This window comes from Celeribacter marinus (assembly GCF_965656515.1).
In the GTDB taxonomy this organism is placed as follows: Bacteria; Pseudomonadota; Alphaproteobacteria; order Rhodobacterales; family Rhodobacteraceae; genus Celeribacter; species Celeribacter marinus_D.
In genome coordinates this window covers 1-47,506 of sequence record NZ_CBFHKW010000005.1, presented here as the reverse complement: position 1 = coordinate 47,506, position 47,506 = coordinate 1, and the positions used below count along the sequence as shown (strand labels likewise).

The window sequence follows — 47,506 nt, the reverse complement described above, 5'->3', positions numbered from 1 at the left end:
CTCGCTTCTCAAGACATCGCAGGGTCGCGTGCACATGCCGCTATGTTGGCCCAACAAGGTATTATCGACGCTAACGATGCTGATGTCATTCGGGAAGGCCTACTCACGGTATTGTCAGAAATAGAAGGCGGAAACTTCGAATTTTCTGCCGCTCTTGAAGATATTCATATGAATGTCGAGGCGCGTCTCAAAGAGATCATCGGGGACGCGGCGGGGCGTCTGCATACGGCGCGCTCACGCAATGACCAAGTGGCCACAGATTTCAAACTGTGGACGCGCGATCAAATGGACGCGGCGATTTCGGGCATTGATGCTCTGATCCGCGCGTTGATCGCACAGGCCGAGGCAGGTGCGGATTGGGTTATGCCCGGCTTTACACATTTGCAAACGGCGCAGCCCGTCACGTGGGGCCACCACATGATGGCCTATGTCGAGATGCTTGGCCGTGACATGTCGCGGTTCAAAGATGCCCGTGCACGCATGAATGAAAATCCGCTCGGATCGGCCGCGCTTGCGGGTACAGGGTTCCCGATTGATCGCCACATGACCGCCGCGACGCTTGGGTTTGATCGTCCGACTGCCAACTCGCTGGACGCTGTTGCGGATCGCGATTTCGCATTGGAGTTTTTGTCATGCGCGTCCATTACGGCCATGCATATGAGCCGCTTTGCCGAGGAATTGGTGATCTGGTCGTCAGCGCAGTTTAAATTCGTCACGCTTTCAGATCGGTTTTCTACCGGCTCGTCGATTATGCCGCAAAAGAAGAACCCGGATGCGGCTGAATTGATCCGCGCCAAAGTCGGGCGCATTTTCGGTGCGAATGTCGCCTTGATGATGGTGATGAAGGGGCTGCCACTGGCCTATTCGAAGGACATGCAAGAAGACAAAGAGCAGGTGTTCGACGCCGCCGACAACCTGATGCTGGCGCTGGCCGCGATGACGGGGATGGTGTCGGACATGACGGGGAACATCGACAATCTTCGTGCCGCAGCCGCGAGCGGATTTTCGACCGCGACCGATTTGGCCGACTGGCTTGTCCGTGAGGCGGGAATGCCGTTTCGCGATGCCCACCATGTCACAGGTGCCTTGGTCGCTATGGCTGAGAAAAAGGGATGCGACCTACCCGATTTGAGCCTTGCCGACATGAAATCCGTTCACGATGCGATTACTGAGGACGTGTTCAACGTCTTAACAGTTGAAAACTCGGTGGCATCTCGGACAAGCTACGGCGGCACGGCCCCTTCACAGGTGCGTGCGCAGATCGCGCGTTGGAAAGAGGTGTTGAAATGATCCGCATCGCAACTGTGTTGATGGCGCTTACCACGTTGGCCGCATGTGGCGCCAATGGCGAGCCGACCAAACCTGTCATCTCGGGCAAGCAAACCATCGGTGTGAATTCGAACATGGGTGCATATTCGAGCACGCAGATCGGGATAACGTTTCCCGCCAACTGATCCGCCCGTTGTGGCGACCTGATTTCAAGGGCCCCTATCTATGGACCACTTTCTCTACCGTGACGGCGTTTTGCACGCCGAAGATGTCCGTGTGAGCGATATCGCCGCTGCGGTCGGCACACCGTTTTACGTCTATTCCACCGCTACGTTGACGCGTCACTTTACGCTGTTTGATGAGGCGTTGGGCGGCATGGATCACCTCATTTGCTTTGCGATGAAGTCAAACTCGAACCTTGCCGTTCTCAAACTCATGGGTGAGCTTGGCGCGGGTATCGATGTGGTGTCTATGGGTGAGTATCTTAAGGCGAAAGCTGCGGGGCTTCCGGGAGATCGGATCGTGTTTTCGGGCGTAGGCAAAACCCGCGAGGAAATGCGTGTGGCCCTTGAGGGGGGCATTCGCCAGTTCAATGTCGAGAGCGAGCCGGAGTTGGAGGCGCTCAACGCGGTTGCGATGTCTTTGGGGGTCAAGGCACCGATTGCGTTGCGCGTGAACCCCGATGTCGACGCCAAAACGCACGCAAAAATTGCCACGGGGAAATCCGAGAACAAATTCGGCATTCCGATTGCAACATGTCGCGATGTTTACAGACGCGCTGGGCAAATGGAGGGCATTGATGTTGTTGGCATCGACGTCCATATCGGCTCGCAATTGACGCAACTGGAGCCGTTCGAGTTGGCCTTTACCAAGGTTGCTGAATTGACTGAAATGCTGCGTGCAGACGGCCATGACATTCGCCGCCTCGATTTGGGCGGTGGTTTGGGCATCCCGTATGAGCGCTCTAACGAAGCGCCCCCATTGCCGGTCGAGTACGGTGAGGTGATCCGCAAGACGGTCGGCCATCTGGGATGCGAAATCGAAATTGAGCCAGGGCGTCTTATCTCCGGTAACGCAGGGATTTTGGTCTCGTCCGTCATCTACCTCAAACACGGTGAGGGGCGCGATTTCCTAATTGTGGATGCGGCCATGAACGATCTTGTGCGCCCATCGATGTATGATGCGCACCACGATATTGTGCCTGTGATCGAACCGCTTGCCGGAGCTGAGCAAGCGCCTCTCGATATTGTTGGTCCGGTGTGTGAGACGGGCGACACATTCGCTAAAGCCAGAGATATGCCGCCACTGCGCGAGGATGATCTTGTGGCGTTTCGATCGGCGGGTGCATACGGTGCTGTTATGGCGTCCGAGTATAACTCACGGCCATTGATCCCAGAGGTTCTGGTCCATGGCGATCAATTCGCTGTCATCCGTGCGCGTCCGACCTATGACGAAATGATAAAGCGCGATACCATTCCTGTGTGGCTGTAATCCTGTGCACGCGTCCGTGTGCGGCATTTGCCCAAACCGGATGAGTGAATGGACTATCGAACGCATCTGACCGAAGAGACCGCAAAACGGGTGAGCCGCGCCATTGGCGCGACCCATATCGGTGTGTTGTTCGAGCATGTCGCCACAGCGTTTTGGCCGTCTTTTTCTGGTGTTGCTGTGGTGATTGGTCTGACTCTGTTGGGGGTGCATGAGGTCCTACCTCTTGGATCGCGCATAGCGATTTGGGGCATGGTTGCCCTCGCCTTGGCGGGTCTGTTCGCCTTTGGGGTCTGGCGGTTGCGCTGGCCGTCACGGGCGATTGCAGTGTCTCGTGTGGATGCCACTTTACGTGGTCAACCTCTCCAAGCGTTGCGTGACACGCCTGTGTCGGGGGCGTCTGATCCATCGTCGCGTGCGATTTGGGCGGCGCATATGGCGCGCATGTCGACGCGCGTTGCCGCGGCGCGCCCCATTGCCCCTGAGCCGATGATGGCAGCCAACGATCCCTACGGGCTGCGCCTTATGGCATTGACCGTGTTGGGTATGGGATTGGCGTTCGGGTCAATCGATCATGCTAAAACTGTCGGGATGACGGGCGGCGCCGACCAGATCGCTGCGGGGCCAACATGGGAAGGCTGGGTGAAGCCACCTGCGTTTACGGGCAAGCCCACCTTGTATCTCGCGGATTTAGGCGCTGGTTTTGACGCGCCACAGGGATCACAAGTCACCGTGCGCTTATATGGCGATGGCGCGTCTGACGATTTGACGTTGCGTGAAACGGTCTCGGGGATTGGCGATGGGGCCGCACCGGATTTCAAGGTGGTGCAGTCTGGCGATATTGAAATTGATGGTCCAACTGGGCAGTTGTGGAGCGTAGGGCTTATTCCTGATGCGCCACCAACGGCCGAGCTGATTGGCGACATGACCCGTGCGGCCAGCGGTGAGGCGCGTCAGTCTTATCGCCTCAGTGATGATTTTGGTATCACCAAAGCGGTGATGGTGTTCGAGCGTGATGTTGCGGCGGTGACGCGCCACTACGGGTTTGCTCTGACCCCTGAACCGCGTCCTGACCTGATCATTGACGTTATATTACCACAGACGGGGAACCGCACCGAGATTGAGGGCATGTTCGCCCAAAACGTCTCTGAGCATCCGTTTTCTGGACTGCCCGTGATGATATCACTTAGGGCCTACGATCAAACGGGGCAGGTGAGTACGGATGCGATTGGCGAAGGCATTTTGCCGGGGCGGCGTTTCTTCGATCCACTTGCGGCGGCGATTATTGACGTGCGTAGAGAGCTGTTATGGAACCGTTCCAATGCAGCCCGCGCGGCGCAGGTGCTTAGAGCGGTATCCTATCAACCGGATGAGACTGTGGGTGACGGGGATGTCACGCAACGTCTGCGCGCTGTGATTTCGTTGATTGAGGATCGTGTCGGTCCGATGTCTGATGAGCGCGTAGATCAGGTTGTCAAAGAGTTGTGGGAGATTGCGACCCTGCTTGAGGATGGCGATTTAAAGGAAGCGTTGGAAAGATTGCGCCGCGCGCAAGAGCGCCTACAACAGGCGATGCGTGATGGCGCCTCTGATGAAGAAATCGCGCGCCTGATGCAGGAGTTGCGTGAGGCGACACAAGATTACATTGCGCAATTGGCGGAACAGCAAGGCGATCAAGAGAGCGAGGCTGCGCAAGGCGAGACGCAACAGATGTCCGCCGATCAGCTCAAACAATTGATGGACCGTATTCAGGAGTTGATGGAGCAGGGCCGCATGGCCGAGGCGCAACAGATGATGGATATGCTCAATCAGCTTTTGGAAAACATGCGTGTGACCCAAGACCCGAATGGACAAGGGGGCGAGGGCAATCCGTCAATGCAGGGCATGCAAGATATGTTGCGCGACCAGCAAGAGTTGAATGACGATACATTCTCTGACCTACAAAACCAGCAAGACCAAGGACCGCAAGGCGAAGAGGGCGAGGGTCAAGATCGACAAGGCTCTGATGCTCAAGGTCAAGGTGAGGATGGCGCCTCAGACATGGGTGCCTTGTCGGAGCGTCAAGGAGCCTTGCGGCGGGAATTGGAGCGTCAGCGTAGCCGCGTGCCAAACGGTGAGAATGCTGAAGGCATTGGTGAGGCTCTCGACGGTGCGGGCCGCGCGATGGATGATGCCGAGCAGGCCTTGCGCGAAAACGATTTGGGCGGTGCTCTGGATCGTCAGGCTCAAGCATTGGAAGCGTTACGCGAGGGGATGCGCCAATTGGGCGATCAGCTGTCACAAAGCCAAGCGCAAGATCAAGACGGACAACAAGGGCAATCTGGCGGGGCCACTGGCGGCGAAGAGCGCCGCGATCCCTTGGGGCGCTTCGCGGGCAATACGGGCCAAGCCGGTTCTGATGAGGCGATGACCGAGGGTAAGGATGTCTATCGGCGCGCCGAGGAGCTATTGGACGAAATCAGGAGGCGATCCGCAGAGCAACAGCGCTCCGATGATGAACGCGACTATCTCAACCGCTTGTTAGACCGGTTTTAATGATCAGCCATTGAGTTGGCTGAGCAAGATATTCAGGCGGTCGCTCAAAGCCGACATGCCACCATCGAGCCAAACCCGAAAGACGTTTGCGCTACTGATATAGCTGTCCATGAGGGGGGCGAGCGATGGCACGGCATTGGCGATGGTTGGCGCAAAGACATACAGCGCGACCAAAAGGGACGCGACGATGATAAACACCGCAAAGATTGAGCGCGAAACACCGCGTTGCGCACGGGTGCGGCGGGTTTGCTCGTCTGGGACAGTGCCATCGGCATCACGTTCGGATGACGCACTAAGCGTAGAGTTGATCTCTTCGATATCAGGCAATAGGTCGCGCCGCTTTGAATGTGATCCCAACGTCCCGGCAGTCAACGCAGGGTCGGCAGGATCGAGGCCACGCAAACGCGCCATCTTTTCACGCATCGCCTGATCTGTCGCAATTTCGGCTTCTTCCAGTCCCAAATCCGTTTGAATTTCTAACGGTTCTGACGCGCCATGTGGCGCACTGAATTCTTGTTCTTCACGCAGCATATCCTTGATCGATTCGTCGATCGACGGCCGCGGACGTGCCACAACACCTTGAACTGGCCCTACGTCGTCATCGTCTTCGTCTTCGTCATAGGTGTAGGCGGGGGCGTGATCAGCCGTGCTTGACCATTCTTCCTGATCTTGATCATCCTGCGATGACAGTTCGTTCGGCTCGACCTCGTGAAAGGCGTCCTCGTCCGTATCAAAGTCAGGCTTGGGAGAGTGCTCGGCTAGCGGGGCATGCGTGTGGTCGGCCTCGCTTTCTTGTGCAAGGTCGTAGCCCATTTCCGCCGCAAGATCGGCATCCATATGTTCAGGGCTTTGAAACCACGTATGACCGCAGTTTGAGCATTGAACATCTCGCCCGTTCTCGGGAATGACCTTTTCGTCGACCTCATATTGAGCATCGCAGTTTGGGCACACTAGCCGCATTACTGACCCCATCCACAGTTTGTCCGTGGTATATCTTGCATATTTCTACGAAATGTTAACCGTTGAGGCGGGATTGTCCATGTTTTTGCGACAGTTGCATTGAAACGCGCTTCACTGTGAGGCAAAACTGTCGCGAATGAGAGACAGGGGTTTCAAAGTGATCGAGTTTCATGACGCAGCGTACGGATACGGGGGGCGCGAATTGCTTTCCCAAATAAACGTCTCCCTCGCTCCGGGGTCGTTTCACTTTTTGACGGGACCGTCTGGGGCAGGCAAAACCACATTTCTAAAACTGTGCTATCACGAATTACAGGCGACGGCGGGGCGTGTGTCGCTCTTGGGGAAAGACAGCCGTAGTCTGGATCGCGATGACGTGGCCATGCTGCGCCGCAAGATTGGTGTTGTGCACCAAGACTGTCAGTTTCTTGATCATTTAAGCGTTTGGGAAAATATCTCGCTGCCGCTTACGGTGTCAGGGCGTCCTGTCGTCGAGAGTGATTTGGCTGATTTGATTGCGTGGGTGGGGCTAAGTGATCACGCCAATGCACTGCCGCCCGAAATGTCGGGCGGCGAACGCCAACGTGCTGCCCTTGCGCGTGCTATAATCATGTCGCCAGATGTGATCATCGCGGATGAGCCTACGGGCAATGTGGATTGGGAAATGTCATTGCGCTTGTTGCAATTACTGGTGGAACTCAACCGTATGGGCAAAACCGTTGTTATTGCCACTCACGACATGCATCTGATTCGTCAGGCAAAATCACAGGTAAACGCCCGTGTTCTGAGAATTGCTGATCGGCGTATTCATCAAGCGGGAGCAGATTTATGAAGAGTATTCTGCTGCCATTCCTGCAGTTTGATGAGAACAAGCATGATCGTGTTGTCCCCCCCTCTGGCTTTACGGCGCAACTATCGCTGCTTACCTCGGGTGCAATGGCGTTTTTGGCGGTGTTTGCCATGGCGCTGTCGTTCGCCACGGGTCGGTTGGCCGATCAATGGGGGAGTGAACTGGCGCGGGCGTCTACCGTCCGCATTTCCGCGCCTGACGATCAGGTCGCGGCACAGACGCAAGCGGCCTTGGACGTGTTGCGCACAACACCCGGCATTGCATTTGCCGAGGCGTTATCAGATGAGGATGAGCGTGCGCTGTTGGAGCCGTGGTTTGGGCCGTCTTTGCCAATTGAAAACCTTCCGTTGCCGGTGTTGATTGAGGTGCGCGAGACGGCTGAAGGGTATGATGCCCAAGGGTTGCGGTTGCGCCTTGCGGGCGAAGTTCCGGGGGCTGTTCTGGATGATCATAGCCGCTGGCGTCTCCCGCTGGTCGAGGCCGCGGATCGTCTACGAATTCTCGGTTTGCTGTCGCTCGTCCTGATCGCGGCCGTCACTGCGGGAATGATCACGCTTGCCGCAAATGCGGCGTTGGCGGCGAATGGTCAGGTGGTCCGTGTTTTGCGTCTTGTTGGCTCAACCGATATGTATATCGCACGCGCTTTTGTGCGGCGCTTTACAGTGCGCGGGTTCACAGGTGCAGTGGTTGGAACGTTTTTTGGCGTTGTTGCCATTTCCCTTTTGCCAGATGCGAACGTCGAGGGCGGGTTTCTTACGGGGCTAGGGTTTCAAGGCGCACAGTGGCTTTGGCCGTGTATTATTCCGCTACTTGCCGCTATCGTTGCTTATGGCGCCACCCGTGTAGCGGCCACGCAAGCGTTGAGGAGGTTGATGTAATGCCCTATCCGGTTCAGTGGGTTCTCTCGCTCATCTTCGTTGTGCAGATGTATGTCGTGCTTTTGATCCTCGCGATTGTCTACACGCCTCTGGCCCTGTTCGAGCGCGAGTACGCGTTCAAAGCAATCCATGCCTATTGTCACTGGGTGCGGTTCTCCGCGCGTATTATTGTCGGATTACGGTCCGAAATCCGTGGGGAGGTGCCAACCGATGCCGTGATCGTCGCCTCAAAGCACCAAAGCTTTTTCGATATCATCATGATTACATCAGCGTTGCCGCGCCCGAAATTCATCATGAAAAAGCAGATCACAATGACGCCCATCGTTGGCTATTACGCCAAGCGCATCAATTGTATCGCGGTGGATCGCGGCAAGCGTGGCGTTGCGATCAAAAAGATGGTGGCGGATGTGAAGTCGGGCGCGATTGAAGCGGGGCAATTGGTGATATTCCCACAAGGGACGCGTGTCGGTGCGGGCGAAATCCTACCCTACAAGGTGGGGACAGGTGTTTTGTATGAGCAAACGGGTCAGGCCTGTGTGCCGGCGGGCACGAACGTTGGAGTGTTTTGGAAGCGACACGGTATTTACCGTGGGCGCGGATTGGCCGTTGTCGAGTTCTTGCCGCGTATCGAGCAAGGCTTACAAATTGAGGCGTTTATGACAGAGCTAGAACAGGCTGTTGAAAGCTCGTCAAATAGGTTGATGCAAGAGGCGGGGTTCAATCCTCCTACTGTCTAGCTCAATGGATATCTGGACTGCAAAAGGGCGCTCGCTATCACGTGCGCCCTTTGTTTTTGGTGGTAAGCGTTTTGGGTCTCAATCGGATATGGCGGTCGCCAGCGGCTTAGGCGGCCAGTCCTTTTGATCCGATGTTCAGGAATTTCTTGCGCCGCTCCGCAATGATGTCCGTGCGCTCTTTTTTCAGGAGTGGCGTCAGCATGGATTGGATCGCCTTGCCAACGGCCGTGATCGCAGATTGAGGATCACGTTGTGCGCCGCCCATTGGCTCGGGAATGATCTGGTCGATCACGCCGAGTTTATAGAGGTCTTGAGCCGTCAGGCGCAGTGCTTCGGCGGCTTCGCGCATTTTCTCGGCATCTTTCCATAGGATCGATGCACAGCCCTCGGGCGATATCACCGAATAGACCGAGTGGTCCAGCATCGCGACTTTGTTGGCAGAGGCAAAGGCGACTGCGCCGCCCGATCCACCTTCGCCGATGATGACGGAAATCATGGGAACACCGAGTTGCAGGCATTTTTCGGTGGCACGTGCGATCGCCTCGGATTGACCGCGCTCTTCTGCCCCTTTGCCAGGGAATGCACCAGGGGTATCGACGAGAGCAATGACAGGCAAACCAAATTTGTCGGCCAGTTCCATGAGGCGAATGGCTTTACGGTATCCTTCGGGGCGGGCCATGCCGAAATTGCGCTCGATGCGTGTTTTGGTGTCGTTGCCCTTTTCCTGACCGATCACCACAACGGGTTGATCGTTGAAGCGCGCCAAGCCGCCCATGACCGCGTGATCGTCCGCAAAATTGCGATCGCCCGCGAGTGGCGTGTATTCTGTGAACAACGCCTCGATGTAGTTTTGACAATGGGGGCGGTCGGGGTGGCGCGCGACCTGACATTTACGCCAAGGCGTCAGGTTTTTGTACATGTCGACCAACATGTCGGCAGCTTTTTTGTCCAAAGCGGCCGCTTCTTTTTCGACGTCCATCTCTTCATTGGCGCGGGCCAGAGCACGTAGCTCTTCCGCTTTGCCTTCGATCTCCGCGAGGGGTTTTTCAAACTCGAGATATTGCGTCATTTTGGAACTCCGAACCACTTGTTGTTTCCGTATATGGCGTCAGCGTCCAGGAAATGCAATCCGTGTGGGTGGTTCGGGCGCCCCTTCAGCCGCAAAGACCGAGAGGCGCCCTGACGCGCTGTGGTTATTCTTTCAGCCCTGCAAGGGTGAGGGCTTGGCCAAATTGTGTATCGTCCAGCACGCCGCGCCAATGATCAACGCAATTGGAGCGCATGAGCACGAGCTGAGTTTCTTTCGCTCCGATCTGTTCCGCGAGCGCTTGGCGTGTCGCAGTGTCGGCATTGTCGACAATAGCGGTCCGCAATTGCGCGCGAAGCTCGGCGGTTTCGTTTTCCAAAGCACCACGTTTTGCGGGCATGGTATCTAGCCACTGTTTGAGAGCGGCGCGCTGCGCTTCGTCAAGGGCCAAGGCATCGGCGTTTTTTGCGATGAAACCTGTGAGGGCCACCACGGGTGCCGATAGGCCCTTTTCCTGTGGTGTCATCATGCTCTGGGCAAATGCGGGTGTTGTGAGCACGAGGCTGGCGGCGACAAGGATGGAAGTGAATTTCATAGCGACCTCATTGATTGATATACGAGCCTTTTAAAGGTGCTTCTGTGATATGCCTTTGATTTGAATCAACGTTTGATGTCGCAGGTCGGGTGGTGCGCGGATGCCGCACAGATACAAAAACGCCGCGGGGTGGGCCTCCCGCGGCGTCATTCTCTACAATCAGGCTCCTCCTCCTGATCGGAGAAAGGCTTAACTGTTCGCAATCAACTCCGACTGCGCGACAATAACCTCTGCTTGTTTGATCGACGCAATATCGACAAGGCGGCCTTTGTAGACGGTCGCGCCTTCGCCATTGGCTTTGGCCACCTCCATTGCGGCCAGGATTTCGCGGGCTTCTGCCACGGCGTCCTCGGAAGGTGTAAAGACCTCGTTTGCCAATGCGATCTGCTTGGGGTGGATCGCCCATTTGCCAACCATCCCAAGTGTCGCTGAGCGGCGCGCCTGTGCGCGGTAGCCTTCATCGTCGGAGAAATCACCAAATGGTCCGTCCACGGGCAATAGCCCATGTGTTCGGCATGCGGCGACGATGGCGGTTTGCGCCCAATGCCACGGATCAGAGTAGTGGCGCGTCTCGCCATGCAGCATGTAGTAATTTTCCTGCGTGCCGCCGATGCCCGTGGTTTGCATACCCATAGACGCGGCAAAGTCAGCGGCGCCGAGGCTGATGGCCTCCATGCGAGGCGAGCTTGCTGCGATGGCTTCGACGTGGGCAATGCCCGCGGCGCTTTCGATGATGACTTCGAACGCCACCTTTTTCGTACGGCCCTTGGCCCGTTCGATCGCAGTGACCAGCGCATCGACGGCATAGACGTCTTCGGCACAGCCCACTTTGGGGATCATAATCTGATCGAGGCGGTCGCCCGCTTGCTCCAACAGGTCCACGACATCGCGATACCAATACGGCGTGTCGAGCGAGTTGATCCGCACAGCGAGCGTCTTGGCGCCCCAATCAATGGTGTTGATCGCCTCGATGATGTTGGCGCGCGCTGTGTCTTTGTCGGAGGGGGCTACGGAATCCTCGAGGTCAAGGTTGATCACATCCGCTGCGGACGCCGCCATTTTCGGGAACAGTTTGGTGTTCGACCCCGGGCCGAAGAGTTGGCAACGGTTGGGGCGGGCAGGGGGCGTGGGTTGCAGGCGGAAGGACATGTGAGAGATTCCTTTGGGTAACGATATTTCTGAATTAATGTATTGTTTGGTATTATCTTGCGCACCGGGATGCAAGATAATTCTGCGTCGCAGCGACGCCCTATGGGCCCGCCGTCTTTCAACCGCCTCATGATAATAAATCCCGAAATAGTTATGATTTTTGGGAGTACCTCCCGAATTGGTGTATTGAATCATCACAAATGAGAGCACTTGCCATCCACAGTCGATCATATTGGACGAAACGCATTGATCCCTAGATGCTACGGACCCCACACGGAGAGCTGCCATGATCGCCACCCCATACCTTCTATTCCTCGGAGATGCCCCCGACCAACTCGCCGCCAAGGTTGCCCAAGGTATCAAAGATTGGCGGCCCGAATACGCGCTCGGTCAATTCCGGATGGAAGACTGCAAAGCCGACATGAAGATCGCTGACATGACACTCGCCGAGGCGAAAGCCGCGGGGGCGAAGACCTTGGTGATCGGTGTGGCCAACCGTGGTGGCGTGATTTCGCAAGCTTGGAAAAAGGTTCTGATCGCGGCGCTGGAGGAGGGCTTCGACATCGCAAGCGGCTTGCACAACCTGTTGACCAATGAGCCTGATCTGGTTGCCGTGGCCGCAGCCTGTGGCCGTGAACTTCATGACGTGCGTGTGCCCTCGGTGGCCTATCCGATTGCCAATGGCGTGAAACGCACGGGCAAACGCTGCCTTGCTGTCGGCACCGATTGTTCGGTGGGCAAAATGTACACCGCCTTGGCGATGGACAAGGTTATGAAACAGCGCGGGGAGAAGTCGACCTTTGCCGCGACAGGCCAGACGGGCATTCTCGTTACGGGCAAAGGTGTGCCGCTTGATGCTGTCGTTGCCGATTTCATGGCAGGGGCTGTCGAATGGCTGACGCCCGACAATGATCCGGATCACTGGGATATGATCGAGGGGCAGGGCAGCCTGTTCCACGTCTCCTATTCCGGTGTCACAATGGCGCTTATTCACGGCGGCCAGCCCGATGCGCTTATCCTTTGTCACGAGCCGACCCGCACCCATATGCGTGGTCTGCCCGACTACGACTTGCCGACCCTTCAGCAGTTGCGCGACACGGCTCTTCCCCTTGCGCGTATCGCGAATTCAGCCTGCGAAGTGGTTGGCATTTCCATCAATACGCAGCACATGAGCGACGACGAGGCTGTTGCCTATCTTGCTGCCGTCGAGGCTGAAATGGAATTGCCTGCGGTTGATCCTTTCCGTCAGGGCGCGGAACGCCTTGTGGATGCGCTGTTGGGAAAGCAAACTGCCCTCGCAGCTGAATAAACGGGGGCAGACATGAGCATCACAGTAGATCGGCAGGCGTTCCGTCTCGCCGAGGCGTTCGTCATATCGCGTGGCGCACGAACCGAGGCGCAGGTTTTGACCGTGCGCGTGTCGCGTGGCGGCGTAACGGGCGTAGGCGAATGCGTGCCCTATGCGCGTTACGGAGAAAGTCTCGACAGCGTGACGGCGCAGATCGAGGGGCTTTCCGGCGGCATCACCCGCGCGGAACTACAGCAGGCTCTTCCCGCGGGTGCGGCGCGCAATGCCGTGGATTGTGCCTTGTGGGATCTGGAGGCGAAGCAGGCGGGCAAACGCATTTGGGACCTCATCGAGCTTCCCAAGCCGATCCCCATGATCACCGCCTATACCCTGTCGCTCGGAGAACCCGAAGCGATGCAGATGGCCGCGGCCAAACACGCGCACCGTCCGCTGTTGAAAATCAAACTTGGCACGCCTGACGATATGGCCCGTTTAGAGGCCGTGCGGCGCGGCGCGCCAAAATCGCGGATCATCGTGGATGCAAACGAGGGGTGGAGCGCAGAGGTCTATAGCGAGCTTGCCCCGCACATGGTGCGTTTGGGGGTTGATCTGGTCGAACAGCCCATGCCAGCGGGCGCAGATGACATGTTAGGCGAAATCGCGCGCCCCTTGCCCGTGTGTGCAGACGAGTCGTGTCATGATCGCGCAAGTCTGCCCGCGCTCAAGGGCAAGTACGACATGGTGAACATCAAGCTCGACAAAACAGGTGGGCTGACAGAAGCCTTGGCGCTGCGCACGCAAGCCCGCAACGAGGGCTACGCCATCATGGTCGGCTGTATGGTCGGATCGTCGCTGGCTATGGCTCCCGCGGTTGTCGTGGCTCAGGGCGCCGCCGTCGTGGACCTTGACGGGCCGCTTCTTTTGGCGGAAGACCGTGCGGACCCTCTGAGCTACAACGCAGATGGTGTGCATCCGCCCACCGCCGCGCTTTGGGGCTAAGGCACTGATTAATTTTAGGAGAGCGACATGACCCGCACTGTTTACGTCAATGGCGAATACCTGCCCGAGACCGAGGCCAAAGTTTCTATTTTTGACCGTGGCTTCCTGATGGCGGACGCGGTGTATGAGGTCACGTCCGTGATCGGCGGAAAGATCATTGATTTTGCGGGCCACTCCGTACGCTTGCAGCGTTCCATGAGCGAGCTCGAAATGGTCTCCCCCGTCACGATGGACGAATTGCTCGCCATCCACCGCGAACTCATTGCCAAGAATGATCTCGATGAGGGTGGCATTTATTTGCAGATCACGCGCGGCGCACCTGGGGATCGTGATTTCGCGTGGCCAGACCCCGAAGAGGTGCCGTGCGGCATCGTGTTGTTTACGTTCAACAAACCGCTCGTGGACAGCAAAGTGATGGACGAGGGCATCAAGGTTATCTCCATCGAAGATCAACGGTGGGGACGCCGCGACATCAAAACGACACAGCTGCTTTATCCGTCTTACGCGAAAATGCAGGCGAAGAAAAAGGGCTGCGCCGATGCGTGGTTGGTCGAGGATGGCCTCGTGACCGAAGGCACCGCGAACAACGCATATATTGTCAAAGACGGCACGATCATCACGCGTCAGCTTGGCAACGATATTTTGCACGGCATCACCCGCGCCGCCATCCTGCGCTTTGCGCGTGAGGCGCAGATGAAGGTTGAGGAACGTCCCTTCACGATTGAAGAGGCGCAACAGGCCGATGAGGCGTTTGTGACCTCCGCTACGGGCTTTGCTCAACCCGTCATCGAAATTGACGGCGCAACAATTGGTACGGGTGTTCCTGGTGATATCTCGAAACGCCTGCGTGAAATCTATACAGAAGAGATGATCAAAACGGCGATCTAATCGCGCAGTTTTACTGAGACGCAATACAAAAGGCCCGCCATAGTGGCGGGCCTTTTCATGTTCATACGCAAGGTATGCAGCTTTAGATCGTGGGCGCAGTGTAGTCGAACGATCCGGTAATGTTGGGAATATCCGCCGCGGTTAGGCCATTCAGTTGTACCACAACGATGCCTTCGTAAGTCCCGACAAGGCCGCCATCATTTTCGGTGAAGATTAGCGTATTGCCGTTTTGAGCCGCGCCAACCCACTCGACGATCAACACATCCTCGTCGGTGTTAAAGTCCGTGATTGTGACAACATCAGAGGCCAACGTGGTCGAGCGGATCGCGTCGAACGTATCACTGCCTGCCCCGCCTGTTGCGGTGTCGCCGTTATCGAAGACAAGGATATCATCGCCGTCCCCCCCGTCCGCAATATCCGCAGAGGAGATATAGTTGGCATCGCCGATAAACCCACGATCGACTGTGGAAACTATGTCATTGCCTGCATCGCCAAAAAGGGAATTTACGCCGCTGGCGTCGATGAGCGTATCGTTGCCTTCGCCACCATTAATTGCGTCGTCCCCGTCATCATCCCCCTCTGTGAGAGCGACGCTTAGATCGACCGTCCGCGCCGTGATATCGTCACCGTCTCCGAGGTTGATTATGTCGTCGCCCAAGCCGCCAACAACCCGATCGTTGCCGTCTCCACCAAACAGAATGTCGTCGCCGTCATCGCCAATGACAAGGTCGTCGCCCAGACCCGCATAAATGGTGTCGTTATTTGCGCCGCCATCCAGAATATCGGCGCCTGTGGCTCCCGTGAGCGTGTCGTTGCCGATGCCGCCCAAGATTGTGTCTGCGCCTGCGCCGCCCGTCAAAGTGTCGTGACCGAGACCGCCGTCTATGGTGTCATCGCCATCTCCGCCGTCAATCGTGTCTTCGCCGTCTTCGCCGAACAGCATATCGTTACCAAGGCCGCCGTTGATCGTATCTCGTCCGCCAAAGCCCTCAATTAGGTCGTCGCCTGCGTCACCATCTAAAACGTCATCGTTTGCGCCGCCGTAAATTTCATCGTTACCGTCACCGCCAGTGATGATGTCGTTGCCACCAAAGCCATATAAAATGTCGTCGTCATTGGTACCATTGAGGGTATTGGCTGTCCCATCACCAATTATAGCCGCGTCCGCATCCCCCTCTTCTGTGGGGTCGGTGGTTTCAGGCACGAGGTCGATATCTTTTGGTGTTTCGGACTCCGTGCCGTTGTCGGGATTTAAATCGTAGTCTGAAATATCATCCCAGTCAGAGATCGCATCAGCTAAAAACCCGATGCCGATGGCGATGGGAATAAGAAACAACGCAGACAGCATAGCGGACTCCAGCTCAAAAAATAACGTAAAAAATCATGATCGCGCCATCACGGCCGACACCTATCGATATCGACCGCGTTAATTATTTGTCAACGAAATGTGGCAACTTTAGGGTGTCGATGATCAGGTGGCGAAACAGTGGTCGCCCATGCGGATGATTGTTTCCCTATTCCGCCTTGAGTGGACCGACATTGGCCTCATAGGCCGCGTTGAATGCCGCCTGTTGCTCTTGCGATGCGGGGCTCTGATTTGCGTCTTTCCACGATTCGTAGGGCATCCCGTAGTAGATTTCGCGTGCCTCGTCTTTTGTCATATCTATACCGCGTGCACTGGCGGCCTCTTGGTACCACCGGCTTAGGCAGTTTCGGCAAAAGCCCGCGAGATTCATCATGTCGATGTTTTGAACATCGGCACGTTTCACCATCAGGTGCTCGCGCAGGGCGCGAAAGGCGGCGGCTTCGATTTCAATGCGGGTTTGGTTGTCGATATCAGTTGTCATGTTCTGTATCCTTTACGGGTCAATTGTCGCCAATGTGGTCCTAAGAATTGGCGCGAGTAAACCCGCCCAACGGCGTTGCGCGTCTGGCGTCTCAATCAGATCAGATCGCAGCTCGATCAGCGCGTTCAATCGCCCTTTGTGCAGCGCGTGTTGATCTATGGCGTCACCTGGAAGGCTTCCATCATATGGCTCGTTGTCGCCAATACATAACCGTTCGCCTATTCTATCTGCCTCGGCCAGAAGTGCGGGGTCCGATTCCATCGCCGCAATCAGCGGGTCGGTTAATCGTTTGTCATAGGCCGAAAGGACGCCAAGTTGCCATGGCCTGCGCGGGCGGGATTTTAGTTGTGGCGTGAAGCTGTGAATGGCCACAACAACGGTGTCGTTTTGGCGGGATGCGAGTGTTTCGTAGGCGTCATGATAGGGGCGGTAATACGCGTTCAGACGGCGTTCAATTTCTGCCGCATCCGCATGGCGATTGGCGGGAATGATCGAGCCGTCATAAATTTTGCGCACCAATGTCGGATCATCCATGCCACGGTTCGGGTCGATCACAAGGCGTGAAAAATCGGTGGCAATCGCGGGACTGTCCAGTAGGCGCGCCAGCTCTATTGTGACGCCGCGCGCCCCCACATCATAGGCAATATGGCGCGCCATATCGGCGGGTGAAATGCCTAAATCGCCGGAGCTCGTCGGGCCGATCTCGTCAGGCACGCGATTGCTCGCATGGTCACAAGTGATAAGCCAACGCCCCGAGCGGGCAGGTCCGATAATTTCGAAATAAGAAGAGTGCGTCATACGTCCATCATGTTTGTTGTGCTATGCATGCTTAAACTGTTTGCGCTAAACACGCCAGTTGTGCCGCCCTTGTGTTTGCGGCATATAGGGGATGGCCCTGATAGAAATGAACTCACCAAGAAGGATGTAAGGCAGTATGCGACGCTTACGGAACGTAAAAATCGTGGCCACACTTGGGCCCGCTTCCAACGACTATGAAATGATCCGCGCACTCGCGGAGGCCGGTGCAGACGTATTCCGTCTCAACATGAGCCATGGAGAGCACGAAGAGATCCGTGTTCGCCACGAGATCATCCGCAAGGTCGAAACCGACCTAGGTCGACCAATTGCGATTCTCGCTGACCTTCAGGGCCCGAAATTGCGCGTTGGCAAATTTTCGTCAGGGGCTCACGAACTTGAAGAAGGCGACAAGTTGCGCCTCGACCTCGATCCGACCCCGGGTGACAGCAAACGCGTCCAGCTTCCACATCCCGAAATTTTTGCGGCGCTCAAGCCCGGTGCAAACCTTCTTGTGAATGACGGCAAGATCCGTCTTCAAGTTGAGGATTGTGGCGAAGATTACGCAAACTGCAATGTTGTTGTGGGGGGCACCATTTCCGACCGCAAAGGCGTGAACGTTCCGGACGTTTTGCTCCCACTTGCCGCTCTGTCCGACAAAGACCGCAAAGACCTCGAATTCACCTGTGAGTTGGGTGTCGATTGGGTTGCGCTGTCATTTGTGCAGCGTCCTGAAGATATGGTTGAGGCCAAACAGCTTGTGGATGGCCGCGCTGCGGTGCTCGCCAAGATTGAAAAGCCGTCTGCCGTTGAGAACTTTGACGATATTTTGGCAGCGTCTGATGGGATCATGGTCGCCCGCGGTGATCTTGGTGTGGAGCTTCCGGTGCATGCCGTTCCACCGATCCAAAAGCGCCTGATCCGCAAATGTCGGGCCGCCGCTAAGCCGGTGATCGTGGCCACGCAGATGCTCGAAAGCATGATCGAAAGCCCGATGCCGACCCGCGCCGAGGTATCCGACGTTGCGACCGCGATCTATGAGGGCGCTGACGCCATTATGCTGTCCGCCGAGTCCGCCGCAGGCAACTACCCGATTGAAGCGGTCACGACGATGCACAACGTGGCGATGGAGGTTGAGAACGACGACACCTACCGCTCCATCATTGATGCATCGCGCTCTGCCTCAAAAGATACCGTGGCCGATGCCATCGTGTCCGCTGCTCGAGAAATTGCAGAGACAACCAACGTTAAGGCGATCGTGTGTTACTCCGAGAGTGGCACAACCGCATCTCTTACGGCGCGCGAGCGTCCACACGTGCCAATCATCGCAATGACATCACGCCGCAAAACTGCGCGCAAGTTGTGCCTCTATTGGGGTATGCACTGTGTGATAACGAGTGAGGTCGAGCGCTTTAAAATGGCCGTGGTCAATGCAGCTCGTGCGGCGCGCACCGCGGGCTTTGCCACCGAGAAAGATATGATCGTGGTCACGGCGGGGATTCCGTTCAATCAACCGGGCTCGACAAACATCCTTCGTGTTGCTCCATGCGACGAACGCTTGATTTTCAACACCGATCCGGAATAATTGCGGTCTTAACGTCGTAATTTTGGTGGTGGGGTTTATGGATACCGATCTGTTTCTTGTACTTGGCACGGTAATCTTGGTCCTCGCTATTCCAACCGTGATTGGGGCATTGTCTGAAAGTCGGCCGCCCCGCGCCGCGGCTATACTGGTTATGATCGGCGGGGGTCTTGTGATCCTCGCCGTCACACAACATCCCGGTGGATATACGGTGGGAGATATCCCAATGGCATTGACCCGCGTTTTAGGCCGCTATTTCTAATAAATAGGCCAAAAGACCCATAAATTGCATCAATTACACTTGTCAAAGACGTCTGTGCGTGTAATTGGACGCGCTCATGGTGCGGGACCGGCTCAAAGGCATGCCGAGTCGCGCGTTTTAACCATCGAAAAATAGGAGATGGAAATGCCCAAGATGAAGACCAAATCGAGCGCTAAGAAGCGCTTTAAAGTGACCGCCACTGGCAAGGTCATGGCAGGTCAGGCCGGCAAACGCCACGGCATGATCAAACGCCACAAGAAATTTATCCGTGACGCACGTGGCACAACCACGCTCTCCGCACCAGATGCGAAGATCGTGAAGTCCTACATGCCATACGACCGCTAAGAAGGAGCTAGGATATGTCCCGCACCAAAGGTGGTACCGTTACCCACGCCCGTCACCGTAAAATCGTTAAGGCCGCGAAAGGCTATTATGGCGCCCGTAGCCGTAACTTCCGCACCGCAACGCAGGCTGTCGATAAGGCAAACCAATACGCGACACGCGACCGTAAAAATCGCAAGCGCAATTTCCGCGCTTTGTGGATCCAGCGTATCAACGCTGCTGTTCGCGCGCACGATGATGGTTTGACGTACTCGAAGTTCATCAACGGCCTGTCGCTTGCCGGTATCGAAGTGGACCGTAAGGTTCTCGCCGATCTCGCCGTGCACGAGCCCGAAGCGTTTGGCGCCATCGTCGATAAGGCGAAGGCCGCGCTCTAAGTTTTCCACACGGAAAACCGCAAAATTGAAGCCGCGGACCTCCATAGGAGGCTCGCGGCTTCTTGCTTTTCAAGCCCTCCGTGATACCAAGCGGGGGAACATGAATAAGGGCGCACACCGATTGCAGGAACGCCCAGAATACAGGGGTGTCAGATGGACGACCTAAAGACCAAATACCTCACCGCCATTTTGAATGCGGGCGACGAGACCACGCTTGAGGACATCCGCCTTCAGGCTGTTGGAAAAAAGGGCGAAGTGGCTCTGAAAATGCGCGAGCTTGGCAAAATGACGCCCGAGCAGCGCCAAGAGGTCGGCCCCAAACTCAACGCGCTCAAAGACGAGATCAACGCGGCACTTGCCGCCAAAAAGATCGCTCTTGAGGATGCCGCCCTTGATGCTCGTCTTGCCGAAGAGTGGCTTGACGTCACTCTCCCCGCACGTGCGCGTCCGCAAGGCACGCTGCACCCGATTTCGCGTGTCTCCGATGAGATTTACGCGATCTTTGCCGATCTCGGGTTTGCCGTGGCCGAAGGCCCGCAGATCGAGGACGACTGGCACAATTTCGACGCGCTCAACATTCCGCCGCACCATCCCGCACGCCAAGAGCATGATACGTTCTATATGCACCGTGCCGAGGGCGATGACCGCGCCCCGCATGTGTTGCGCACGCATACGTCCCCCGTCCAAATCCGCGCCTTGACCGAACAGGGCGCGCCGATCCGCATTATTGCGCCGGGCCGTGTGTACCGTTGTGATTACGACCAGACCCACACGCCGATGTTCCACCAAGTTGAGGGGATGTGCCTTGGCAAAGACGTGTCGATGGCCAACCTCAAATGGGTCCTCGAAGAGTTCTTTACCGCGTTTTTCGGCACCAAAGTCAAAACCCGTTTTCGCGCCTCGCACTTTCCGTTCACTGAGCCCTCGGCGGAGGTGGATATCCAGTGCAAATGGGACAATGGCACCGTCAAAGTGGGCGAGGGCGACGATTGGCTCGAAGTGTTGGGCAGCGGCATGATGCACCCCAACGTGCTCAAAGCGGGCGGCATCGACCCCGATGAATGGCAAGGCTTTGCCTTCGGCATGGGCATCGACCGCCTTGCCATGCTCAAATACGGCATCCCCGACCTACGCGCCTTCTTTGACAGCGACCTGCGCTGGCTGCGCCATTACGGGTTTAATCCGCTCGGCGTGCCTACGTTGGCGGGGGGGATTCACGGGTGATGGAATGGTTTCGCGAACTGACGCAGGAGCAAGCGACAGTAATCGTGTCAACAATTGGCACGATTACTGCAGTAGTTGTTGCTTTCCTTGCTGCTAGTTTAGCGACTAAAAAAGATACTCGAATAAAGCGATTGGATAGACAGTTTAGCTTTAGAGATCGCCGAGAACGTGAATATTCTGAATTCATATTATCGATGAACAACGCATTGCAAATCTACTTTGAGAACTTGGAGCTAGGAACCGAAAGTGTTTCATTTGAGGCATTTCGGGCAATTGAAGGAACGGCTCAAGAGTTGGATACAGCTTCCATGAGGCTTCGCATCGCGGTACCGGATTTTGTAGCTCATGCAGTTCTTAATTTGAATGGACACATTCAGAATGCCCTTCTTTCTCTGCGGCCTGACGTGCCCAGTTATTCGCTAAAAAATGAGTTTGAAATAGCAAAGCAGAACATGCTCCGATCCTTTGAAGTGGATCTTGATCTGATCGAAGATAGCAGGGATCGTGGAGAGTATCGGAATAAAGTGTTGCGTGAAAACAAACGCTATAAGCGCCAAACACAAGGTAGCCCAAAATGACCGACCAAAACGACAACATGGAAGACCTCCAAATCACTTACCCCGGCGCGGGGACGTTTCGGTTGGCGGAGGATGAGGCGCGGGTGAATGCGTTGAACCTGCTCGTGGCATCGGGCAAGAAAACCGCGACCTGTTTGCCGTTTTCCGAGTTCGACAATGACCCTGACGCGCTCCCGCAAGTGGGGCGTGCCGACATCATTGCAAACTGGGACGGCACCCCCGCAATGGTTGTGCGCACGCTCAAAGTGGACCGCATCAAGTTCCGTCATGTGACGCCGCAAATGGCGAAGCTTGAAGGCGAGGACAAAGACATCGACGCATGGCGCAAACGCATCACCAAAGCGTTCGGCACACGCGGTGAAAAGGGCTTTGATCTGGACCGCGATACGCTTTTGGTTTTTGAAACATTCGAATTGGTTGAGGATTTGGGCGTCCGCTAACGCCCCCTCCCGACACGCAAACCGACGCCCGCATGGGCAAGGAGATAACGCTATGAAATTCACGCTGTCTTGGCTCAAAGAGCACCTCGAAACCGATGCCTCGCTCGACGACATCCTTTATGCGCTGACCGATCTGGGTCTCGAAGTGGAAGGCGTGGAAAACCCCGCCGAGGCGCTCAAGGGCTTTAAGCTCGTGAAAGTGCGCGAGGCCGTGGGCCATCCCGATGCCGACAAATTACGTGTTTGCACCGTCGACACCGACGAGGGCGAAACCCAGATCGTGTGCGGCGCGCCCAACGCGCGGGCGGGCATCACCGCCGTTCTGGCCAAGCCGGGCATGTATATTCCGGGGTTGGATATTACGATTTCTGTCGGCAAAATCCGCGGTGTCGAGAGCTTTGGCATGATGGCGTCCATGCGTGAATTGAACCTCGGTGAGGATCATGACGGGATTATCGAGCTTGAGGGCGGCGAGATCGGCATGGAGTTTGCCGACTATCTGGCGCAACATGACCCGTCCAAAGTCGAGCCTGTGATCGAGATTGCGATTACCCCGAACCGTCCCGATGCGCTTGGCGTGCACGGGATTGCCCGTGATCTGGCCGCGCGCGGTCTTGGCACGCTCAAAACCCCAGTGACCCCGATCGTTGCGGGCGCTTTTCCCAATCCGATTTCCGTGACGATCGAGGCAGGGGCCGAAGACGGTTGTTTGGTTTTTGCGGGGCGTTTGATCAAGGGTGTGAAAAACGGCCCCTCACCACAGTGGTTGCAGGATCGTTTGACCGCGATTGGTCTTCGTCCGATTTCGGCGCTTGTCGATGTCACCAACTTTTTCACCTATGATCGCAACCGCCCGCTACACGTTTTTGACGCGGGCAAAGTAGAGGGTGGTCTGTCCATCCACCGCGCCACGGGCGGCGAAACGCTCGTGGCTCTGGACGAGAAAACCTACACCATGCCCGAGGGCGCGATGGTGATTTCGTCGGGTGGCAAGGTGGAAAGCGTTGCGGGCGTCATGGGCGGTTTGGAAACGGGCTGTACCGACGACACCGTGGACGTGTTTGTTGAGGCGGCGGTGTGGAATACGCTCGATATCGCCAAGTCCGGCCGTGCGCTCAAAATCAATTCCGATGCGCGGTACCGCAACGAGCGCGGCATTGATCCCGCCTACAACATGCAAGCGATGGAAGACGCCACCGCGATGATCCTTGAGTTGTGCGGTGGAACGCCGTCCGAGGTTGTTGTCGCAGGGGCTGTGCCTGACGTGTCGCGCGCCTATGCGCTAGATACTGACCGCGTGCAGTCGCTCGTTGGCATGGAAATCACGCCCGCGCGTCAGGTCGAAATCCTGACTGCCTTGGGGTTCGAGATCGACGGCGATATGGCCAAGGTGCCGTCTTGGCGTCCAGATGTGCTTGGCTCTGCGGACCTTGTCGAGGAAGTCGCCCGCGTTGAAAGCCTCACGAATCTGGAGCCAAAACCCTTGTCGCGTCCTACGGGTGTGGCCAAGCAAATCCAAACGCCGATGCAGGTGCGCGAAAGTGCGGCGCGCCACACGGCTGCTGCTTTGGGTTACAACGAATGCGTCACCTATTCCTTTGTGGATGAGGCCTCAGCACAGCTGTTCGGCGGTGGAACGGATGCGGTGAAATTGCAAAACCCGATCTCGTCCGAGATGAGCCATATGCGTCCTGATCTATTGATCGGCCTGTTGCAAGCGGCGAGCCGCAACCAAGCGCGCGGGTTTGCCGATTTGTCTCTGTTTGAATGCGGCCCTGCGTTCCACGGTGGTGAGCCGGGTGAGCAGCATGTGCAACTGGCGGGCCTGCTCGTCGGTGCGAATGGTCCCAAAGATGTGCATGGCGAACGCCGCGCTACCGACCTGTATGATGCCAAAGCGGACGCAGAAGCAATTCTGGCCGCCATTGGCGCGCCCGCCAAAGCGCAGATCACGCGCGATGCTTCCGCGTGGTTTCATCCTGGTCGGTCGGGAAAAATTTGCCTTGGCCCGAAAAAAATCCTCGCGCAGTTTGGCGAAGTGCACCCCAAAGTGCTCAAACAGATGGGGGTCAAAGGCAACGCCGTGGCGTTCACCGTCTACCTCGACGCGGCACCGATGCCGCGCGGCGTCAAAGTGGCGCGTTCGGCATTTTTCACTAATGATCTACAAGCGGTCGAGCGTGATTTTGCCTTTGTTGTGGATAAATCCGTCAATGCGCTTGATGTTGTGAATGCCGCGGGTGGCGCCGACAAGGCTCTGATTTCAGATGTGCGCGTATTTGATGAGTTCGTCGGTGGGTCGCTCGGTGAGGACAAGAAATCCCTCGCCATTACCGTGCGCATTCAACCTACAGAGGCGACGCTCAAGGAAAAGGACCTTGATGAACTGTCGGCCAAAGTGGTTGCGAAAGTCGAGAAAGCTACGGGCGGCACCTTGCGCGGATAACGCACGCTAGTAAGATTATGACATGAAAAGGGGGCTACGGCCTCCTTTTCCACAGGTAAGGGAGAGAGATATGAAGGTCTATTTGTCAGGCGAGATTCACACCGATTGGCGCGATCAAATTGTGGCGGGGGCGGTAGGACTTGATGTCGAATTTTCCGCGCCAGTAACTGATCACGCGGCTTCAGATGATTGCGGTGTCGCGATCTTGGGAGCGGAGCCTGACAAGTTTTGGCATGATCACAAAGGTGCAAAACTCAACGCGATCCGTACGCGCGCGGCCATTGACGCGGCTGATGTGGTCGTGGTGCGGTTTGGTGAAAAATACAAACAATGGAACGCCGCGTTTGATGCGGGTTATGCTGCGGCCAAAGGCAAGGCGTTGATCGTTATGCACGGGGCCGATCATCAGCATGCGCTCAAAGAAGTTGATGCCGCGGCGCTTGCAGTGTGCGAAACGCCGCAGCAGGTGGTTGATATGCTACGCTATGTGCAAAACGGGACTCTACCGTCCTGAATTATGCAGGGCGCGCGGGAATGTTTTTCGCGCGCTGCACGGCGGGACGGGCGTAAAACCGTTCGATATACGCGGGGACATTCGTTAGATCCGCAAACCCCGTGATATCATGCGCGCCGTAAAAATCGAGGGCATTGAGCCACGGGGCAAGGGCCATGTCTGCGATGGAATACTCGCCCATCATCCACTCACGCCCGTCTAAGCGGGATTCGACCACGGATAGGAGTCGTTTTGCCTCGTTTGCGTAACGGTCGCGTGCGGTTTTGTCGTCCATCGTGGCGCCTGCGAATTTGTGGAAAAACCCCAGCTGCCCGAACATCGGACCCACGCCGCCCATCTGGAACATGAGCCACTGGATCGTCTCGAATTTGGTCTTGGGATCGGCGGAGAGGAATTGTCCGGATTTTTCGGCCAGATAGATTAGGATAGCGCCGCTCTCAAACAGTTCGATTTGTGCGCCGTCTGGGCCGTTTGGATCGATGATTGCAGGAATTTTGTTGTTGGGGTTAAGGCTCAAAAATGCCTCGCTTTTTACGTCTGCATCCGCGAGCGTGACCAAATGCGGCTCATACTCTAGCCCCATTTCCTCAAGGGCCACCGAGACTTTCACGCCATTGGGTGTTGGAAAGGAGTAGAATTGTAACATGGACGGATTTTTGGCGGGCCAACGTGTGGTGATCGGGTGGGAGAGGGTCTGCGGCATGGATCAGCTTTCTATGAGGACTGTGATGTCTATGTACCTAAGGGCGCGGGTGGGGTGTCAAAAGGGCTGTCGACTGTTCAAAAGTATGGTAGGCAGTGTGCGGAGCTGTGGCAGGTTGTCGCGGCCATTGGTGGGACTTAAGTGGGACAAAAACCATGTTGAAAGAATTTAAAGACTTCATCGCCAAAGGCAATGTCATGGACATGGCTGTTGGTATTATCATCGGCGCAGCCTTTACCGCGATCGTAAAATCCTTGGTCGACGACCTGATCAATCCGTTCATTGGCTTGTTCATGGGCGGCATCGACTTTGCGAATAAATATATCGTTTTGTCGGGCGATGTCATGGCGGGGACATCTTTGGCTGACGCGCGCGAAAGTGGCGCTGCGATTTTTGCCTACGGCTCGTTCATCATGGCGATTATCAACTTTTTGATCATTGCGTTTGTGGTGTTCATGCTCGTGCGCTACGTCAACAAGGTTAAAGCGGCCACAGAGACACCCGTTGAGGCTGCACCAGAGGCACCCGCGGGACCATCAGAACTTGATGTGTTGCTCGAAATTCGCGATTCTCTCGCAAAGAAATAAGTCAAACGCGAACACGATTTGATGAAATTGAGGCCCGCCGGAGAACTCCGGCGGGCCTTTTGCGTGGTTGGGATGCCACGCACTGTGGGGACACATCATATCATACGTGTCACCACGCGCTTTCCGTCGCGCCTTGCGTATAAAAAATGTCTGTGAAACACTCTCCCATAATCTGGGTCAGTTTGGGATAATCAGCCACCATGACAGCATTGGACGATACTGATCGCCGTATTTTACGCATTTTGCAGCGTAATGGCCGCATTTCTAACGCGGATTTAGCTGTTCAGGCCAATGTGTCGTCGTCTGCCTGTCATCGCCGCGTACAGCGGATGGAGGCCGAGGGTGTGATCCGGGACTACGCCGCGATGCTCGATCCGCGCCATGTGGATCGTCGTGCAACGGTGTTCGTCGAGGTCACGCTCGATAGTCAGGCTGATGAGACATTGGATGAATTCGAACGGGCCGTGGCCTTGGTCGAGGACGTTTTGGAATGTCACCTCATGGCGGGGGCAGCGGATTACATGCTTAAAGTTGTTGCTGCGGATACCGAACACTTTGCGCAATTGCATCGCCGTTTGGTGTGTTTGCCGGGCGTGCAGAAAATGCAGTCATCCTTTGCCATGCGAACCGTTTTTAAAACCACGGCCTTGCCTGTGTGAAAGATCGGATTTGGGAAAACCGTATTATGCGTGCTACGATTGAGATGTCGCAACGGGGAGGGCGCGGCATATGAAACGGATAAACCACGCAGATAACATCATTTCCGCCGTCGAATCGGGGTCTGTAGGATCGCGACTAACGGCCAGTTGGCGCAGGTCGCTTAACAAGCACGGGCTTGATCCGACCTTAAGCCATGCTCCGCGCCGGTTTGAAAGTGCCGAAATCAATGATCGCCGCGACAGCATGGGATCGTTTATGACCGTTGCCACGCCAAAGTTGGATCAGCTGTTCCAAATGGTTGGTCAAACCGGATGTTGCGTTTTGCTGACGGACCGCGAGGGAGTCGTGCTTGATCTTCGCTCCTCGGACGGCGATGCGGCAACTTTTGAAAAATGGGGCCTGTGGTACGGGGCGGATTGGTCCGAGGGAGCAGAGGGCACCAACGGCATCGGCACCTGCATTGCCGAAGCGCGTCAGGTCACAATTCATCGTAACGAACACTTTTTGAGCCGCAATACTGCGATGTCTTGTATGGACGCGCCCATTTTTGGCCCCGATGGCGAATTAATTGCCGCGTTGGACGTCTCGTCGTGCCGCGCCGATCAAACGGAAAGTTATTCACGGCTGATTTCGGGTGTGGTTGCACAAACCGCGAAACAGATAGAAACCGAAGCTTTTCGTGCGGCCTTTCCAAAGGCGCGGATTGTCACCTCTCCCGAGGAGCGTCCTGAGGGTGCGGTGCTGTTGGCCGTCGATAGTGATGATCTTATCGTGGGCGCAACCCGCGCCGCACGCCGCGTATTCGGCTTGGGGCAAGGCGGCGCACTCACGCCGCGCCCCGCCTCAGATATTTTAGGGCGCGATACTACAGCATCGGCGTTGGAGCGCGCTGAACGCGCGGCGCTAAAACGGGCGATTGCACGTTCGGGCGGCAATCTGTCGGCGGCAGCGCGCGCATTGGGAATCGGGCGTGCGACCCTGTATCGTCGTATGGGGCGACTGGGTATCGACGTGGCCTAGCAGGCGCGCACATCCTCTCCGATACGTTTGAAAATCCCGTAATCTGATCAAAAGTGTCTCACGGGTGAGACACTTCTTGTGTGTGCTGCGGTATTGAGGGGATGACGGCGATATAGAGACCTTGTCATGGTCTTGTTCATACCGGCGGGAGGACGCCGGCATTCTTGGAGGAGAAAATCATGAACGTTCAGTCCAAACCTGATAGCAAATACACCAATCCGTTTAAGGCGAAATACGATAACTTTATTGGTGGCAAATTCGTGCCCCCCGTTGGTGGAGAGTATTTCGAGAACGTCACGCCTATCACGGGCCAGAAAGTCTGTGACGTTGCACGCTCTGGCGCTGCGGATGTTGAATTGGCACTGGATGCGGCTCACGCGGCGAAGGTTGCATGGGGTAAGACATCTGCAACCGAGCGCTCCAACCTGTTGCTCAAAGTGGCAGATATTATTGACGCGAACCTTGAACTGATCGCTACAGCTGAGACATGGGACAACGGCAAGCCAATCCGTGAGACAATGGCCGCCGACATTCCATTGGCCGCTGACCACTTTCGCTACTTCGCATCCGTACTGCGTGGCCAAGAGGGCACCATGTCGGAAATCGACGCGGACACGATTGCGTATCACTACCACGAGCCACTTGGTGTTGTGGGCCAGATCATCCCGTGGAACTTCTCTATTTTGATGGCCGCGTGGAAAATCGCGCCGGCATTGGCCGCTGGCAACTGCATCGTGCTCAAGCCCGCAGAACAGACACCTGCCGCAATCATGGTCTTGGCCGAACTGATCGCGGATGTGATCCCCGCGGGCACGTTGAATATTGTGAACGGCTATGGCGCCGAAGTTGGCGCACCGCTCGCGCGTTCGCCTCGCATCGCTAAAATCGCATTCACTGGCTCCACCGCAACGGGCCGCATGATTATGCAGTACGCCACGGAAAACCTTATCCCTGTGACACTGGAGCTTGGCGGCAAGTCGCCAAACATCTTCTTCTCCGATGTGATGCGTGAAGATGATGCGTTCCTCGACAAAGCCGTCGAAGGGTTTGTTCTGTTTGCCTTCAACCAAGGCGAAGTCTGTACATGCCCGTCGCGTGCGCTGATCCAAGAGGATATCTACGAGGAGTTCATGGAGCGCTGCATCGCGCGTGTTCAAGCAATCATCCAAGGTGATCCGCGCGACATCAACACGATGGTTGGTGCGCAGGCATCGCAAGAACAGCAGGAAAAGATCCTGTCGTATCTTACAATCGGTCGCGAAGAGGGGGCCGAAGTCCTCGTTGGTGGTGATGCCGCGCGCTTTGATGGCGAACTGTCGGACGGGTATTACATCCAGCCAACCATTCTCAAAGGCCACAACAAGATGCGCGTGTTCCAAGAGGAAATCTTTGGCCCCGTTGTGTCTGTGACAACATTCAAAACCGAAGAGGAAGCATTGGAAATTGCAAACGACACCATGTACGGCCTCGGCGCTGGCGTGTGGTCGCGTGACATGAACACCTGTTACCGCTTTGGGCGCCACATCGAGGCGGGCCGCGTTTGGGTCAATAACTACCACGCCTATCCTGCGCATGCTGCATTCGGGGGCTACAAACAGTCGGGCGTTGGTCGTGAAAACCATAAAATGATGCTCGATCACTACCAGCAGACGAAGAACATGCTCGTCTCCTACAATCCGAACAAACTGGGCTTTTTCTAAATCCCGTTTTGAGAGGCGCGACACATCTCCCCTAGCTTTGTGTTGCGCCTCGACACAATGTGCGGTGGCCCTAAATAATAGGACCACCGCTTTTGATTGGAGGATCTGACATGACTATACCTCGCGTTGTTGCCACCGATGCCGGTCTCGCGCTGTTGGATGAAATCCGCCGCGATCATGGAGATGTGATGTTCGTCCAGTCTGGCGGCTGTTGTGATGGGTCATCTCCGATGTGCTACAAAGCGGGTGAATACATTGTCGGCTCACGCGACATTCATTTGGGGGACGTTGCGGGCGCGCCAGTCTGGATTTCGCAAAGCCTCTTTGAGATCTGGCGCAATTCACAAATGATCCTTGATGCGGGCAAAGGCTTCGGTGCGGGTTTCTCTTTGGATACGGGGCGTGGAAAGTGCTTCTTGTCGAAATCGCGCCTGTTTACAGAGGCTGAAAATGCGCAATTAGCGCCTTAAGAGTCAGCCTTTTCTCTGACAGCAATGGACAAACGCGGCAAAACCCTTTAGGAGGGCCCAAATTGCGCAGACTGAACTGCGCGCCGATTGGACATTCCTACATGATTACGCCCCTCTCTGACGCGCTTGCCGAGCGCGGTTACGATACTTTGACTGACGTTCAAACCGCTGTTACGGCACCAGAATTGGAACAGGCGGACTTGCTTGTCTCTGCGCAAACAGGATCGGGTAAAACCGTTGGCTTCGGTCTGGCCATTGCAAAGACTCTCCTAGGCGATGAGATTCGTTTTGGTCCCGCTGCTTCGCCTTTTGCGCTCGCAATTGCGCCAACGCGCGAATTGGCCATGCAGGTCGCCCGCGAATTGGAGTGGCTTTACGCCAAAACCGGCGCAAAGGTTGTGACCTGTATTGGGGGCATGGATGCCCGCGCGGAGCGCCGTTCATTGGAGCGTGGCGCACACATTGTTGTGGGAACCCCGGGTCGTTTGAAAGATCACATCATGCGCCGCGCGCTTGATCTTGACGATATTCGTGCTGTTGTCCTCGACGAAGCTGATGAAATGCTTGATCTCGGGTTTCGCGAAGATCTTGAGTTCATGCTCGACGCATGCCCCAAGGATCGCCGCACGTTGATGTTCTCGGCCACTGTGTCCAAATCGATCAGCCAGATTGCAACGAATTTCCAACGCGATGCCGTGCGCATTTCGACGGTCTCCGAGAAAGACCAGCACTCCGATATTTCCTATCAAGTGATCCAATGTGCGCCGCGCGATGCCGAGCACGCGATCATCAACCTGTTGCGCTACCATGACAGCCAGACGTCGATCGTGTTCGCAAACACCCGCGCCGCTGTTGCGCGTCTCACCGCGCGCTTTGCCAACCGTGGCTTTTCGGTTGTGAGTCTGTCGGGTGAGTTGTCACAAGACGAACGCAGCCATGCGTTGCAAGCCCTTCGTGACGGGCGTGCGCGTGTTTGTGTGGCCACCGATGTAGCCGCCCGCGGGATCGATTTGCCGAACTTGGAACTTGTGATCCACGCCGACATTCCGACTAATACCGAAGGTCTGTTGCACCGCTCTGGCCGTACAGGGCGCGCAGGCCGCAAAGGCACATCGGTCTTGATCGCACCTGATAATGTCGCCAAAAAAGCACAGCGTTTGCTCAAGTGGGCCAAGATTGACGCGGAATGGCGCGGTGCGCCAACGGCCGAAGAAATCCTTGCGCTCGATGAGACGCGTTTGATGGATGACGCGGCATGGACCGAGGCGTTGAGCGAAAACGAAGCCGAGTTTGCAGCGACCCTCTTGGGAAAGTTCAGCCCCGAGCAAATCGCGACTGCGTGTTTGCGTTTGTACCGCGCTGGTCTATCTGCTCCAGAAGAGATCAACGTTCACACCGGTAAGGGTCCGCAAAAAGATCCGCGCGAAACATTTGGCCCGTCCAGATGGGTGGCGCTTTCTGTTGGTCGCGACAAAAACGCGGAGCCACGTTGGCTTCTGCCGTTGTTGTGTCGTGCGGGTAACATCGACAAGTCGAAAATCGGCAAGATCAAAATGGAAGACACGGAAACCTTCGTGGAACTCCAAGAAGCCGCCTTGCAAGGGTTTATGGATCAGCTTGGTGCAGGTGGCGAGCTTGAGGATGGTGTGACGGCCCGTGCTGTCGATGGAACTCCATCGTTCAGCGCTGGCGCGCCACGCTCACCCAAAGCGCGTTTCGACGGACATAGTGGTAAACCCCGCGGCGAAAGGTCGTTTGGTGCAAAGCCCGCCTACGACAAACCTCGTGGTGAAAAAAGCTATGGCGACAAGCCGCGGTTCGACAAGCCGCGCGGCGAGAAGCCGAGCTATGACAAGCCCAAGACCGACAAGTTTACCAAGCCCGCTCGCAAAGAGCGCGACGATGCCGTTCACGCACCTGCAAAACCACGCAAAGATAAGCCGAGCGACAAGCCGTCTGGGACGTTCAAAGGCAGGGCAAAACCCGCGGGTGCGGGTGGTGGTTATAAAGGTGCGGGTAAACCTGCAGGCAAGCCAACGGGCGCAGGCAAGCCCGCTGGAAAATATGACAAAGCGGGCGCAGGTAAAAAGCCACATCGCAAAGGGGCCGCCCCCAAAGGCGGGCCAAAGGGCGGCGATGCTGTCCTGAGCCGCAAGAAATAGTCAAATATAAGGGCGGCGCGGTGATCCACCGAGCCGCCCTTTTTCTCTCTGCCTATGTCACGTATCGCCGCGCTAAAAAAAACAAAACCCCCGCGGCCGAAACGGCAGCGGGGGTTTGTATTCTTTTACGGTCCGAAATGCCGGACTTCAAAAGTGCCCTTAGAGCATACCTTCGCGTTGAGCTTTTTTACGAGCCAACTTGCGGGTACGGCGGATGGACTCGGCCTTCTCGCGCGCTTTCTTGACGGAGGGCTTTTCGAAATGTTGCTTGAGCTTCATTTCACGAAAAACGCCTTCGCGTTGAAGTTTTTTCTTCAGAGCACGGAGTGCCTGATCGACATTGTTTTCACGAACGCTAACCTGCATGTGGTGTCACCACCTTCCTAAGTTAGATTTGCATGAATTGCAGGAATTGGCCGTATAGCAAAGCGGCTCTACCTTGTCTACTATAGGGCCAACGACAACGAGGAGTGATCCGATGCAAACGACTGCTTATATCGACCCGACCCGTGAAAAACTGCTGGATGCTGCTTTGCCCAACGTGGTTTTCGACGGGTGGGGGGGCGAGACATTCAAAGTGGCGATCGCTGATTCCGGTGTTTCACAGGGCTTGGCGGATGTGAGTGCGCCGCGCGGATCGGTTGATCTGGCCGCGGCCTACCACAAGCGTGGAGACCGAAAGATGATGGCAGATCTCGCCGCAGCGGACCTTTCCTCAATGCGCTATTCCGACCGGATCGGGCACGCCGTTTGGCTGCGCTTGCAAGCGGTTGATCGTGAAGTTGTGCGGCGCGGCATGTCGCTCTTTTCGCTCCCGCACTATGCCCCCGAGGGGACCAAGTTGGTGTGGGAAACGGCAGATGCGATTTGGAACGCGATGGGGGACACCTCGCGGGACGTCAACTGGTACACGAAACGCGCCACGCTATCGGGTGTTTTTGGCTCATCTGTGCTCTTCTGGCTTGGCGATGACAGCGAAGGGTTCGCAGACACACGCGCCTTTATCGACCGCCGCATTGTCAATGTTATGCAGTTTGAAAAGGCGAAAGCCACAGTGCGCGAGAACAAGGCGCTTTCGGCGCTGTTCGCCCTGCCATCGGCCGTTTTGTCACGTGTGAAAGCGCCCGCAGGTGTCGATCGCGATGATATTCCAGGCACACGGTCCACCTAAAGCGAGATCGCTATGACACTTCCAAAAACGATGCGCGCCGTCGAAATTGCGCAAGCAGGAGGTCCGGAGGTGTTGCGCCTCACCACGCGCCCCGTGCCTGCGCCCAAAGCCGACGAGATTGTGATCAAAGTTGCGTTTGCCGGCGTGAACCGACCAGATGCGTTGCAGCGAGCTGGTCTTTATAACCCGCCCACAGGCGCCTCTGATTTGCCGGGCCTTGAGGTCGCGGGGGAGGTCGCAGCCGTTGGCGCGTCCGTGTCATCCTATGCGATTGGTGATCCAGTTTGCGCCCTCGTTCCGGGGGGTGGCTACGCCGAATATGTGGCCACGCCCGCTGCGCATGCATTGCCCGTTCCCAAGGGCCTCACTCTGGAACAGGCCGCGTGTTTGCCGGAGACATTTTTCACCGTTTGGTCGAACGTGTTTATGCGTGGCGGCCTACAAGCGGGCGAGCGCATTTTGATTCATGGTGGCGCATCTGGCATTGGCACAACCGCCATTCAATTGGCGCAGGTGTTTGGCGCGCGGGTCTTTGTGACTGCAGGGTCACACACCAAATGTGTAGCCTGTACCCGTTTGGGCGCAGAGCGCGCGATCAACTACCGCGATGAGGATTTCGTCACAATTCTCAAGCCCGAAGGTGGCGCAAATCTCATCCTCGATATGGTGGGTGGCGACTATATCAATCGCAATCTCAAAGCTCTCGCGATGGACGGACGTCTGGTCAATATCGCCTTTTTGCAAGGGTCCAAAGCCGAGGTGAATTTTGCGCAAGTGATGATGCGGCGTTTGACCCTAACAGGATCGACATTGCGCCCGCAATCGGATGCGCAAAAAGCACGGATTGCAGATGCGTTGCGCAAACAGGTTTGGCCCCTGATCGCCGCAGGACGTATTGCACCGGTGATGGACAGCCGCTTTGCGCTTCACGATGCTGCAGCTGCCCACGCGCATATGGAATCCGGCGCTCATATTGGCAAAATTGTTCTCGAAATTTGACGCCTGTTTGCCGTTATTCGATATCGGCCAAGAGCGCGTCCGTTAGAGTGCAGTCGCGGATTGTATCTGCTCCACATTTGCGCGGCTCCAGATCAGGCGTCAGACATATGCGGACCTCTTGGATGCGGTAATCGCGACATGTCACGGTGATCTCGTTGGCGTCCAACCCATCGTTCACGCTCATGAATGCGTCTTCGATCACAGAGGCGGGAACCTTGATGTCGCGGGGCAATTTCATGAACGCTGATGGGCGTTTGATTTTGTCATATGCGGCGCGCGACAAATCAAGAAACTCTTGCGCCTCAAGACCGGAACATCGTCCGTGCTTTTTCCACTGATACCACGCAGCGCCATCTGTCCCCATTATGTCTTCCATTGCTTCGGTCTGACGGCGTGACGGGTCGCGCGCCGGACTATGGCAGTAGGATGGCCACCCGCTTTCATATTGTGGCCAAAGCCCATGAAGCACCCACCCTAATTCGCGGTCACATTGCGCAGAGTTGCGGGCATCGCCCTCAAGGGCACACCATGTAGGTGACCACGACAAGGACAACACATAATAGTCGAAATCTCCCGCAGGCTCACCATCCGCCCAAGCGGGCGTCGTTAAAGCAGCTATGGCCACTGTCGCGGCCCTTACCAATCGTTTACTCATTTTCTCTTTCCCTTACGCAATATCCACACTATACAGCGCTTAAGTTCCCCCACAACGGATACGGTCCCAAATCGGGAAAGCCATTTCAGGCGACGCAGAAGTTGTGTTTAGAATTATGGCATCGCAAGGAGAGTTTCCCATGGCAAAACCGATTATGGCAAAAGCCACCGCCGTTTGGCTCGTCGACAACACGACCCTGAGCTTCAAACAGATTGCTGATTTTTGCGGTCTTCACGAGTTGGAAGTTCAGGGCATTGCGGACGGTGATGTTGCATCCGGTGTGAAAGGCTTCGACCCGATCGCCAACAACCAGTTGACCTTGGATGAAATAAAAGGCGCAGAAGAGAACCCCGTTCAAAAGCTGAAGCTGAAGTTCAACCCAGCAGCTTCTGGCGAGGAAAAACGCCGCGGCCCACGCTACACGCCGTTGTCGAAACGCCAAGACCGTCCCAATTCCATCTTATGGCTTGTTAAATTCCACCCCGAATTGGCAGATTCCCAAATTGCGAAACTTGTTGGCACGACCAAGCCTACGATCCTTGCGATCCGTGAACGTACGCATTGGAATATCGCTAACATGCAGCCGATTGATCCGGTGGCATTGGGCCTGTGTAAGCAAACCGAGCTGGACGCCGCGGTGCAAAAAGCAGCCGCCAAACGGGCCGCAGATGGCGCAGCTATGACAGACGACGAGCGCCGCAAGTTGTTGTCGACGGAACAGTCTTTGGGCATGGGCGCGGATTCGAAAATACCTACAGCTATTTCTGGTCTCGAAGCGTTCTCATTGTCGAACGACGATGAGAAGGAGGCGCCGCTGCCGGACAAAGACAGCTTCTTTAACCTTCCCGACGCGGATGATGACGAAGATGATGACGCATAATATTGTGCATTAACGTAATGAGAAGGCCCGCCAATATGGCGGGCCTTTTGCATATTTGGACGATGTTTGTATCAGGTTTAGAGCGGCGCGTTCAGACGCCCTTGCGTGCGCGCAAAGCGGCAGTGATTGTTCCGTCATCAAGGTAATCAAGCTCACCACCAATAGGCACGCCTTGGGCCAAAGATGTCACGGCACAGCGTCCTGACAATTCGTCCGCGATATAGTGCGCCGTGGTTTGGCCGTCGACAGTTGCATTGAGCGCGAGGATCACTTCGGTGATTTGCTCGTCACTTACACGGCGGACCAAGGCAGGGATACGCAGATCCTCGGGGCCGATTGCATCGAGCGCAGACAGTGTACCGCCGAGCACATGATAGCGTCCGCCAAACACGCTTGCACGTTCCATCGCCCACAGGTCTGCCACATCTTCGACCACGCAAATCTCGCCGTTTGCACGTTTACCAGAGGTGCAGATGTCACATAGGTCAGATGTGCAAATATTGCCGCATTGCACGCATTCGCGGGCGTTGTCCGCCACGGTTTGCATCGCCGTGGCGAGGGGGGCCATCAGGCGGGTGCGCTTTTTGATCAGGTGTAGAACCGCGCGGCGTGCCGAGCGCGGCCCAAGACCTGGAAGCCGCGCCATGAGATCAATCAGAGCCTCGATTTCGCGCGTTGCATCCCCCACCTGTGCGTCCTCAGAACGGCATTTTGAAATCGGCGGGCAGGCCAAGGCCGTCTGTGATCTGCGCCATTTCAGATTGGGCGCGATCCGCCGCTTTGGCCTGCGCATCTTTGATTGCCGCTAGGATCAAATCTTCGACCACTTCCTTTTCATCGGGGTTAAAGATCGACGGGTCGATTTCAAGCGCAGTCAACTGTCCTTTGACAGTTGAGGTCGCTTTGACGAGGCCCGCACCGCTTTCACCAACTACCGTCATGGCATCCATCTTCTCTTGCAAGTCAGCCATTTGCTGTTGCATTTCTTTGGCTTTTTTCATCATGCCGGCCATATCGCCGAGATTGCCAAGTCCTTTGAACATCGTCTGTGTCTCCTGATTTTAGGGTGCGAGGGGATCAATCCTCTTCGAAGGGATCCCATTCGTCTTCGACTTCTTCAAGTGCTTCTGAGGCCGCTTGCGCCGCAATCTTTTCGGGCGTGCGGATTTCCGCAATTTTCGCATGTGGGAAAAGTTCGAACACCTTCGCGACCATCGGATGACTCTTTGCGGCAGCCTCAAGGGCGAGGCGGTCGGCGTCCATCACATCACGAAGCGTCTTGGCGTCCTCGGGTGCGGCCGCGATGGACACGCCCCACCGTTGTCCTGTGAAGGCTTGCAAGCGGCTTGATAAACGGGCGGCCAGATCAGCGGGGGCATCGCCCACGGGTTCAAATTCGATACGTCCGGGTTTGTAGCTTGCGAGCCGGACATGGTTTTCCACGTCTATTTTGAGTTTCATATCGCGGTGATAGCCAATCAGCTCCACAACATCCTCAAACCGTGCATATTTGGCAAGCCCCACATCCGGCGCTTGTGCGGGGGCGGCCTGTGCCATCATTGTCGGGGCGTGTGCTATGCCTGCACCGCCCCCTGCGGGTGTCCCTTGGGCGCTGACGGATCGGGTGCTACTGGCGCTAGAGGGTGCGCCGCCAGAGGGGCCAACGGGGGGGCGCGGCGGCGGGTTTTGCTCATTGAGTTTGCGCACCAAATCTTCAGGCATAGGCAGGTCGGCCACATGGGTGAGGCGAATGATCGCCATTTCTGCGGCCATCATGGAGTTGGGAGCGGCGGCGACCTCTTCGAGGGCTTTGAGTAGCATTTGCCACATCCGCGACAACACGCGCATAGGTAGTTTTTCTGACAATGTCAGCCCACGGGCGCGCTCATCTGGCGAAATCGTCGGATCGTCTGCGGCGTTTGGTGTGATTTTAATCACGGACACCCAATGGGTGATGTCGGCCAGATCGCGCAGCACCGCCAGTGGATCGGCACCATCGGCGTATTGTCCACCGATCTCTTCGAGCGCGCTTGCCGCGTCGCCCGCCATGATCATGTCGAACAGGTCCAACACGCGGCCACGGTCGGCAAGGCCTAACATTGCGCGAACCTGATCCACGGTGGTTTCGCCTGCGCCGTGCGAAATGGCTTGGTCCAGAAGCGATAGCGCGTCACGCACTGACCCTTCGGCGGCGCGGGTGATGAGGGCAAAGGCGTCTTGGGCAACGTCAGACCCTTCTTTGTCAGCTATAGACGATAGGTGGGCCATCATCACTTCGGGTTCAATGCGCCGTAAATCAAACCGCTGACAGCGCGACAGAACCGTCACGGGCACCTTGCGAATTTCGGTGGTGGCAAAGATGAATTTGACGTGTGCAGGCGGTTCTTCAAGGGTTTTGAGGAGCGCGTTGAATGCACTCGTCGAGAGCATGTGCACCTCATCGATGATGTAGATTTTGTAGCGCGCGGAGGCGGCGCGGTAGTGCACACTGTCAATGATTTCGCGAATGTCGCCCACACCGGTGCGCGATGCTGCGTCCATTTCCATGACGTCCACGTGGCGGCCTTCGGTGATCGCGACGCAGTGTTCGCACTGTCCACATGGCTCGGTCGTAGGGCCACTTTTTCCGTCCAGACCGATACAGTTCATCCCCTTGGCGATGATCCGTGCGGTGGTGGTTTTGCCTGTGCCGCGAATGCCGGTCATGATGAAAGCTTGGGCGATGCGGTCGGCGGCGAACGCATTCTTGAGCGTGCGTACCATGGCATCTTGACCGATCAGGTCGGCAAAGGTTTCCGGACGGTATTTGCGTGCCAGAACCTTATAGCCTTCGTTGGTCTCGCTCATGCGTTCATCTCCCTCGTTGCACCACAAGGTAAGGGTGCAGACAGCCCCCCGCAAGCGGGTTCACTCGCCGCGCCGTGCCTTTTTCGCCTTGAGCACGGACTTTGCCATTTTGGAGAACTTACGACCGCGATCACGGGCTTCGGCCACCGTCTCGGAATTGCGCTCATCCTCGTCGATCAGTTTGCGCCACCGCTCGACACGGTCAGCGTCCAATGTGCCGCTTTCAATGGCCGCGCGCACTTTGCATCCAGGCTCTGTATTATGGGCGCAGTCGGAGAATTTACAGGCGGTCGCCAGATCGGTGATGTCCTCAAACAGCGTACCGATTCCCTCCGCTGCATCGTGGAGGGCCAGTTCGCGCATTCCGGGGGTGTCGATCAGCCATCCCCCCGCAAGCATTGCGTGCATGGAGCGCGCCGTGGTTGTATGGCGGCCCTTTGCGTCATCTTCGCGAATATCACCGATCTCGATATCAAGGCCGGTAAGGCCGCGCGCAATTGTCGATTTTCCAACCCCTGAGGAGCCAACAAGCGCAAGGGTTTGACCGGTGCTGCACCACGGCATCAATTTGCCAAAAGCGTCCGGATTCGTGGCATTAAGGGCTATGACATCGGCGGGCGCATAGATTGCTTTGGCGCGCGATATAAAGTCATCCACGTTGCCGGATTCGGGCCTGTCGGCTTTGGTGATCACGATCACCGGATGGGCCTCGGCCTCGATTGCGATGGCAAGGTAGCGTTCTAGGCGCGCCTCATTGAAATCATCATTGCATGAGGTGGTGATGAACAACGTGTCGATGTTTGAGGCGATGAGCTGTGTCTGCGAGGTCAGGCCAGCGGATTTGCGCGAAATGAGGGTTTTGCGGTCCAGCAGGCGTATAATTTTTTCACCATCTGTGAGGGCGAAATCACCCACCGCGAAATCCGAGGCCACCAGATCGCCCGTCAGCGCCAGTTCCAGCCGCTCAAGCTCACTTGTGAGGGCGATGATGTTGCGGCGGCGCACTTCGGAAATGCGAACTGGCGTCAAGGTTTCAATCTCGTCCACGCTCATTTGCGCGGTGAAATGCTGTGACCATCCGAGGCGCTTCAGGTGTGGTGTCATCTGGGTGAGCTCATAAACATGCGGCCTATATCGCCTGTCGCGGGGGATACGGCAAGAGGCGCGGATGTTAAGGGAGATAAAGGTGAGAGGCTGGACAACGACCCAAGCGGGACTCGTTACGGCTGCTTCCTTCCGGATCTGACCGGGTTGGCGAGGAGCTTGCCCGCGCCAACCTCTCGCTTGTGGATATAGGGGGAGTATTCTGAAATGGCAAGAGGGGCGCAGCACAGGTATGTGTTGCCTGTTTCCTCATAAAAGCAATCTGATTTGGCCGAAGCCCGATGCGCCTATGTCAAAGCCTGTCACGTTTAAATATGAGAGCTCGCCGAGATGATGTTTGGCTTTCGGAGATGTCTCGAACATCACTGGTGTGCCGCCTATCGGACAAAACGACCAGTTGGGTGTCGTTTGTGTCGTCGGGACGCCGAGTGTGCGTATATGTCTGGCTAAAATGTCACCGATCAAATCAGGTCCGTCAAAGATCACCGTGCTGCCATCAGCACCCGGAAAATGCCCGCCGCCGTTGGCGCGGTAATCACTTGTTACAATCACAAATTCCATGTCGTCGGAGACAGCCGAGCCATTGTAGGACAAGTTGCGAATGCGGTTTGCGGTAGGATTGATCTCATTGCCGGATCCGTCATAGCGGGCGGGCTGTGACAGATCAAATTGATAGCTGATCCCAAATATTACATCGAAAAAGTAAGCAGGTGCATGAGGGTTGCACAGGGTTTGGGCTGAAGCAGTCGGATCAGTGTTTGGGGTGATTTGGTTGAAGGTCGCACCAGTGCGCTCTAGCCACGCGCGAAGCTGCGCGCCTGAGACGCGAACCGCACACACGTGGTTGGGAAAGGGGTAGAGATCTGAGATGTTTTTAATCGCGAGGATGCCTGCGGGCATGGCCGCATAGTTCTCTGGGCCTGCGCGCCCGCCAGATTTGGACGGCGCGATAGCCGACAAAATGGGGAGGTGCGCGTGTTCGGTTTGTGCGATTGCTGCCTCAACATAGGTGCGTTGTGTATCCGCGATCAATTCCATCGAACGGTCGGTGCCAAGTAATGAAAAGTAAGAATGAAGTGGTTCATCTGTCTGGCCGATTGGGCGCCGCGCAAAGTCCAGTGTGCCAAGGTGGTCATGTTCCACGGCCGCAATGATGGCGTCGACACTTTCGACCAAAGGCCGCGCGCAGCCTGACGGGTTTCGCTTAAGAATTGGACGCACTTCGACGTTTGCTTTGCGGACGGCCCATGTATCGCCAGTGCGTTCAAGCATGAGATCAATGAGGCCAAGGTGCGATCCGCAACTGCCCGCCATAACGGCAGGTTTGCCGTGGATGAAACCGTTTTCACTATCGACAACAGCGGTTTGCGCAAACTGGGGGGAGGGGAATAGTAGATGCAAATGGCCCGTGATCAACGCGTCGACATCCTCAAGGGCCGCCAGAGGAATGGCCGCGTTCTCCATGCCCTCGTATTCATCTTCGCCCGCGATCCCCGTATGACATAACAAGACGATGATATCGGCCCCGTCCTGTTTCATCTGGGGTACAAATTTACGTGCTGTCTGTAGCATGTCACGTGTGCTGACTTTTCCTGCCAAATGCGTCCGGTCCCACATCATCACTTGTGGCGGCAGCAAGCCTAAAAAACCCACTTTGATCGGATGTGGTTTCCCGGCGCCATCAATGATTTCGCGATCCAAAATGACATAGGGGTCAAACACTGTAGTGTCATGCGTTGATGTCTTGTCGGGTAACTCAATCAGATTTGCCGACACAACGGGATGATCTGCGCGCGAGATGGCCCATTTGAGATGATCGAGGCCGAAGTTGAATTCGTGATTGCCTAAAGTGCCAGCATCGTAGCCGAGGACATTCATTGCGGCGATCATCGGGTGAGGTGTGTCTCGTCCTTTCGCATGATCGGCGGCGACAAAGTCTGCCATTGGCGTCCCTTGTAAAAAGTCACCATTATCGACCAAAAGTGTGTTGCGCGCTTCAGCGCGTCCCTTGGCAATGAGTGCAACCGTTCGCGCGAGACCGGTCGCGTCAGTGGCGCGATCCCCACAGTAGTCATAGGGAAAAATCTGCATGTGCAGATCTGTCGTGCTCATAATCCGAAGGTGCGCATGATCCGCACGGGTGTCGGTGGAGAAGGAATGAGGTTGGGTCACTGATTGTCCTGCTGACATGCGCCATGCCAAAATTCTGATTTGAGAATGTGATTTGTTAAACACTACGGTTTTAGAGGTGTGTCGGGCAACACTTTTGGATACCTCATATATGCTATGGGGTATGTTTTATGATCTTATGGGTTTTTGTTTTCGACGTGAGCTACGTATCATGCGTACGCTGCGATGCAACATCTTGTGGGTGAATGCGACGTCACGTAACAACCCAAGCGTGCATTTCCGCACGATGGGCCTCTTAATCTGCACAGTGCATTGTGGGCAAATTGAATCGTTAGACTTGACCGCATGAGTGCGGTGCGGTTTGGACGGAGTTTAACCCAAATCGATATCATGAGGTGTGCGACCGTGAACAACACGACAGAGCAAACGGATGACGCCGTTACATTGGGCGCGGGCACGCTAGATCGCGCGGCGCATCTGCGGGGCGATGCGGCCTCGTTATGGGCAAAAAGCGATGCGCGCGTGCTTCCACTTTGGTCGTACAAGCCGTTTTGCAATGATTTGGGTGGTCTGACGTTTCTCGAGACCAACCACCCCACGGTTGTAGATTTGGCGCAGGATGCCATTTTCATGGGGATTGACGATGCCGGAGCCGCCGTTTTCGCGGTTGATGTGACACGTGCATGGACTGTGACACAGGTCGCGGAGCTTCAAGAGGGTTTTCTTGATCCGTCACAACAGCGTGTGGACGGCTTGCCTGATTGCGCCTTTTCAGAACTTCGTGCGGTTATGACACTCCTGTCGCCCTGGGAGGCCGAAGTGGCATCAACCGCCCGCGGTCTTTTGGAGTGGCATGGACGTCACGGGTTTTGTGCCGCGTGCGGTGCCAAAAGCGCGATGACGCAGGCCGGATGGCAGCGCACATGTTCGTCGTGTTCTGCGCCGCATTTTCCGCGTACCGATCCCGTTGTGATCATGTTGGTGACACGTGGCAATTCCGTGTTATTGGGGCGAAATGAAAACTGGCCTGAGGGCATGTATTCTTTGCTCGCCGGATTTGTCGAGCCAGGTGAGCCGATTGAGGCCGCAGTGCGCCGTGAGGTGTTTGAGGAATCAGGAATAGCTGTGGCGGCTGTGACGTATATCGCGTCACAGCCTTGGCCGTTTCCGGCCTCTTTGATGATTGGGTGTGCTGCCCGCGCGACGAGCGAGACAATCACGATTGACCCGCTAGAGTTGCAAGATGCGATGTGGGTTTCCCGCGAGGATGTAGCGTTGTCGATGGCGGGGATGCACCCAACGCTTAAACCCGCAAGAAAAGGTGCAATTGCACATTATCTTTTGGCCAAGTGGCTTGCGGACGAGATTGAATAATTGGATATTCCAATGATCGGTTGAGTGAGGTGAAGCGGTATGAAATTTTCGACACGCAAGGATATCGACGCACCTGCGGCATACGTGTTTGAGCGCATTGCGAATTTCGAGGCACTCGAGCGTCAAGCAATGAGGCGTGGTATTGACGTATCACGCAAAGATCCCGCCCAGCCACGAGATGTTGGTGCGGGCTGGACTATGAAAGTTCCGTTTCGCGGCAAAACCCGTGATATCGTCGCCGAAGTCGTGACGTATTGCGACCCGAGCAATTTGGTTGTGGTCGCGAAGTCCGGAGGCCTTGATATGGTGCTCACTGTGGACATTGTGGCGCTTAGCCCTAACCGGACGCGTTTGTTGCTTAGCTATGATATCAAGCCGCAAACCTTGTCAGCGCGGATTCTCGTGCAGTCGATCAAGTTCGCCAAAGGGACGCTTGATCGTCGGTTTGATCGAAAAATAGATCAGTATGGCGCTACGATGAGTGACGACTACAATAAGTCATTGATGTCCTAAGGGATGCCGGGTGTGCGGACGAACGCCGCATTGCGTGGCCGCCCATTGTGGCTACTTACGGCGCGGATCGGCAGGATAAACACCCAGTATCTCGACCATTTCGGTGAAATAGCTTAACTCGTCCAAAGCAAGGCGCACGTTGGCATCGTCGGGATGGCCTTCGATGTCGGCATAAAACTGGGTGGCGGAAAAATTGCCGTCGACCATATAGCTTTCCAGCTTTGTCATGTTGACGCCATTCGTGGCGAATCCGCCCATTGCCTTGTAAAGAGCCGCAGGGATGTTGCGCACGCGAAACATGAACGCAGTAACCATTTTGTTGGACCTACGCGAGGTGTCGGCATCGCGCGACATCACCAAGAATCGCGTTGTGTTCAGTTTGTGATCTTCGATTTTGGGCGCGATAACCTCAAGCCCGTACAGCTTTGCCGCCAATTCAGACGCAAGAGCCGCTTGGGTTTTGTCGCCGCCACCAGCCACATCTCGTGCGGCGCGGGCGTTGTCGGAACTGGTCACGCCCTTGATGTTGTGATCGCGTAAAAACTTTCCGCATTGAGGTAAAATCACAGGATGACCGTGAGCATGTGTGATGTCGGATAGTTTGGCGCCCGGAAGCCCCAAAAGGTTGACATGCACGCGTACGAACGTCTCTTCGATGATGTGCAATCCGGCTTTCGGCAATAGGTGATAGACGTCTTGCACGCGGCCATAAGTTGAATTTTCGACTGCAATCATCCCCAAATCGGCGTCTCCCGAGCGCACCGCTTCTAGAGCATCCTCAAAGGTTGGGCAGGGTAGGGGATCAAAATCGGGCCGAGTTTCGACGCAAGCCTGATGCGAATAAGCGCCCATTTCACCTTGGAATGCGATGCGTTTTGTCATTTTCGTCTCTTTTTCGATGAAGTTTCTGCGCAATGTCGATCGGTCGCAGGTCTTATACCTTGAAATGTACTGTTGGAAACGGGTAGATAGCGCGCAACCCATGCACAAAACGGACCGCGACATGTTCAACACTATGACCCTTACTAAGACCGTCGGCGCAATTTGCGGCACGCTCTTGATCTTTCTCTTCGCCAATTGGGGCGCTGATGCCATCTATCATTCCGGTGGCGCAAGTCATGACGGCGAGCACGCCCAAGCCTATATCATCGATACCGGTGATAGTGAGCCAGCCGAAGTAGAAGAGGTCGTTGAAGTTTCATTTGACGTTCTTCTGGCCTCTGCTGACGTTGGCAAAGGCGAAAAAGTTTTCAACAAATGCAAAGCCTGCCACAAAGTGGACGGATCAAACGGCACAGGTCCACACCTCGACGGTGTTGTTGATCGCGACATCGCATCCGTAGCCGATTATGGCTTCTCGGACGCTTTGGCCAGCTTGGATGGTGCGTGGACGCCTGATAACTTGAGTGGTTTCCTTGAGGCACCAAAAGAGTACGCACCTGGCACAAAGATGTCGTTTGCGGGCTTGAGCAAAGCCACAGATCGTGCAGATCTCGTCGCCTATCTCCAGACGTTGAACTAAAAACGTCTTTTCGACTGCGTTTTGAGCCCCCGTAGCCGCGTGCTACGGGGGCTTTTTCGTGCGTCGATCACGCCATGATCACAGGTTCATCACAGTTGCTCCACTTACCCATTGGAAGTCGTGCAATTTCAGGTCAGTTTGATAGCATTACGTTCAAACACACCGTCGCCCCAAATGACTGGAGCTTTCACATGGCCGCCGCCCATTTTCCCCTCGCCCTTTTCACCGCAGCAAGCATTGTTGTGTCCTCAGGTGCCGCGCATTCACAAGATACAAGCACTATAGTAGCTACATGGTTTTCGGACTGGGATGAGGCGAAGTATAGTACGCCCGTCGATCATCTGGACTATGTGAACCCTGATGCACCAAAGGGCGGTAAGATCGTTTTGGGGACGGTTGGAGATTTTGATAGCCTCAATCCATATTCGACCCGTTCGGGCACACCCGCGGCAAATTCATCGATTCCCTATGAGCGTCTCATGACGGGCGTATCCGACGAGGCGCTATCTGCCTCGTATTGTTTGTTGTGCGAGACAATTGAATACCCAGAGAGCCAAGATTGGGTGATCTTCAATCTGCGCCGGGATGTGACGTTTTCGGATGGCACGCCCATGACGTCCGCCGATGTGGTGTTCACGCATGAGAAGTTTATGGCAGAAGGGACGCTATCGTGGCGCACGGGTGTCGGCAATATGATTGCGGGCGTTGAGGCGCTTGACGATTATACTGTCCGGTTTGAGTTTCAGCCTAACGCGCCCCGCAACGGGCTTATCTCGCAAGCCGGTTCGACACTTGTGATGCAAAAGGCATGGTTCGATGAGACGGGCGCAAAAATTGACGAGAAACGGTTTGATGTCTCTCCGGGAACAGGCGCCTATGCGCATGGAGCTTTCGAGGCGGGGCAATGGGTCGAATATACCCGCAACCCCGATTATTGGGGCCGTGATCTTTGGCTCAAAAAAGGCACTGAGAATTTCGACACGATCCGCATTGAATATTTCGGCGATACGATTGCAGCGTTCGAGGCTTTCAAATCGGGTGAAATTACGTTCCGCCAAGAGAACTCGTCGCTTAATTGGGCCACGGGGTATGATTTTCCTGCGCTTGAGAGTGGCGCAGTCATAAAGGCCGAGTTGCCCGATGGCAGCTTGCCCAATGCGACTGGGCTCGTATTCAACCTGCGCCAAGAAAAGCTACAAGACCGCAATGTGCGTCGCGCGCTGGGCCTGATGTATAACTTCACTTGGACCAATGAAACGTTACAGTACGGGTTATTTGAACAGCGCGAAAGTTTTTGGGACACTGATGCTCTCAAAGCTGTGGGTGTGGCTCAAGGCAAAGAGCTATCGTATTTGGAAGCCGTGCGCGGCCTTGTTCCCGATGAGGTGTTTACCCAAGAGGCCGCGTTGCCGCATGAGTCAGGAGCGCGGTCTTTGGATCGTAAAAATATGCGTCAGGCACTCATGTTGATGGAAGCCGCGGGATACACACCCGGGTCCGATGGTAAATTGCGTGACGCAAATGACCAAGTTCTCAAGATCGAGATTTTGGAAAACACGCCATCGTTTGATCGAATTTTGATCCCCTATGTCGAGAACCTCGTCGCATTGGGCGTGGACGCCGTCTACAGCCGTGTGGATACCAACGCCTATCAGGCACGTACCCAAAGCTTTGACTACGACATTATTTTTGGTGGCTACACGAGTGGTTTTGAGGAGGGTGTTGGGCTTGCGCAAAAATATGGCTCCGAGGGCGTCGATGATGTGTTCAACCCGGCAGGCTATGCCAGCGAAGCCGCCGACATTTTGATTGCTCAAGTTGTTGAGGCTGAAACCTACGAGGAAATGTCCGCAGCCCTCAAAGCCGTCGATCGCCTATTCCGCTACGACTATTTTGTTGTTCCGACATGGTATCTAGATAAGCATTGGGTCGCCTATTACGA

The 47,506-nt window shown here is 55.9% G+C and carries 48 protein-coding genes and 1 other RNA gene; 32 read left to right on the top strand and 17 right to left on the bottom strand.

Annotation, left to right across the window (positions count from 1 at the left end):
• The 4 genes from argH to ACTG34_RS02245 all read left to right on the top strand — a co-directional run.
• Window positions 1-1,290: argininosuccinate lyase (gene argH, locus ACTG34_RS02260; RefSeq protein WP_439103417.1), on the top strand; the 1,290-nt coding region annotated here is incomplete at its 5' end.
• Window positions 1,287-1,454, top strand: a complete 168-nt coding sequence (locus ACTG34_RS02255) for a hypothetical protein (RefSeq protein WP_439103416.1) — start codon at window positions 1,287-1,289, stop codon at window positions 1,452-1,454. The genes argH and ACTG34_RS02255, both read left to right, overlap by 4 nt.
• A gap of 40 nt (window positions 1,455-1,494) precedes the next feature.
• Window positions 1,495-2,760: a diaminopimelate decarboxylase gene (gene lysA / locus ACTG34_RS02250; protein ID WP_439103415.1), complete on the top strand. Its 1,266-nt coding sequence runs from the start codon at window positions 1,495-1,497 to the stop codon at window positions 2,758-2,760.
• A gap of 48 nt (window positions 2,761-2,808) precedes the next feature.
• Window positions 2,809-5,292, top strand: a complete 2,484-nt coding sequence (locus ACTG34_RS02245) for a DUF4175 domain-containing protein (protein ID WP_439103414.1) — start codon at window positions 2,809-2,811, stop codon at window positions 5,290-5,292.
• Between the two features lie 3 nt (window positions 5,293-5,295).
• Here ACTG34_RS02245 and ACTG34_RS02240 read toward each other — a convergent pair whose 3' ends face one another.
• Window positions 5,296-6,252, bottom strand: a complete 957-nt coding sequence (locus ACTG34_RS02240) for a zinc-ribbon domain-containing protein (RefSeq protein ID WP_439103413.1) — start codon at window positions 6,250-6,252, stop codon at window positions 5,296-5,298.
• A 157-nt stretch (window positions 6,253-6,409) separates the two neighbouring features.
• Between ACTG34_RS02240 and ACTG34_RS02235 the strand changes: the two genes are divergently transcribed.
• From ACTG34_RS02235 to ACTG34_RS02225, 3 genes are read left to right on the top strand one after another with little or no spacing between them, the layout of a single operon-like run.
• A complete protein-coding gene (locus tag ACTG34_RS02235) occupies window positions 6,410-7,081 on the top strand; it encodes a cell division ATP-binding protein FtsE (RefSeq protein ID WP_439103412.1) in 672 nt (223 codons plus the stop codon).
• On the top strand, window positions 7,078-7,977 hold the full coding sequence (locus ACTG34_RS02230; RefSeq protein ID WP_439103411.1) for a cell division protein FtsX: 900 nt from the start codon (window positions 7,078-7,080) through the stop codon (window positions 7,975-7,977). Before ACTG34_RS02235 ends, ACTG34_RS02230 begins: the two co-directional genes overlap by 4 nt.
• The gene (locus ACTG34_RS02225) at window positions 7,977-8,714 is read left to right on the top strand and encodes a lysophospholipid acyltransferase family protein (RefSeq protein WP_439103410.1); all 738 of its coding nucleotides are present in this window, start codon (window positions 7,977-7,979) and stop codon (window positions 8,712-8,714) included. Before ACTG34_RS02230 ends, ACTG34_RS02225 begins: the two co-directional genes overlap by 1 nt.
• 106 nt (window positions 8,715-8,820) lie before the next feature.
• Here the strand turns inward: ACTG34_RS02225 and ACTG34_RS02220 are convergent, their stop codons facing one another.
• The 3 genes from ACTG34_RS02220 to ACTG34_RS02210 form a co-directional block, all read right to left on the bottom strand.
• Complete coding sequence (locus ACTG34_RS02220) at window positions 8,821-9,783, bottom strand: acetyl-CoA carboxylase carboxyltransferase subunit alpha (protein WP_439103409.1); 963 nt, start codon at window positions 9,781-9,783, stop codon at window positions 8,821-8,823.
• Window positions 9,784-9,907: 124 nt separating this feature from the next.
• Window positions 9,908-10,336: a Spy/CpxP family protein refolding chaperone gene (locus ACTG34_RS02215; protein WP_439103408.1), complete on the bottom strand. Its 429-nt coding sequence runs from the start codon at window positions 10,334-10,336 to the stop codon at window positions 9,908-9,910.
• Window positions 10,337-10,525: 189 nt separating this feature from the next.
• A complete protein-coding gene (locus ACTG34_RS02210) occupies window positions 10,526-11,485 on the bottom strand; it encodes an L-malyl-CoA/beta-methylmalyl-CoA lyase (protein ID WP_439103407.1) in 960 nt (319 codons plus the stop codon).
• Between the two features lie 286 nt (window positions 11,486-11,771).
• Between ACTG34_RS02210 and dgcN the strand changes: the two genes are divergently transcribed.
• Genes dgcN through ACTG34_RS02195 form a run of 3 tightly spaced genes read left to right on the top strand, consistent with a single transcriptional unit; the run spans window position 11,772 to window position 14,660 of the window.
• Window positions 11,772-12,794 carry an N-acetyltransferase DgcN gene (dgcN, locus tag ACTG34_RS02205; RefSeq protein ID WP_439103406.1) on the top strand — a complete coding sequence of 341 codons (1,023 nt, stop codon included), beginning with the start codon at window positions 11,772-11,774 and terminating at the stop codon, window positions 12,792-12,794.
• Between the two features lie 12 nt (window positions 12,795-12,806).
• Window positions 12,807-13,772 carry an N-acetyl-D-Glu racemase DgcA gene (gene dgcA, locus ACTG34_RS02200; RefSeq protein WP_439103405.1) on the top strand — a complete coding sequence of 322 codons (966 nt, stop codon included), beginning with the start codon at window positions 12,807-12,809 and terminating at the stop codon, window positions 13,770-13,772.
• Between the two features lie 27 nt (window positions 13,773-13,799).
• Window positions 13,800-14,660, top strand: coding sequence for a D-amino-acid transaminase (locus tag ACTG34_RS02195; protein ID WP_439103404.1), 861 nt, complete (start codon window positions 13,800-13,802; stop codon window positions 14,658-14,660).
• A gap of 82 nt (window positions 14,661-14,742) precedes the next feature.
• Here ACTG34_RS02195 and ACTG34_RS02190 read toward each other — a convergent pair whose 3' ends face one another.
• From ACTG34_RS02190 to ACTG34_RS02180, 3 genes are all read right to left on the bottom strand, one after another.
• Window positions 14,743-16,008 (bottom strand): calcium-binding protein, encoded by a 1,266-nt coding sequence (locus ACTG34_RS02190; protein WP_439103403.1) that lies wholly within the window; start codon window positions 16,006-16,008, stop codon window positions 14,743-14,745.
• Window positions 16,009-16,174: 166 nt separating this feature from the next.
• Complete coding sequence (locus ACTG34_RS02185) at window positions 16,175-16,507, bottom strand: DUF1244 domain-containing protein (protein ID WP_439103402.1); 333 nt, start codon at window positions 16,505-16,507, stop codon at window positions 16,175-16,177.
• A 12-nt stretch (window positions 16,508-16,519) separates the two neighbouring features.
• Window positions 16,520-17,305, bottom strand: coding sequence for an N-formylglutamate amidohydrolase (locus ACTG34_RS02180; RefSeq protein WP_439103401.1), 786 nt, complete (start codon window positions 17,303-17,305; stop codon window positions 16,520-16,522).
• Window positions 17,306-17,441: 136 nt separating this feature from the next.
• On the opposite strand from ACTG34_RS02180, the gene pyk reads away from it, so the two are divergent.
• The 9 genes from pyk (at window position 17,442) to ACTG34_RS02135 (ending at window position 25,067) form a co-directional block, all read left to right on the top strand.
• Window positions 17,442-18,887 carry a pyruvate kinase gene (gene pyk, locus ACTG34_RS02175; RefSeq protein ID WP_439103400.1) on the top strand — a complete coding sequence of 482 codons (1,446 nt, stop codon included), beginning with the start codon at window positions 17,442-17,444 and terminating at the stop codon, window positions 18,885-18,887.
• Between the two features lie 37 nt (window positions 18,888-18,924).
• Window positions 18,925-19,146, top strand: a complete 222-nt coding sequence (locus ACTG34_RS02170; protein ID WP_439103399.1) for a hypothetical protein — start codon at window positions 18,925-18,927, stop codon at window positions 19,144-19,146.
• 144 nt (window positions 19,147-19,290) lie between these two features.
• Entirely contained in the window at window positions 19,291-19,491 is a 201-nt protein-coding gene (gene rpmI, locus ACTG34_RS02165) for a 50S ribosomal protein L35 (protein WP_058247396.1), read from the top strand.
• Between the two features lie 14 nt (window positions 19,492-19,505).
• Window positions 19,506-19,865, top strand: a complete 360-nt coding sequence (gene rplT, locus ACTG34_RS02160) for a 50S ribosomal protein L20 (protein WP_062216829.1) — start codon at window positions 19,506-19,508, stop codon at window positions 19,863-19,865.
• Between the two features lie 153 nt (window positions 19,866-20,018).
• Window positions 20,019-21,089, top strand: coding sequence for a phenylalanine--tRNA ligase subunit alpha (pheS, locus tag ACTG34_RS02155; RefSeq protein WP_439103398.1), 1,071 nt, complete (start codon window positions 20,019-20,021; stop codon window positions 21,087-21,089).
• The gene (locus ACTG34_RS02150; RefSeq protein WP_439103397.1) at window positions 21,089-21,667 is read left to right on the top strand and encodes a hypothetical protein; all 579 of its coding nucleotides are present in this window, start codon (window positions 21,089-21,091) and stop codon (window positions 21,665-21,667) included. Before pheS ends, ACTG34_RS02150 begins: the two co-directional genes overlap by 1 nt.
• Window positions 21,664-22,107: an ASCH domain-containing protein gene (locus ACTG34_RS02145; protein WP_062216820.1), complete on the top strand. Its 444-nt coding sequence runs from the start codon at window positions 21,664-21,666 to the stop codon at window positions 22,105-22,107. Before ACTG34_RS02150 ends, ACTG34_RS02145 begins: the two co-directional genes overlap by 4 nt.
• Window positions 22,108-22,159: 52 nt before the next feature.
• Window positions 22,160-24,553 (top strand): phenylalanine--tRNA ligase subunit beta, encoded by a 2,394-nt coding sequence (pheT, locus tag ACTG34_RS02140; protein WP_439103396.1) that lies wholly within the window; start codon window positions 22,160-22,162, stop codon window positions 24,551-24,553.
• A gap of 70 nt (window positions 24,554-24,623) precedes the next feature.
• On the top strand, window positions 24,624-25,067 hold the full coding sequence (locus ACTG34_RS02135) for a YtoQ family protein (RefSeq protein WP_439103395.1): 444 nt from the start codon (window positions 24,624-24,626) through the stop codon (window positions 25,065-25,067).
• A gap of 1 nt (window position 25,068) precedes the next feature.
• Here ACTG34_RS02135 and ACTG34_RS02130 read toward each other — a convergent pair whose 3' ends face one another.
• A complete protein-coding gene (locus ACTG34_RS02130) occupies window positions 25,069-25,770 on the bottom strand; it encodes a glutathione S-transferase family protein (protein WP_439103394.1) in 702 nt (233 codons plus the stop codon).
• A gap of 155 nt (window positions 25,771-25,925) precedes the next feature.
• Between ACTG34_RS02130 and mscL the strand changes: the two genes are divergently transcribed.
• The 6 genes from mscL to ACTG34_RS02100 all read left to right on the top strand — a co-directional run bounded on the left by mscL (window position 25,926) and on the right by ACTG34_RS02100 (window position 32,369).
• Entirely contained in the window at window positions 25,926-26,357 is a 432-nt protein-coding gene (gene mscL, locus ACTG34_RS02125; protein ID WP_439103393.1) for a large conductance mechanosensitive channel protein MscL, read from the top strand.
• Between the two features lie 200 nt (window positions 26,358-26,557).
• Complete coding sequence (locus ACTG34_RS02120) at window positions 26,558-27,016, top strand: Lrp/AsnC family transcriptional regulator (protein WP_439103392.1); 459 nt, start codon at window positions 26,558-26,560, stop codon at window positions 27,014-27,016.
• Window positions 27,017-27,086: 70 nt separating this feature from the next.
• Window positions 27,087-28,037, top strand: a complete 951-nt coding sequence (locus ACTG34_RS02115) for a GAF domain-containing protein (protein WP_439103391.1) — start codon at window positions 27,087-27,089, stop codon at window positions 28,035-28,037.
• A 179-nt stretch (window positions 28,038-28,216) separates the two neighbouring features.
• Window positions 28,217-29,737 carry an aldehyde dehydrogenase gene (gene adh / locus ACTG34_RS02110; RefSeq protein WP_439103390.1) on the top strand — a complete coding sequence of 507 codons (1,521 nt, stop codon included), beginning with the start codon at window positions 28,217-28,219 and terminating at the stop codon, window positions 29,735-29,737.
• Between the two features lie 110 nt (window positions 29,738-29,847).
• Window positions 29,848-30,207, top strand: coding sequence for a DUF779 domain-containing protein (locus ACTG34_RS02105; protein WP_439103389.1), 360 nt, complete (start codon window positions 29,848-29,850; stop codon window positions 30,205-30,207).
• A gap of 101 nt (window positions 30,208-30,308) precedes the next feature.
• Window positions 30,309-32,369: a DEAD/DEAH box helicase gene (locus tag ACTG34_RS02100; protein ID WP_439103388.1), complete on the top strand. Its 2,061-nt coding sequence runs from the start codon at window positions 30,309-30,311 to the stop codon at window positions 32,367-32,369.
• 159 nt (window positions 32,370-32,528) lie between these two features.
• Here the strand turns inward: ACTG34_RS02100 and rpsU are convergent, their stop codons facing one another.
• Window positions 32,529-32,735, bottom strand: a complete 207-nt coding sequence (gene rpsU / locus ACTG34_RS02095; protein WP_062216793.1) for a 30S ribosomal protein S21 — start codon at window positions 32,733-32,735, stop codon at window positions 32,529-32,531.
• Between the two features lie 112 nt (window positions 32,736-32,847).
• Here rpsU and ACTG34_RS02090 point away from each other — a divergent pair, with 112 nt between their 5' ends.
• Both ACTG34_RS02090 and ACTG34_RS02085 read left to right on the top strand, forming a co-directional pair.
• Window positions 32,848-33,540 (top strand): COQ9 family protein, encoded by a 693-nt coding sequence (locus ACTG34_RS02090; RefSeq protein WP_439103387.1) that lies wholly within the window; start codon window positions 32,848-32,850, stop codon window positions 33,538-33,540.
• Between the two features lie 12 nt (window positions 33,541-33,552).
• Window positions 33,553-34,539 carry an NAD(P)H-quinone oxidoreductase gene (locus ACTG34_RS02085; protein ID WP_439103386.1) on the top strand — a complete coding sequence of 329 codons (987 nt, stop codon included), beginning with the start codon at window positions 33,553-33,555 and terminating at the stop codon, window positions 34,537-34,539.
• Between the two features lie 13 nt (window positions 34,540-34,552).
• Here ACTG34_RS02085 and ACTG34_RS02080 read toward each other — a convergent pair whose 3' ends face one another.
• On the bottom strand, window positions 34,553-35,194 hold the full coding sequence (locus ACTG34_RS02080) for a ribonuclease T2 family protein (protein ID WP_439103385.1): 642 nt from the start codon (window positions 35,192-35,194) through the stop codon (window positions 34,553-34,555).
• A gap of 139 nt (window positions 35,195-35,333) precedes the next feature.
• Between ACTG34_RS02080 and ACTG34_RS02075 the strand changes: the two genes are divergently transcribed.
• The gene (locus ACTG34_RS02075; protein WP_439103384.1) at window positions 35,334-36,074 is read left to right on the top strand and encodes a DUF1013 domain-containing protein; all 741 of its coding nucleotides are present in this window, start codon (window positions 35,334-35,336) and stop codon (window positions 36,072-36,074) included.
• Window positions 36,075-36,165: 91 nt separating this feature from the next.
• Here ACTG34_RS02075 and recR read toward each other — a convergent pair whose 3' ends face one another.
• The 6 genes from recR to ACTG34_RS02045 form a co-directional block, all read right to left on the bottom strand.
• Window positions 36,166-36,762 carry a recombination mediator RecR gene (gene recR, locus ACTG34_RS02070; protein WP_439103383.1) on the bottom strand — a complete coding sequence of 199 codons (597 nt, stop codon included), beginning with the start codon at window positions 36,760-36,762 and terminating at the stop codon, window positions 36,166-36,168.
• 10 nt (window positions 36,763-36,772) lie between these two features.
• Complete coding sequence (locus ACTG34_RS02065) at window positions 36,773-37,117, bottom strand: YbaB/EbfC family nucleoid-associated protein (protein ID WP_062216776.1); 345 nt, start codon at window positions 37,115-37,117, stop codon at window positions 36,773-36,775.
• 34 nt (window positions 37,118-37,151) lie between these two features.
• A complete protein-coding gene (locus ACTG34_RS02060; RefSeq protein WP_439103382.1) occupies window positions 37,152-38,921 on the bottom strand; it encodes a DNA polymerase III subunit gamma/tau in 1,770 nt (589 codons plus the stop codon).
• A 60-nt stretch (window positions 38,922-38,981) separates the two neighbouring features.
• Window positions 38,982-40,025 (bottom strand): ribosome small subunit-dependent GTPase A, encoded by a 1,044-nt coding sequence (rsgA, locus tag ACTG34_RS02055; protein WP_439103381.1) that lies wholly within the window; start codon window positions 40,023-40,025, stop codon window positions 38,982-38,984.
• A gap of 81 nt (window positions 40,026-40,106) precedes the next feature.
• Window positions 40,107-40,203: signal recognition particle sRNA small type (gene ffs / locus ACTG34_RS02050), an RNA gene on the bottom strand.
• Window positions 40,204-40,274: 71 nt separating this feature from the next.
• Window positions 40,275-42,197, bottom strand: coding sequence for a bifunctional 2',3'-cyclic-nucleotide 2'-phosphodiesterase/3'-nucleotidase (locus ACTG34_RS02045; RefSeq protein WP_439103380.1), 1,923 nt, complete (start codon window positions 42,195-42,197; stop codon window positions 40,275-40,277).
• Between the two features lie 363 nt (window positions 42,198-42,560).
• On the opposite strand from ACTG34_RS02045, the gene nudC reads away from it, so the two are divergent.
• Window positions 42,561-43,529 carry an NAD(+) diphosphatase gene (gene nudC / locus ACTG34_RS02040; RefSeq protein ID WP_439103379.1) on the top strand — a complete coding sequence of 323 codons (969 nt, stop codon included), beginning with the start codon at window positions 42,561-42,563 and terminating at the stop codon, window positions 43,527-43,529.
• A gap of 39 nt (window positions 43,530-43,568) precedes the next feature.
• Window positions 43,569-44,042 (top strand): SRPBCC family protein, encoded by a 474-nt coding sequence (locus tag ACTG34_RS02035; protein WP_439103378.1) that lies wholly within the window; start codon window positions 43,569-43,571, stop codon window positions 44,040-44,042.
• A 51-nt stretch (window positions 44,043-44,093) separates the two neighbouring features.
• Here ACTG34_RS02035 and ACTG34_RS02030 read toward each other — a convergent pair whose 3' ends face one another.
• Window positions 44,094-44,924, bottom strand: a complete 831-nt coding sequence (locus ACTG34_RS02030) for a prephenate dehydratase (RefSeq protein WP_439103377.1) — start codon at window positions 44,922-44,924, stop codon at window positions 44,094-44,096.
• Between the two features lie 121 nt (window positions 44,925-45,045).
• On the opposite strand from ACTG34_RS02030, the gene ACTG34_RS02025 reads away from it, so the two are divergent.
• Window positions 45,046-45,564: a c-type cytochrome gene (locus ACTG34_RS02025; RefSeq protein ID WP_439103376.1), complete on the top strand. Its 519-nt coding sequence runs from the start codon at window positions 45,046-45,048 to the stop codon at window positions 45,562-45,564.
• A gap of 74 nt (window positions 45,565-45,638) precedes the next feature.
• On the top strand, window positions 45,639-47,506 hold a 1,868-nt coding region (locus ACTG34_RS02020; RefSeq protein ID WP_439103375.1), incomplete at its 3' end, for an extracellular solute-binding protein.

Excerpts from the sequence above, each read along its gene's own strand:
- ACTG34_RS02255 (WP_439103416.1), top strand. The coding sequence starts at position 1,287 with ATGATCCGCATCGCAACTGTGTTGATGGCGCTTACCACGTTGGCCGCA.
- lysA (WP_439103415.1), top strand. The coding sequence starts at position 1,495 with ATGGACCACTTTCTCTACCGTGACGGCGTTTTGCACGCCGAAGATGTC.
- ACTG34_RS02245 (WP_439103414.1), top strand. The coding sequence starts at position 2,809 with ATGGACTATCGAACGCATCTGACCGAAGAGACCGCAAAACGGGTGAGC.
- ACTG34_RS02240 (WP_439103413.1), bottom strand. The coding sequence starts at position 6,252 with ATGCGGCTAGTGTGCCCAAACTGCGATGCTCAATATGAGGTCGACGAA.
- ACTG34_RS02230 (WP_439103411.1), top strand. The coding sequence starts at position 7,078 with ATGAAGAGTATTCTGCTGCCATTCCTGCAGTTTGATGAGAACAAGCAT.
- ACTG34_RS02225 (WP_439103410.1), top strand. The coding sequence starts at position 7,977 with ATGCCCTATCCGGTTCAGTGGGTTCTCTCGCTCATCTTCGTTGTGCAG.
- ACTG34_RS02220 (WP_439103409.1), bottom strand. The coding sequence starts at position 9,783 with ATGACGCAATATCTCGAGTTTGAAAAACCCCTCGCGGAGATCGAAGGC.
- ACTG34_RS02215 (WP_439103408.1), bottom strand. The coding sequence starts at position 10,336 with ATGAAATTCACTTCCATCCTTGTCGCCGCCAGCCTCGTGCTCACAACA.
- ACTG34_RS02210 (WP_439103407.1), bottom strand. The coding sequence starts at position 11,485 with ATGTCCTTCCGCCTGCAACCCACGCCCCCTGCCCGCCCCAACCGTTGC.
- dgcN (WP_439103406.1), top strand. The coding sequence starts at position 11,772 with ATGATCGCCACCCCATACCTTCTATTCCTCGGAGATGCCCCCGACCAA.
- dgcA (WP_439103405.1), top strand. The coding sequence starts at position 12,807 with ATGAGCATCACAGTAGATCGGCAGGCGTTCCGTCTCGCCGAGGCGTTC.
- ACTG34_RS02195 (WP_439103404.1), top strand. The coding sequence starts at position 13,800 with ATGACCCGCACTGTTTACGTCAATGGCGAATACCTGCCCGAGACCGAG.
- ACTG34_RS02190 (WP_439103403.1), bottom strand. The coding sequence starts at position 16,008 with ATGCTGTCTGCGTTGTTTCTTATTCCCATCGCCATCGGCATCGGGTTT.
- ACTG34_RS02185 (WP_439103402.1), bottom strand. The coding sequence starts at position 16,507 with ATGACAACTGATATCGACAACCAAACCCGCATTGAAATCGAAGCCGCC.
- ACTG34_RS02180 (WP_439103401.1), bottom strand. The coding sequence starts at position 17,305 with ATGACGCACTCTTCTTATTTCGAAATTATCGGACCTGCCCGCTCGGGG.
- pyk (WP_439103400.1), top strand. The coding sequence starts at position 17,442 with ATGCGACGCTTACGGAACGTAAAAATCGTGGCCACACTTGGGCCCGCT.
- ACTG34_RS02170 (WP_439103399.1), top strand. The coding sequence starts at position 18,925 with ATGGATACCGATCTGTTTCTTGTACTTGGCACGGTAATCTTGGTCCTC.
- rpmI (WP_058247396.1), top strand. The coding sequence starts at position 19,291 with ATGCCCAAGATGAAGACCAAATCGAGCGCTAAGAAGCGCTTTAAAGTG.
- rplT (WP_062216829.1), top strand. The coding sequence starts at position 19,506 with ATGTCCCGCACCAAAGGTGGTACCGTTACCCACGCCCGTCACCGTAAA.
- pheS (WP_439103398.1), top strand. The coding sequence starts at position 20,019 with ATGGACGACCTAAAGACCAAATACCTCACCGCCATTTTGAATGCGGGC.
- ACTG34_RS02150 (WP_439103397.1), top strand. The coding sequence starts at position 21,089 with ATGGAATGGTTTCGCGAACTGACGCAGGAGCAAGCGACAGTAATCGTG.
- ACTG34_RS02145 (WP_062216820.1), top strand. The coding sequence starts at position 21,664 with ATGACCGACCAAAACGACAACATGGAAGACCTCCAAATCACTTACCCC.
- pheT (WP_439103396.1), top strand. The coding sequence starts at position 22,160 with ATGAAATTCACGCTGTCTTGGCTCAAAGAGCACCTCGAAACCGATGCC.
- ACTG34_RS02135 (WP_439103395.1), top strand. The coding sequence starts at position 24,624 with ATGAAGGTCTATTTGTCAGGCGAGATTCACACCGATTGGCGCGATCAA.
- ACTG34_RS02130 (WP_439103394.1), bottom strand. The coding sequence starts at position 25,770 with ATGCCGCAGACCCTCTCCCACCCGATCACCACACGTTGGCCCGCCAAA.
- mscL (WP_439103393.1), top strand. The coding sequence starts at position 25,926 with ATGTTGAAAGAATTTAAAGACTTCATCGCCAAAGGCAATGTCATGGAC.
- ACTG34_RS02120 (WP_439103392.1), top strand. The coding sequence starts at position 26,558 with ATGACAGCATTGGACGATACTGATCGCCGTATTTTACGCATTTTGCAG.
- ACTG34_RS02115 (WP_439103391.1), top strand. The coding sequence starts at position 27,087 with ATGAAACGGATAAACCACGCAGATAACATCATTTCCGCCGTCGAATCG.
- adh (WP_439103390.1), top strand. The coding sequence starts at position 28,217 with ATGAACGTTCAGTCCAAACCTGATAGCAAATACACCAATCCGTTTAAG.
- ACTG34_RS02105 (WP_439103389.1), top strand. The coding sequence starts at position 29,848 with ATGACTATACCTCGCGTTGTTGCCACCGATGCCGGTCTCGCGCTGTTG.
- ACTG34_RS02100 (WP_439103388.1), top strand. The coding sequence starts at position 30,309 with ATGATTACGCCCCTCTCTGACGCGCTTGCCGAGCGCGGTTACGATACT.
- rpsU (WP_062216793.1), bottom strand. The coding sequence starts at position 32,735 with ATGCAGGTTAGCGTTCGTGAAAACAATGTCGATCAGGCACTCCGTGCT.
- ACTG34_RS02090 (WP_439103387.1), top strand. The coding sequence starts at position 32,848 with ATGCAAACGACTGCTTATATCGACCCGACCCGTGAAAAACTGCTGGAT.
- ACTG34_RS02085 (WP_439103386.1), top strand. The coding sequence starts at position 33,553 with ATGACACTTCCAAAAACGATGCGCGCCGTCGAAATTGCGCAAGCAGGA.
- ACTG34_RS02080 (WP_439103385.1), bottom strand. The coding sequence starts at position 35,194 with ATGAGTAAACGATTGGTAAGGGCCGCGACAGTGGCCATAGCTGCTTTA.
- ACTG34_RS02075 (WP_439103384.1), top strand. The coding sequence starts at position 35,334 with ATGGCAAAACCGATTATGGCAAAAGCCACCGCCGTTTGGCTCGTCGAC.
- ACTG34_RS02065 (WP_062216776.1), bottom strand. The coding sequence starts at position 37,117 with ATGTTCAAAGGACTTGGCAATCTCGGCGATATGGCCGGCATGATGAAA.
- ACTG34_RS02060 (WP_439103382.1), bottom strand. The coding sequence starts at position 38,921 with ATGAGCGAGACCAACGAAGGCTATAAGGTTCTGGCACGCAAATACCGT.
- rsgA (WP_439103381.1), bottom strand. The coding sequence starts at position 40,025 with ATGACACCACACCTGAAGCGCCTCGGATGGTCACAGCATTTCACCGCG.
- ACTG34_RS02035 (WP_439103378.1), top strand. The coding sequence starts at position 43,569 with ATGAAATTTTCGACACGCAAGGATATCGACGCACCTGCGGCATACGTG.
- ACTG34_RS02030 (WP_439103377.1), bottom strand. The coding sequence starts at position 44,924 with ATGACAAAACGCATCGCATTCCAAGGTGAAATGGGCGCTTATTCGCAT.
- ACTG34_RS02025 (WP_439103376.1), top strand. The coding sequence starts at position 45,046 with ATGTTCAACACTATGACCCTTACTAAGACCGTCGGCGCAATTTGCGGC.